At 49.7% G+C, this 56,476-nt stretch carries 66 protein-coding genes (1 of these 66 only partly in view); 62 read left to right on the forward strand and 4 right to left on the reverse strand.

Annotation, left to right across the window (positions count from 1 at the left end; all coding sequences use genetic code 11):
• The 5 genes from OCV96_RS00130 to OCV96_RS00150 form a co-directional block, all read left to right on the forward strand.
• Window positions 1–631: DUF3849 domain-containing protein (locus OCV96_RS00130; RefSeq protein ID WP_262593207.1), on the forward strand; the 631-nt coding region annotated here is incomplete at its 5' end.
• 2 nt (window positions 632–633) lie between these two features.
• Window positions 634–972: a plasmid mobilization protein gene (locus OCV96_RS00135; protein ID WP_154042064.1), complete on the forward strand. Its 339-nt coding sequence runs from the start codon at window positions 634–636 to the stop codon at window positions 970–972.
• 152 nt (window positions 973–1,124) lie between these two features.
• A complete protein-coding gene (locus OCV96_RS00140; protein WP_154042062.1) occupies window positions 1,125–1,427 on the forward strand; it encodes a hypothetical protein in 303 nt (100 codons plus the stop codon).
• Window positions 1,424–1,723, forward strand: a complete 300-nt coding sequence (locus OCV96_RS00145) for a CD1845 family protein (protein ID WP_154042061.1) — start codon at window positions 1,424–1,426, stop codon at window positions 1,721–1,723. Before OCV96_RS00140 ends, OCV96_RS00145 begins: the two co-directional genes overlap by 4 nt.
• Window positions 1,724–1,861: 138 nt before the next feature.
• The gene (locus OCV96_RS00150) at window positions 1,862–3,274 is read left to right on the forward strand and encodes a relaxase/mobilization nuclease domain-containing protein (protein WP_262593209.1); all 1,413 of its coding nucleotides are present in this window, start codon (window positions 1,862–1,864) and stop codon (window positions 3,272–3,274) included.
• 189 nt (window positions 3,275–3,463) lie between these two features.
• Here OCV96_RS00150 and OCV96_RS00155 read toward each other — a convergent pair whose 3' ends face one another.
• Window positions 3,464–3,778, reverse strand: coding sequence for a helix-turn-helix domain-containing protein (locus tag OCV96_RS00155; RefSeq protein WP_002576937.1), 315 nt, complete (start codon window positions 3,776–3,778; stop codon window positions 3,464–3,466).
• Between the two features lie 157 nt (window positions 3,779–3,935).
• On the opposite strand from OCV96_RS00155, the gene OCV96_RS00160 reads away from it, so the two are divergent.
• From OCV96_RS00160 to OCV96_RS00410, 51 genes are all read left to right on the forward strand, one after another.
• Window positions 3,936–4,478 (forward strand): SLOG family protein, encoded by a 543-nt coding sequence (locus tag OCV96_RS00160; protein ID WP_057571444.1) that lies wholly within the window; start codon window positions 3,936–3,938, stop codon window positions 4,476–4,478.
• Window positions 4,479–4,585: 107 nt separating this feature from the next.
• The gene (locus OCV96_RS00165) at window positions 4,586–4,756 is read left to right on the forward strand and encodes a hypothetical protein (protein ID WP_007037462.1); all 171 of its coding nucleotides are present in this window, start codon (window positions 4,586–4,588) and stop codon (window positions 4,754–4,756) included.
• 15 nt (window positions 4,757–4,771) lie between these two features.
• Complete coding sequence (locus OCV96_RS00170; protein ID WP_154042058.1) at window positions 4,772–6,154, forward strand: DUF6138 family protein; 1,383 nt, start codon at window positions 4,772–4,774, stop codon at window positions 6,152–6,154.
• A gap of 12 nt (window positions 6,155–6,166) precedes the next feature.
• Window positions 6,167–6,400, forward strand: a complete 234-nt coding sequence (locus tag OCV96_RS00175) for a cytochrome D ubiquinol oxidase subunit II (protein WP_154042057.1) — start codon at window positions 6,167–6,169, stop codon at window positions 6,398–6,400.
• 13 nt (window positions 6,401–6,413) lie between these two features.
• Window positions 6,414–6,626: a hypothetical protein gene (locus tag OCV96_RS00180; protein ID WP_069432244.1), complete on the forward strand. Its 213-nt coding sequence runs from the start codon at window positions 6,414–6,416 to the stop codon at window positions 6,624–6,626.
• Window positions 6,623–7,018 carry a hypothetical protein gene (locus tag OCV96_RS00185; protein ID WP_154042056.1) on the forward strand — a complete coding sequence of 132 codons (396 nt, stop codon included), beginning with the start codon at window positions 6,623–6,625 and terminating at the stop codon, window positions 7,016–7,018. The genes OCV96_RS00180 and OCV96_RS00185 overlap by 4 nt, the downstream gene beginning before the upstream one ends.
• Complete coding sequence (locus OCV96_RS00190) at window positions 7,009–7,596, forward strand: hypothetical protein (RefSeq protein WP_154042055.1); 588 nt, start codon at window positions 7,009–7,011, stop codon at window positions 7,594–7,596. The genes OCV96_RS00185 and OCV96_RS00190 overlap by 10 nt, the downstream gene beginning before the upstream one ends.
• A gap of 14 nt (window positions 7,597–7,610) precedes the next feature.
• Window positions 7,611–7,952 carry a hypothetical protein gene (locus tag OCV96_RS00195; protein ID WP_154042054.1) on the forward strand — a complete coding sequence of 114 codons (342 nt, stop codon included), beginning with the start codon at window positions 7,611–7,613 and terminating at the stop codon, window positions 7,950–7,952.
• Between the two features lie 7 nt (window positions 7,953–7,959).
• The gene (locus tag OCV96_RS00200; protein ID WP_154042053.1) at window positions 7,960–9,039 is read left to right on the forward strand and encodes an ankyrin repeat domain-containing protein; all 1,080 of its coding nucleotides are present in this window, start codon (window positions 7,960–7,962) and stop codon (window positions 9,037–9,039) included.
• 11 nt (window positions 9,040–9,050) lie between these two features.
• The gene (locus OCV96_RS00205) at window positions 9,051–9,641 is read left to right on the forward strand and encodes a hypothetical protein (RefSeq protein ID WP_154042052.1); all 591 of its coding nucleotides are present in this window, start codon (window positions 9,051–9,053) and stop codon (window positions 9,639–9,641) included.
• Between the two features lie 14 nt (window positions 9,642–9,655).
• Window positions 9,656–10,495 carry a DUF2262 domain-containing protein gene (locus tag OCV96_RS00210; protein WP_158358435.1) on the forward strand — a complete coding sequence of 280 codons (840 nt, stop codon included), beginning with the start codon at window positions 9,656–9,658 and terminating at the stop codon, window positions 10,493–10,495.
• A gap of 13 nt (window positions 10,496–10,508) precedes the next feature.
• Window positions 10,509–11,012 carry a DUF2004 domain-containing protein gene (locus tag OCV96_RS00215; protein WP_158358436.1) on the forward strand — a complete coding sequence of 168 codons (504 nt, stop codon included), beginning with the start codon at window positions 10,509–10,511 and terminating at the stop codon, window positions 11,010–11,012.
• An 11-nt stretch (window positions 11,013–11,023) separates the two neighbouring features.
• A complete protein-coding gene (locus OCV96_RS00220; protein WP_154042051.1) occupies window positions 11,024–11,578 on the forward strand; it encodes an SUKH-3 domain-containing protein in 555 nt (184 codons plus the stop codon).
• 24 nt (window positions 11,579–11,602) lie between these two features.
• Window positions 11,603–12,442, forward strand: a complete 840-nt coding sequence (locus OCV96_RS00225) for a YwqG family protein (protein WP_154042050.1) — start codon at window positions 11,603–11,605, stop codon at window positions 12,440–12,442.
• Window positions 12,443–12,446: 4 nt separating this feature from the next.
• Entirely contained in the window at window positions 12,447–13,451 is a 1,005-nt protein-coding gene (locus OCV96_RS00230; protein WP_154042049.1) for a DKNYY domain-containing protein, read from the forward strand.
• Window positions 13,452–13,467: 16 nt separating this feature from the next.
• The gene (locus tag OCV96_RS00235; RefSeq protein ID WP_006877301.1) at window positions 13,468–14,013 is read left to right on the forward strand and encodes a hypothetical protein; all 546 of its coding nucleotides are present in this window, start codon (window positions 13,468–13,470) and stop codon (window positions 14,011–14,013) included.
• 16 nt (window positions 14,014–14,029) lie between these two features.
• Window positions 14,030–14,356, forward strand: coding sequence for a DUF5713 family protein (locus OCV96_RS00240; RefSeq protein ID WP_006877302.1), 327 nt, complete (start codon window positions 14,030–14,032; stop codon window positions 14,354–14,356).
• Between the two features lie 5 nt (window positions 14,357–14,361).
• Window positions 14,362–15,309 carry a DUF4241 domain-containing protein gene (locus tag OCV96_RS00245; RefSeq protein WP_006877303.1) on the forward strand — a complete coding sequence of 316 codons (948 nt, stop codon included), beginning with the start codon at window positions 14,362–14,364 and terminating at the stop codon, window positions 15,307–15,309.
• Window positions 15,310–15,320: 11 nt separating this feature from the next.
• Complete coding sequence (locus tag OCV96_RS00250) at window positions 15,321–16,280, forward strand: NTF2 fold immunity protein (protein WP_006877304.1); 960 nt, start codon at window positions 15,321–15,323, stop codon at window positions 16,278–16,280.
• Between the two features lie 8 nt (window positions 16,281–16,288).
• A complete protein-coding gene (locus OCV96_RS00255; protein ID WP_154042048.1) occupies window positions 16,289–16,546 on the forward strand; it encodes a hypothetical protein in 258 nt (85 codons plus the stop codon).
• Window positions 16,543–17,142 carry a zinc ribbon domain-containing protein gene (locus OCV96_RS00260; protein ID WP_154042047.1) on the forward strand — a complete coding sequence of 200 codons (600 nt, stop codon included), beginning with the start codon at window positions 16,543–16,545 and terminating at the stop codon, window positions 17,140–17,142. Before OCV96_RS00255 ends, OCV96_RS00260 begins: the two co-directional genes overlap by 4 nt.
• 2 nt (window positions 17,143–17,144) lie before the next feature.
• Complete coding sequence (locus OCV96_RS00265; RefSeq protein ID WP_003524798.1) at window positions 17,145–17,390, forward strand: hypothetical protein; 246 nt, start codon at window positions 17,145–17,147, stop codon at window positions 17,388–17,390.
• A 61-nt stretch (window positions 17,391–17,451) separates the two neighbouring features.
• Window positions 17,452–17,841 carry an immunity 51 family protein gene (locus OCV96_RS00270; RefSeq protein WP_262593210.1) on the forward strand — a complete coding sequence of 130 codons (390 nt, stop codon included), beginning with the start codon at window positions 17,452–17,454 and terminating at the stop codon, window positions 17,839–17,841.
• Window positions 17,838–18,101: a hypothetical protein gene (locus OCV96_RS00275; RefSeq protein ID WP_003524806.1), complete on the forward strand. Its 264-nt coding sequence runs from the start codon at window positions 17,838–17,840 to the stop codon at window positions 18,099–18,101. Before OCV96_RS00270 ends, OCV96_RS00275 begins: the two co-directional genes overlap by 4 nt.
• A 10-nt stretch (window positions 18,102–18,111) precedes the next feature.
• Window positions 18,112–18,426, forward strand: a complete 315-nt coding sequence (locus OCV96_RS00280) for a DUF6881 domain-containing protein (protein WP_138311824.1) — start codon at window positions 18,112–18,114, stop codon at window positions 18,424–18,426.
• A complete protein-coding gene (locus OCV96_RS00285) occupies window positions 18,426–18,836 on the forward strand; it encodes a DUF6966 domain-containing protein (RefSeq protein WP_003524810.1) in 411 nt (136 codons plus the stop codon). Before OCV96_RS00280 ends, OCV96_RS00285 begins: the two co-directional genes overlap by 1 nt.
• Before the next feature lie 109 nt (window positions 18,837–18,945).
• On the forward strand, window positions 18,946–19,308 hold the full coding sequence (locus OCV96_RS00290) for an SMI1/KNR4 family protein (protein ID WP_257332803.1): 363 nt from the start codon (window positions 18,946–18,948) through the stop codon (window positions 19,306–19,308).
• A 9-nt stretch (window positions 19,309–19,317) separates the two neighbouring features.
• On the forward strand, window positions 19,318–20,955 hold the full coding sequence (locus OCV96_RS00295; RefSeq protein ID WP_003524814.1) for a hypothetical protein: 1,638 nt from the start codon (window positions 19,318–19,320) through the stop codon (window positions 20,953–20,955).
• 42 nt (window positions 20,956–20,997) lie between these two features.
• Window positions 20,998–21,468: a DUF4259 domain-containing protein gene (locus OCV96_RS00300; protein ID WP_119979909.1), complete on the forward strand. Its 471-nt coding sequence runs from the start codon at window positions 20,998–21,000 to the stop codon at window positions 21,466–21,468.
• A 3-nt stretch (window positions 21,469–21,471) separates the two neighbouring features.
• A complete protein-coding gene (locus OCV96_RS00305) occupies window positions 21,472–27,669 on the forward strand; it encodes an immunity protein Imm33 domain-containing protein (protein WP_158358437.1) in 6,198 nt (2,065 codons plus the stop codon).
• A gap of 15 nt (window positions 27,670–27,684) precedes the next feature.
• Entirely contained in the window at window positions 27,685–28,548 is an 864-nt protein-coding gene (locus tag OCV96_RS00310; protein ID WP_154042046.1) for a CbrC family protein, read from the forward strand.
• A gap of 28 nt (window positions 28,549–28,576) precedes the next feature.
• A complete protein-coding gene (locus tag OCV96_RS00315; RefSeq protein ID WP_158358438.1) occupies window positions 28,577–28,855 on the forward strand; it encodes an Imm32 family immunity protein in 279 nt (92 codons plus the stop codon).
• Window positions 28,856–28,913: 58 nt separating this feature from the next.
• Complete coding sequence (locus OCV96_RS00320) at window positions 28,914–29,351, forward strand: hypothetical protein (protein ID WP_242965715.1); 438 nt, start codon at window positions 28,914–28,916, stop codon at window positions 29,349–29,351.
• 88 nt (window positions 29,352–29,439) lie between these two features.
• The gene (locus OCV96_RS00325) at window positions 29,440–29,955 is read left to right on the forward strand and encodes an SF0329 family protein (protein WP_148337435.1); all 516 of its coding nucleotides are present in this window, start codon (window positions 29,440–29,442) and stop codon (window positions 29,953–29,955) included.
• 24 nt (window positions 29,956–29,979) lie between these two features.
• Window positions 29,980–30,267 (forward strand): hypothetical protein, encoded by a 288-nt coding sequence (locus OCV96_RS00330; protein WP_003524826.1) that lies wholly within the window; start codon window positions 29,980–29,982, stop codon window positions 30,265–30,267.
• Window positions 30,268–30,288: 21 nt separating this feature from the next.
• Window positions 30,289–30,648 (forward strand): hypothetical protein, encoded by a 360-nt coding sequence (locus OCV96_RS00335; RefSeq protein WP_158358439.1) that lies wholly within the window; start codon window positions 30,289–30,291, stop codon window positions 30,646–30,648.
• A 20-nt stretch (window positions 30,649–30,668) separates the two neighbouring features.
• On the forward strand, window positions 30,669–31,448 hold the full coding sequence (locus OCV96_RS00340; RefSeq protein ID WP_154042481.1) for a hypothetical protein: 780 nt from the start codon (window positions 30,669–30,671) through the stop codon (window positions 31,446–31,448).
• A 12-nt stretch (window positions 31,449–31,460) separates the two neighbouring features.
• Window positions 31,461–32,339 (forward strand): DUF4261 domain-containing protein, encoded by an 879-nt coding sequence (locus OCV96_RS00345; protein ID WP_154042480.1) that lies wholly within the window; start codon window positions 31,461–31,463, stop codon window positions 32,337–32,339.
• A complete protein-coding gene (locus OCV96_RS00350; RefSeq protein WP_165860625.1) occupies window positions 32,340–32,480 on the forward strand; it encodes a hypothetical protein in 141 nt (46 codons plus the stop codon). It begins immediately after the preceding gene.
• 28 nt (window positions 32,481–32,508) lie between these two features.
• Window positions 32,509–33,471 carry a helix-turn-helix transcriptional regulator gene (locus OCV96_RS00355; RefSeq protein ID WP_158358440.1) on the forward strand — a complete coding sequence of 321 codons (963 nt, stop codon included), beginning with the start codon at window positions 32,509–32,511 and terminating at the stop codon, window positions 33,469–33,471.
• Between the two features lie 131 nt (window positions 33,472–33,602).
• Window positions 33,603–33,971 (forward strand): helix-turn-helix domain-containing protein, encoded by a 369-nt coding sequence (locus tag OCV96_RS00360; RefSeq protein ID WP_117504955.1) that lies wholly within the window; start codon window positions 33,603–33,605, stop codon window positions 33,969–33,971.
• 11 nt (window positions 33,972–33,982) lie between these two features.
• Entirely contained in the window at window positions 33,983–34,597 is a 615-nt protein-coding gene (locus tag OCV96_RS00365) for an ImmA/IrrE family metallo-endopeptidase (RefSeq protein ID WP_118562868.1), read from the forward strand.
• A gap of 105 nt (window positions 34,598–34,702) precedes the next feature.
• Window positions 34,703–35,239: a hypothetical protein gene (locus OCV96_RS00370; protein WP_057571415.1), complete on the forward strand. Its 537-nt coding sequence runs from the start codon at window positions 34,703–34,705 to the stop codon at window positions 35,237–35,239.
• Window positions 35,240–35,539: 300 nt separating this feature from the next.
• Window positions 35,540–36,193 carry a sigma-70 family RNA polymerase sigma factor gene (locus OCV96_RS00375; RefSeq protein WP_057571414.1) on the forward strand — a complete coding sequence of 218 codons (654 nt, stop codon included), beginning with the start codon at window positions 35,540–35,542 and terminating at the stop codon, window positions 36,191–36,193.
• 407 nt (window positions 36,194–36,600) lie between these two features.
• Window positions 36,601–36,972 (forward strand): hypothetical protein, encoded by a 372-nt coding sequence (locus OCV96_RS00380; protein ID WP_154042339.1) that lies wholly within the window; start codon window positions 36,601–36,603, stop codon window positions 36,970–36,972.
• Window positions 36,965–37,087 carry a hypothetical protein gene (locus OCV96_RS00385; protein ID WP_256318028.1) on the forward strand — a complete coding sequence of 41 codons (123 nt, stop codon included), beginning with the start codon at window positions 36,965–36,967 and terminating at the stop codon, window positions 37,085–37,087. The genes OCV96_RS00380 and OCV96_RS00385 overlap by 8 nt, the downstream gene beginning before the upstream one ends.
• Window positions 37,088–37,207: 120 nt before the next feature.
• A complete protein-coding gene (locus OCV96_RS00390; protein ID WP_154042338.1) occupies window positions 37,208–38,950 on the forward strand; it encodes a recombinase family protein in 1,743 nt (580 codons plus the stop codon).
• Between the two features lie 364 nt (window positions 38,951–39,314).
• The gene (locus OCV96_RS00395; RefSeq protein WP_262593215.1) at window positions 39,315–40,889 is read left to right on the forward strand and encodes an InlB B-repeat-containing protein; all 1,575 of its coding nucleotides are present in this window, start codon (window positions 39,315–39,317) and stop codon (window positions 40,887–40,889) included.
• A 263-nt stretch (window positions 40,890–41,152) separates the two neighbouring features.
• Window positions 41,153–42,448, forward strand: coding sequence for an ATP-binding protein (locus OCV96_RS00400; RefSeq protein ID WP_118668241.1), 1,296 nt, complete (start codon window positions 41,153–41,155; stop codon window positions 42,446–42,448).
• A gap of 360 nt (window positions 42,449–42,808) precedes the next feature.
• The gene (dctP, locus tag OCV96_RS00405) at window positions 42,809–43,186 is read left to right on the forward strand and encodes a TRAP transporter substrate-binding protein DctP (protein WP_227734025.1); all 378 of its coding nucleotides are present in this window, start codon (window positions 42,809–42,811) and stop codon (window positions 43,184–43,186) included.
• A 7-nt stretch (window positions 43,187–43,193) separates the two neighbouring features.
• Window positions 43,194–43,634, forward strand: a complete 441-nt coding sequence (locus OCV96_RS00410; RefSeq protein WP_242993367.1) for a hypothetical protein — start codon at window positions 43,194–43,196, stop codon at window positions 43,632–43,634.
• Between the two features lie 53 nt (window positions 43,635–43,687).
• On the opposite strand, the gene OCV96_RS00415 is transcribed toward OCV96_RS00410, so the two are convergent.
• Window positions 43,688–44,590 (reverse strand): helix-turn-helix domain-containing protein, encoded by a 903-nt coding sequence (locus OCV96_RS00415; protein ID WP_262593216.1) that lies wholly within the window; start codon window positions 44,588–44,590, stop codon window positions 43,688–43,690.
• Window positions 44,591–44,715: 125 nt separating this feature from the next.
• Between OCV96_RS00415 and OCV96_RS00420 the strand changes: the two genes are divergently transcribed.
• Together OCV96_RS00420 and OCV96_RS00425 are read left to right on the forward strand one after the other, a co-directional pair.
• Entirely contained in the window at window positions 44,716–45,870 is a 1,155-nt protein-coding gene (locus OCV96_RS00420; RefSeq protein ID WP_262593217.1) for a Gfo/Idh/MocA family protein, read from the forward strand.
• A 13-nt stretch (window positions 45,871–45,883) separates the two neighbouring features.
• Window positions 45,884–46,744 (forward strand): sugar phosphate isomerase/epimerase family protein, encoded by an 861-nt coding sequence (locus OCV96_RS00425; RefSeq protein ID WP_117568627.1) that lies wholly within the window; start codon window positions 45,884–45,886, stop codon window positions 46,742–46,744.
• A gap of 25 nt (window positions 46,745–46,769) precedes the next feature.
• On the opposite strand, the gene OCV96_RS00430 is transcribed toward OCV96_RS00425, so the two are convergent.
• A complete protein-coding gene (locus OCV96_RS00430) occupies window positions 46,770–48,293 on the reverse strand; it encodes a response regulator transcription factor (RefSeq protein WP_262593218.1) in 1,524 nt (507 codons plus the stop codon).
• Window positions 48,268–50,058 carry a sensor histidine kinase gene (locus OCV96_RS00435; protein ID WP_262593219.1) on the reverse strand — a complete coding sequence of 597 codons (1,791 nt, stop codon included), beginning with the start codon at window positions 50,056–50,058 and terminating at the stop codon, window positions 48,268–48,270. Before OCV96_RS00435 ends, OCV96_RS00430 begins: the two co-directional genes overlap by 26 nt.
• Before the next feature lie 338 nt (window positions 50,059–50,396).
• Between OCV96_RS00435 and OCV96_RS00440 the strand changes: the two genes are divergently transcribed.
• From OCV96_RS00440 to OCV96_RS00455, 4 genes are all read left to right on the forward strand, one after another.
• Window positions 50,397–51,731, forward strand: a complete 1,335-nt coding sequence (locus OCV96_RS00440) for an ABC transporter substrate-binding protein (RefSeq protein ID WP_227734006.1) — start codon at window positions 50,397–50,399, stop codon at window positions 51,729–51,731.
• A gap of 125 nt (window positions 51,732–51,856) precedes the next feature.
• Window positions 51,857–52,771 carry a carbohydrate ABC transporter permease gene (locus tag OCV96_RS00445; RefSeq protein WP_117465050.1) on the forward strand — a complete coding sequence of 305 codons (915 nt, stop codon included), beginning with the start codon at window positions 51,857–51,859 and terminating at the stop codon, window positions 52,769–52,771.
• Window positions 52,755–53,636 (forward strand): carbohydrate ABC transporter permease, encoded by an 882-nt coding sequence (locus OCV96_RS00450; RefSeq protein WP_227734005.1) that lies wholly within the window; start codon window positions 52,755–52,757, stop codon window positions 53,634–53,636. Before OCV96_RS00445 ends, OCV96_RS00450 begins: the two co-directional genes overlap by 17 nt.
• 76 nt (window positions 53,637–53,712) lie before the next feature.
• A protein-coding gene (locus OCV96_RS00455; RefSeq protein WP_262593220.1) for an alpha-mannosidase crosses the window boundary here: on the forward strand, window positions 53,713–56,476 show its 5' portion. 359 nt of this gene lie beyond the right edge of the window; only the first 2,764 of its 3,123 coding nucleotides appear in the window; the start codon lies at window positions 53,713–53,715; its stop codon lies off the right edge, out of view.

Consider the following 56,476-nt stretch of genomic DNA (forward strand, 5'->3'; position numbering starts at 1 on the left):
GGCCAAGGCGCTTTTGGAATCTCCCTCGCCGCTGGCGGATGTGTACCGCTATTTTGAAAAGCTGGAGACCGGCTATATGGATGTGATCCGGGACAGCATTGAAAGCCGAGCCAATGAGGTATGCAGAGAACCAGAAGAACTTAATCCTATGGTAGTTTATCTTCATTCTGCTTCATACGCGACTAAGCATGGAGAAACAGACGCATATTGGATGTCTGACCAGGCGAATTTTTCCTGTAAAGTTGCCATTGAGCAGGCAATCAGCACCCACTACGGAGACAACCGACTGGATACCTCTTCTGCGGTGCAGGAGGTCATGGAGAAATTCGGACCGGAGCGAATGAACTTTATTCTCGCCAATACCATTCAGCATAAGGATGCAGATGGGCGGATCTCCCGTGACAACAAAGCATGGGCAAAGACCATTCCTATGCCGGAGGATAGTGCTTCTTCCCAACAATGTGCAGATCTGGTAGTGGATCGAGTCAATCCGGGACTTGTAGACCTGTTTACAAGACAGGCTCGAAAGATCGTTCAGGAGAAAGAAAAAGGCTCTGTCCTGCAAAAGCTCAAGCAGGAGCTGCCTCCCCATAAGCCTGCCGCCCCAAAGAAACAGGAACCGGAGAGATAACTATGGCAAAGCGTAAGAGGGATATGCAATTAAACTTTAGAGTTTCATCGGAGGAGCTTGCTGTAATTGAGCAAAAAATGTCTCAGTTTGGAACCTCAAACCGTGAAGCCTATCTAAGAAAAATGGCACTGGATGGGTATGTGGTCAAGCTGGAACTGCCGGAGCTGAAGGAGCTGGTCTCCCTAATGCGCCGAAGCAGTAACAACTTGAATCAGCTGACCCGCAAAGTGCATGAGACGGGGCGGGTTTATGATACTGACTTGGAGGATATATCCCAGCAGCAGGAACAGTTATGGGAGGGTGTGAGGGAAATCCTTACCCAGCTTTCTAAACTTTCATAACAGGGATAAATACTCCGTTTGCGGAGGGAGGAACGGCGTTTCTTCGCCGCACCTCCCTCCGCTTTTTCTTTTTGCCGGTATCCTTGTCTTTTGCCTGTCCGTACCGGATAATATGAGTAGAATAAAAAGTGTAGCAAAGGAGTGGAAAACAGATGCTGACCTTTGAAAAAGTGCTGGGGATTTTTGCGGACTACCTGGACGCAGACGAGACCACCGAAGTTTATATCAGCCGTCACGGATGTGTAAGGGTTGAGTTTGGCCAAGACTTTCACTATTGCACCGGCGAGGTGTGCCATACTCCCAAGGAACTGTTCGACCTCTTAGCCGATGATTACCGGACTTATCTGGAGATTGAACTGACCAAAGGCAAACGGGAAGTGACGGAAGATGATGAGAGAGAAGCGGATGCCCTGTGCAAACGGCATCTGGATCGCTGGAAGGAGGAACTGGAATGAAGATTTTGAAATGCCTGCTGATGATCGTAACTGCACCGGTCATTTTGGTACTGACGCTTTTTGTCTGGCTCTGCACGGGGCTGATCTACATATCCGGTCTGGTGCTTGGCCTGCTCAGCACTGTAATTGCTCTGCTTGGCGTGGCTGTGCTGATTGCCTACTCCCCACAGAATGGTGTAATCCTTTTGGTTACGGCATTTTTGATTAGCCCTATGGGACTGCCGCTGGCTGCAATCTGGCTGCTGGGCAAGGTGCAGAGTTTGAAATTTGCGATCCAGGATAAGGTGTATGGATAAAGAAACAGGATGTCAGATTTAACATCCTGTCTTTACAAAATCGGAAGTGAAACTGCAATATTTTCGGAAGTCAAAAAGGTTAAAAGAACGCGGTCTGCTACGACAGGCCGTTTTCTTTTCGGAAAGGAGGTCTGACCTATGGCAACCACAAGAATCATGCCGCTTCATGTCGGCAAGGGCCGCACAGAAAGTCGGGCGATCAGTGACATCATCGACTATGTGGCCAATCCAAAGAAAACAGATAACGGCAGGCTCATTACCGGCTATGCGTGTGACAGTCGGACTGCGGATGCAGAGTTCCTTCTGGCAAAGCGACAGTACCTTGCCGCGACCGGACGAGTGCGAGGTGCGGACGATGTGATTGCCTATCATGTGCGCCAGTCTTTCCGCCCCGGAGAGATCACTCCGGAAGAAGCCAACCTGCTGGGCGTAGAATTTGCCAAGCGTTTTACCAAGGGCAATCATGCTTTTGTGGTCTGTACTCACATAGACAAGTCTCACATTCATAATCACATTATCTGGTCATCGGTCAGCTTAGAATATGACCGGAAGTTCCGAAACTTTTGGGGCAGCACCAAGGCGGTTCGTCGGATAAGTGACACCATCTGCATTGAGAATGGACTGTCCATTGTAGAGAATCCGAACCCTCATGGAAAGAGCTATAACAAATGGCTGGGCGATCAGGCAAAGCCATCTCACCGAGAGCTGCTTCGTGTGGCGATTGACAACGCATTATCACAAAGCCCTGCTAATTTTGAGGAACTGCTGAAGCTACTGAAAGAGTCCGACTGTGAAGTATCAAAGCGCGGAAAATCGTATCGCCTGAAGCTCCCCGGTTGGGAGAAAGCCGCCCGCATGGACAGCCTGGGCGAAGGATATGGATTGGAAGATTTGCAGGCAGTTCTCTCCGGGAAGAAAGCGCATATCCCACGAAAGAAAACAGTCACACAGGCAGAGCCGCCGAAGGTCAATCTGCTGGTGGACATTCAGGCAAAATTGCAGGCAGGAAAAGGTGCTGGTTATGCTCGATGGGCCAAGGTTTTCAATCTGAAACAAATGGCACAGACCATGAATTACTTGTCAGAGCATAACCTGCTGGAGTATGCGGTTTTGGAAGAAAAGGCTGCGGCTGCCACGGCACATCACAATGAGCTTTCGGCGCAGATCAAAGCGGCTGAAAAGCGCATGGCAGAGATTGCTGTTCTGCGTACTCACATCGTAAATTATGCCAAGACCCGTGAGGTCTATGTGGCATACCGCAAGGCGGGCTACTCTAAGAAATTCTGGGAGGAACATGAGGAAGAAATTCTGCTCCACCAGGCTGCTAAGAATGCCTTTGATGAGATGGGAGTCAAGAAGCTGCCCAAGGTCAAAGAGTTGCAGACGGAGTACGCGAAATTGCTGGAAGAAAAGAAAAAGACCTATGCCGAGTACCGACGTTCCCGTGAGGAAATGCGGGAGCTTTTAACGGCAAAGGCCAATGTGGATCGAGTGTTGAAAATGGAGGTAGAACAGGATGTTGAAAAAGAAAAAGACCACGGCCAGCGGTAAGCTGGTCCTGGTCAAAAGCGTTCGCAGAACGCGCAGCCACAGAATGAAATTCTGTGTTCAAAGGGGCTTGGGGGCACTGCCCTCAACAAGCAGTTTGTGGCGAAATGGATAGCCACAAGCATTGCTTGCCACAATATGCTGCGCATAAAATGAAAAAACTAACGACGGGACGCTTACTGCCTCCTATCGTTAGTTTTCTGTGTTTAAGCGACTTATAAAACCAATCAGCATAATCAGATCGTCATCTGACATCTTTCTCATTCCGTCCAAAGCCTTCTTGATAAGCTGAGGGTTATTCTCCTGTGCATCAAAAAATTGAAGCGGCGTGATTTCAAAATACTCACAGATGTTGAGAAACTGCTTCATAGACGGCATAGAACGCCCGGAAGAAATCGCCTGAATATAGCTTCTGTTCTGCCCTAACTCCATGCTCATCTGATATTCTGAAACGCCTTTTTTCAATCGTAATTCTGTGATTCGATTGCGGATAAATTCTTCGTCCATACGCTCACCTCTCTGCTCTTTTAGCATAGCAGAAAGCAATTCTTGATACTTCGTATGTGTTGTGTTATAATTTTGTAATATAACCTTTATACGCATTATTATTTACGTTATTTTTGCTTTATATGCGTAATCAAGGCAGTTATCAAGGGTGATTTGTATGAATCAGTATGCCTGTGCCATTACCGGCCACAGACCAACAAGATTTTGCTTTGGATATAATGAGGAAGATCCTCTATGCCAAAAGCTGAAAGAATGTCTCCTGGAGCAGTTTCGCATACTCCATGACGAGAAATTTGTCCGTACTTTTTTTGTCGGCGGTGCTCTTGGTGTGGATATGTGGGCTGGAGAACAGCTGCTAACATTGAGAGCACAAACAGGATACGAGGATATTAAAATTATCGTTGTAATTCCCTTCATCGGCTATGACTCTAAATGGCCGGATCAGAGTAGACATAGATTGAAAAAGCTGATCCAAAACGCAAACGATTCGATTGTTATTTCACATTCTGCGGATGTTTCCAGTTATAAAAAAAGAAATTATTATATGGTCGATCATGCAGAGTACATCATCGGTGTGTTTGATAATCAGAAAAAGCTGCGCTCAGGCACAGCACAGACAGTCAATTATGCCTTGCATCAGGGAAAAGTAATCACTCTGATCCATCCAGATACTATGGAAATAACAACCCCTACGACTTAACAAATTCACAAAAATTTTTCATTGGCATTTCCAACAAAATATTTTCATTGAAGGAGTGCTGTGATATAATAAAATATAAAACTATGCTCAGAACAAATGGTGCCGCTATGAACAAATATATTGAACAGCAATTTGCTGCTTTAAGATACGAAAAAAATATTTTGGTTGTTGAAGAAACTACATCTGCTGGTGGATGCGGCTCCTTCAACGCGGCTTCTTCATGTCCTGCGTCAGCCTGTCTTTATGACAGTGCGGCGTGGGGCTTTTTTATTGCCTGAAAGGAGTATGAGAACATGAGTTTGCCAAAGCGTGATGGCGTACATGACCGCTACTATCTGATCCACAAGCCGGACACTTCCCCGGAGGTGCTGGTGGAGGCGGATCTCTGCATTCAGGATGTGCTGAACGGAACCGCTCGTGAAAATCACTCCGCCTACCCGACCGTGGTGCGAAATCACAACGGGACACCCTTTCTTCCCAGCCAGCTGTTGGATCGGTATCTGTCCAAACTGCCTTTGAAGGGATTTCCCTATGAGGAAGCTGTTATATTCTGCGATGCCCTGCGGCGGTTGGTGGGCTGGCAGGAGATCCGCTATACATTGGAGAAATACATAGAAAAGCAGGTGCAGGAGCGGTTCTTCCTTGTGGGAGAGCGGGATGATGGCTTTACCGTCTTTCCACCCTGCACCGTGTGGCCGGAATTGCGTCCGGAGGATGTGGATGAAGGCCTGCTGCGCTTTGCCTGCTATGTGGCGGTCTGCCATACGGTGTACGGGCAGAGTTTTGAATCCCTCACCACCGAGCACATCCTCGGCCTGGTCTCCCAGCTTCGCCCAGATATGGTGAAGCAACTGAAAACAGCCGGCAGCGGCAAATTGCCAAAGGACATCCAGCGCCGTAAGACGGAGCATTTCACCGCATCAGCCAACGATGCGTTTGCCACCATCCGCATCACGGCTAAGGCCGCCACCGAAGAGTGCTATGCGGAAATCTTGGACTACCTGTGTGCGGTGCTTTCTCAGGAGGAATTTCCCCGCAGTTACTCGGTGGAGTTCTGTGGAAAGGAAAAACTCTATCTGCCCATTCCTGGACTTCCTAAAAGGGGAGTCAATCAGCTCTTTGCCTGCGCTGTGCAGCACCCCGATCTGCATCCGGCTATAGAGCGATACGCTCGTCTGGCCATGCGGGAGTATGAGTACTATGAAAACTTTGCTGATGAGTTCTGCGCGATGCCCGGCACCTTTGCTGTGTTCGCCCTGGGACTGGAGGGAGAACGATGGGCACCGCTGGTAACGGAGTATCTGGATTTCTGCGACGACGAGCACTCCTCACTGCAAGGAAAATTTCTTCATGCCTTGATCCGGAAGTTTGGTTTTCAACCATGGACGCTGGGGGTATTGGTGCGGGGCGCATTGTCTATGCAGTGGTTGGAGCCTGCCAAGGAATTTCGCAGCCTGATTGCCAATGCGGAAAGCCTGGATGCGCTGCTGACAGTCAAGCGCCGCTTTTCCGCCTATCTCCTGCCGGAAGAGGACAAGGACCCGAAATTCCGGGCCATCGCTTGGCAGAGCCTGCTCTGGGCCATCTGGGGAAAGAATTCCGAAAATGGTGGTAGCAAGGTCATCAAGACAGCACCGAAGGAACTGAAAGAGAAATACCAGCAGGTATTTGCGTGAGGAGGAAGTAGAATGAACAGCGAACAGATCACAGCATTTTTGCAAGAGCATTGGTACATTACCTCGGTGCTCATCGGGGCCGTGATTTTAATTGGGGCGATCCGCAACTGGAACTGGCTCTGCGACCCCACTGGTACGCGGGATGCTCATCGACACAGCAGAGGATACCGGCGTGTGGTTTTCTTTCTGCTGGGTGTCCTCCTGATTGTGGTGAGTATCTGGGGATTTGTGCTGAAGTTGAAATAGGAGGAGCAATCCCATGACCCAAGAAGAACAAATCCGACTCTATCGGCTGATGGAAAAACTCAACTGGTTTTTCCACCAAGAGATGCACTACCTGAATAGAGATATTGCGGAAAAGACCGCACGGGAGTGTTACCCGGAGATTCGGGATTTTACATACGATATTTTGTGGAATGACCTGCCCAAAGAGGTGCAGGAGCAGCTCATGGACGAGGAGGAATCCCTATGAGTACGCTGATTGGCTCTTTTGATGGTCTGCACGACAACAGAGTCCTGTGCTACTGCGCTGACTTTGAAGCCCATACTCTGCACATGGATACCCAGACCGAGGCCGGAGAGAAAGTATCTGTTCGCTTTACCGGCCTGCTGGCCCACTGGTTTGAGAATGTAATCCAGGACAACATCCTCTTTGGCATGGACGAGATCACCGTGGACGGTTTTTTTGAACAGTATAAAGACCTGCTGGACGGTACCATCCCTTACGGCTTTCCCGCCTGTTGCGGCATCGAGGAACTGCGGGAGCGCATGGATCGGGAGCACATCCGGGTATTTGTCATTGATTCTTCCCTTGGGCTGTGCGGATTTGTATTGGCTCAGGAGGTGAAACTGCAATGTCCATAACTGCCTATAAAGTGGAAGCCGTCGGTCATGACCGAACCGGAGAAGATTATGGCTATGTAAATATCATGTATCGTTATGGCAACAAGCAGTCCTGTCCTCGGCCAGATCAATGTGAAAAGGTAGAGGTCATGTGGGCGGATGAGAGCGTCTACGGGCCGCCTGCTCCTGGCAGCAAGGTGGGCGATTTTATAAAGACATGGCTGATGGGCTCCTGGGACTGCGGAGTATTTACCCACCGGGAGATTGCCCAGCGGCTGATGGATACCTTCACTGGCCTGAAACTCAAGGAGCTGGAATGGTTCGAGAACCCCAGAGAAAAGACGCTGAAAAACGGAAAGCCCCGTGCACGCCGGGCCAAGTGGCTGCCGGAGCGGGAGGTAGATCTGGTGTACCTCTACTCCGACCACTATCTTGACGCAAGAAATCCAACTCCCACCGAAACCGACTTCTTCACGGTTACAAGGATGGATGCCTGGGGCATGAGCACCTGGTTTATGTGTACCCCACAGGCCGCCGGGAAGCTAATCGCCATGAATTACGACAATCTGACCGTCAAGGAAACCACCATTGTGGGATAAGAGGAGAATGCGGCATGATCGGAACAGATGAAAACTGGGCGGTGCTCCATGTGGAGGTCATCTTCTGGAGCGGCAAGCGAAAAACGCCCCCCAGCCTGGTCAGTGGAAAGTATTGTCCCCATTTTATGGTTATTGGAACTACGGAATATCTGGGTGTATGCTTTCTGGACGGAACCGAGTGTATATTTGATACACCGGCTTTTGGAAATGCCCAGCCTCTCTATCCAGATACCATTGACTACGCCCCGCTGGAAAACAATGCGGAATTTTTGATCTATGAGAGAGCCAATGCCGTTGGCAAGGGCCGGGTGCTGGGCCGAACCGTTCCCTATCAAGTGAAACAACAACGAAAGTAGGTGCCTTATGTACCAAATTGCATATATTGGCCGCTGGGAGACCCTCCCGGAACCGGCTGCTGCCATCTGTGACCATGACACTCCCAAGCTGGAGGCGCTGCTTCAAGGCGGTCTGGATTTAGATGTTCCCATCCAGCTCAGCGAATACATCAAGCTGATGCCATTGGAGATCGCGGTTTTTCGGAATGATGTGCCCATGATCCATTTCCTGTTGGAGCATGGAGCTGATCCCGGTCTGGCAGAGGAACAGCCCCTGCTGCTCACCGCCGCCCGCTGTTGTGGGCCGGAGGTGGTGGCCCTCTTTGCGGGACAGGCCGCAATACTCTCCCCGAAGCAGAAAGAGCGGGCCTTCCAGGAAGTGCGCTGGGGACAGCGAGCGGAGAATATCCAGGTGCTGGAACAGGCCGGGATCACAGTGGACAAGTTTGGCGGCGAGGCATTTCGGGCCGCTGTGTCTGAGGGCAATACCAAACTTGCCCGGTTGCTTCTGGAAAAAGGGGCAGACATCAATTACCACAAGCCGGACATGGTGTTTCCGAACGCCTCCACCGCTGTCACCGAAGCTGTCCGACACAAAAATCTCCCCATGGTGCGCTGGCTTATTGAGCAAGGAGCCGACATCACCATTGCTGACAAATACGGCGACCGTCCCTACAGTGTGGCGGTGCAGAACAAGAATCAGGAGATGGCCGACTACTTAAAAGCCCTGGAACCGGAGGACTGGCACAACGAACAGGAAAAGGCCCGGCAGCTCATGCCCTATAAGCTGCCTGCCAAGCTGGTGGAATACTTGAAGACCGGCCCCCTACGGCTGGAGTTCCCGGATCAGGAATGGGTGAAGTGGGCGGAACTCTACTCCTTCATGGATGTGCAGGAGATGACCTGGAAACGGAAGAAGCTGCTCTCCCTGATGGTGCAGATGGACAACTACAGCGACTATCTGCTGCTGTGGAGCCCCAGGGACAAGAAGCTGTGGTATCTGGACATCGAGCATGAGGAATTCCACCCTCTGGCCAAATGGGATGACTTCATCGCAGATCCCGGTCGGTATCTGAACGGGATGATCGAGGGCGAGTTTGAGGAATAAGGAGCAAACCGATGACAGAAGAAAACAGAACCTACATCACCCATCTCAAGGTCACGGATGTCCCGTGGCACCGGCTCACCACCGCCTATGGCCGGGGGACGGATTTTCCCGCACACCTGACCGTGCTGGAGCAGATGCGTGATTTGGCGTCCGTCAAAGAGTCCCTCTACGAGCTCACCACCAACATGGAGCACCAGAGTACCCTTTGGCACGCCACCCCCTTTGGCATGGTGTTCCTGAGCCGAATTCTGGAGAAGGCCCTCGCAGACAGCGGGCAGAACCCCGCAGCCCATTTCCTGGCCGGGGAGCTGCTGGACTTCTTCTCCTGCATCCTCCAGTGCTTCCGTGATGGAGATGAGATGGAACACGCCGAGCCGCTGCCGCTGTTCTCCGATCTGCTGAAGGAAGAATACCTGTGGTCGGAGGAATACGACGAGGAAGAAGATGAGATGCGCTACGAGGAGGACGAGGTCTTCCCCGATGACCTGTTCTATAGCTTCTATTACTACTCCTGGCAGGCGGTGAAAGCCTACCAGGATGTATTGAAGCAAGTCCCGGCAGAGTTTGCCCAGCCTGCTGCCGCAGTGCTGGAACTGCTGTAAAGGAGGCTGCACAGATGTTTGAAGAATTCTATGAGATATACGAGCCCGAGGAACAGGAAGTGGTCGCTCTGATCAACCGCTGCATTGGGGGCGGATTTAACTGGAAAGGCAACTTTTGGGAAATGACCGTTGTGACGCTGGGTATCGTGTTCTGTGACACCGGCAAGGTCAGTACCAAAGAGGAGCGGCTGGAGTGGCCGGTCACCGATGAGGAGCGTAACAGCGAAAAGGGCTGGGAACGCTTTCAAAACGAGCAGATCTGCCGCCTGAAGATCCGCCGGATGAAAGAGGAATGGGCAAAAGATCTGGTGGCATGGCCCTGGTGTATCTCCCAGGTGGTCAAGGCCCACGAGGACTGTCCGGAACTTCAAGCCGTTCTGGACGAGTACCACAAGCCGGTGGTGATCCAGGACCAGGTGCTGGGTGAGCTGAAGCTGGACAAGGACTATGATACCTTCGAGGGAGAGATCCAGTGGTGCGGAAAGGATGTGCTCCTTTCTCTGGAGGTCAATGCTGAAAGCAAGCCCTCCTGGACCCGCGCCCGCAGTGCCGCCAAGAAGCTGCTGGCCGACTGTGAAACCTGGGACAAAGCCATGCGGGAGCTTGCGGCAAAGAACCTGACCGAGCTGGCTAACAACTGGCTTTCCCAGGATGAGGAAAACCCCCGCGATCCGGAAACAGACCCCATCACAGAGGAAGAACTGGCCCGGCGGATCAGCATGACGAGCCTGTCCGTCACCTCCGGCGGCAGCTTCACCGCCTGGTTTGACTGCGACGAGATGTTCACTGACCATGCGGTGACGGTCTACGGCTCCTTGAAAAAGGGCCTCAAAACTGCCAATATTGAGGGGTAAGGAGGATAACATTATGAAACTGAACTGTAAACGCATTGATTTTACATATACCCCCGGCGAGGAAATCTTCAACTTTCCCGAGGAATCGGGACTGCCCTTTCTTTTCGATGTAGAGGAAGAACTGACGGCTAATCCTGCCGCTATGGATGCGGTGGGAGAAATGCTGGATGAAGCGGAGAAATTGGCGGAGAAGGCCAAAGCCGCCATCAAAGCGGCACTGGCGGACGAGGACAGCCGCTACCATAGCGTTGTGACATTTTTCATGGAGTTCTACCGGGACGATGTAGACCCGGATATTGCGGCGGAACTTTTTCCGGGAACCGACCCGGCCAAGCTGTCCTTTGCCGAGATGGTAGACTTTTTGCGGCTTGATCGCTTTGGCAGCCTGGTGGATTACAAGATGGATCAACAAGTTTTCATTATGGATCTGTCCTTCAACCCGGAGATCACCGACGAGCTGATGGTGATCTACTTTGACTTGAACAAGGAGATTTTTTGTATTACTGATGAAAGCTGAGGTGGTACTCTATGACGAAAGAACGCATCCCCATTTCCGGCGATCTGGGCAGCAAGGTCAAGCAGCTGATGGAGTACGCTGGGTGGTACGAAGGCCGCAGTGTGGATATTTCCATTGCGGAGAAGTATTACGCCAATCATGGCGTCCCGATGATGAAGACCACCCAGCGGTTTTACCGCAAGTATTTCGGCCTGTGCTGTGAGTGGTACCTGGCGCAGAAAAAGCTGAACTGGGCGGCTGACTTTGAGTTTGCTTTGTTCCCTTACCTGGTCAATGGGATCAAAAACCATTTGGAGGACGCCTATTTCCGGGATATGTCCGGCTGTGAGCTGGCGGAGATCGAACAGGCTGCCGGTCAGAAGTGCCAGCCCATCGGTCATATCGGCTACTACTACCCGGCGGAGGTTTGGATCTCCGAGTACGGGAAACTATATGCGAAATATGAGTATCAGGATGAGATTGAGTGCTTTCCAGATGTGTTTGCCCTGATTGAACGGGAGTTGCGGCAGTGCAAATTTGATTCCGCTGCCATGAAAACGGTTGAGGCACTGGACGGAAAGATATGACGAAGCAACAAGGAGGAACTGATTATGAACATGAAAGAAAAACTGGAGTCGTTGGGCAGAAACAGCATTCAGCTGAAAATTGCCAGAAAAGAAACATACAAGCTGGGCGCTACCCGCTTCGGCGGAAAGCCGGATGTGCCCCCGGACTTCGTTTGGCCTACTTATGAGGGCGAGAGCTATGACCATGTGGTAAAAGATCGTCCTCTCACTTTCCTGGCCCAGTTCAACTGTGAGGAGCTGGCCCAGTTTGACAAAGAGCATCTTCTGCCCGATCACGGTCTGCTGTCCTTCTTCTATGAAACGGATACCCAGTGCTGGGGCTATGACCCCAAGGATAAGGGTTGCGCCCGCGTCTATTGGTTTGAGGATCTTTCGGCGCTGTCCGCAGCAAACTTTCCTGCGGATATGGAGGAAGATTTCAAGTTTCCTATGGTCAAAATCAAGATGGACTCAAAATACTCCTATCCTTCCTGGCAGGATTTCAGCGAGATGTTCCCCGATGAGAAAGACTACGATGCCTTTGATCTTGTATGGAACGAGCTGACCGACGAAACCCCGGAGAACCGCTCCCAGCTGCTGGGCTGGCCCGATGTGATCCAGAACAGTATGTTTGCCGAATGTGATTTGGTGACCCAGGGCTACTATCTGGGCAATGGTTGGGTTAAGATTCCAAAGGAGGTCCGTCAGCAGGCGGAAGAAACGGCCAGAGACCGATGGATGCTGCTGTTCCAGCTGGATACCGTGGAGCTTGGCGACTTTGAGCTGATGTTCGGAGACTGCGGGCACATCTATTTCTACATTACCAAAGAGGATCTGGCAGCCCGCCGCTTCGACCGGATCTGGCTGATCCTCCAGTGCTATTAAAACTATGAAACAGGACTTTCCGATTTGGCGCAGTCAAATATTGCAGAATCCGCGGGACATTTCACCGCTGAAATTCGGAATGTCACAGGATGAGGTCATAGAAATCTTTGGCAAGCCCGATGCCGTTTCCACCATGAGGAGCGGCGGGAAACCTTTGATCCTCAAATACCATGACATTGAACTGCATTTCGATAGAAAGGCTCCTCATGGACTCTACTTAATTTACAGCGACAATGAGATCGAGTTGAGCGTCACAGCCGAGCACGAAGAAACGCTGCAACCAATCGCCAACACAGAGCCGGTGGACAACGAATTTTTCCTTCGGGATGGAGCGGTCTATTTCTCCGGCCTATATGAAAACGGTCTGCTCAAAGGTGTTGCGCCCAAAGACTTCTGCTGCTGGCATTACTGGGGTAAGTCCTCTGCGGCCTGCTTTCTCGGCGGGATTCGCCTTCGTGGAGCAGACCCGGCATCGTTTCGGGTGTTAAACTATGCCTACGCCATGGACAAAACAGCCGTCTACACCACCAGCGGAAGAATCCCAGATGTAGAGCTGGCAGCCTTCCAGGTATTAGACAACGGCCAGAACGATTCGGGTGCGCCCCAGGGATATGCAAAGGACGGCCGGCAGGTCTACTTCCACAACGGGGACGGCAAGGTGAAGATCATCAAGGGTGCGGAAGTTTCCTCTTTCCGCTCGTTGGGCGATACCTATTTTGCCAGAGATGAGAAGCGGATCTATGCCTACGGCAAGCAGCTTTCCAAAGCAGAGCTGACTTCCTGGGAACTGCTTGGGCACTGGTATTCCCGCGATGCCAAGCGGGTGTACTACCTCAACCGAGAGATCAAGGGCGCGGATCGGGACAGTTTTACAGTTTGCACTCCTGTGGACGCGGCTCCACTTGTCGATCATCTGGCCCGCGACAAAGACCATTTTTACCAAAATGATGAGATAATGGAAGAAACGCTGTGGCTGGAACAGCTGCGCAAAATGACCCAAGAACCGTAAACGGAGGAAAACGGCTATGGACTATTTGAAGATATTGCATGAAAACCCTGATTTGGCGGATGAATTTGATTCGCTGTTTGACTTCTTCCTGCTGGATGAGTTATCCCCGCGGGATGAGGCGGACGGCCGAGCAACCTTCACACTGCCCGGCATGGCTTTTGCCAGAGATGGCTCCGGCGGAGAATACCATCTGCTGGAAGATGGCTCCATTGGATATTACAGCAGCGAAGGGGAGGCAGGCCGTCTGGCCGAGAGCATGGACGATCTCTTTTCCCTGCTTGTGAATTGTATCTGCTGGCACGACTGCTGTGACGCAAAGCAGTATGTGGATTCCAAGACATTGGAGGAGTATGGGCAGAGACATCGCAACTGTAACTTGGAAGATATGGATATGGACAGCTTGCGGCGGGTGTCTGATGCGCTCGGCATCCCTACCGGTGAGCCGCTGGCTCCGGTTCTGGAGCGGTTCCGCAAAGCAACCCAGCGTGAGCCTGTGTATCAGTGTATATTCCACGAGGACGACGGAAGCCTGACCGAATCATACGGTTTGATGTTTGAATGAGAAAGGAGCAATCACGATGAAAGCATTTGACCCCAATTATAAACTGCTGGACGAGATGTATCAGGACGATTACTATCCTGCTTCTCTGGTGGACAAGGTCAAGGACGAGCTTCAGAAGGTCATCGACCTGCTGGAGAACGGCGAAACCGACCCCGAAGTGGTACAGGAAACGCTGGACGAGGCGGTCTGCGGCATCAATGATCTCCAGGAGGAGTTTGACGAGAACGACAGCGAGATCGAAACGGTGGCACGGGAATGCATTGCGGCAACTGTGGCCTACATTCTGGAGTGGTTCAACATCCCCATCGACACCGAGGAGGCTATCCGGGAACGGGACTGGTGAGCCCTATGACAGAAAAAGAACTGGCCGTTTGTGATGAGTGCGGCAGCCTGTTTTTCAAAGGCTCCTCACAGATGATGGGGCTGTGCCCGGAATGTGCCCATATTCTTTATGGCTACCCGAATTGTGACCATCATTTTCAGGATGGCCGGTGTGTGAACTGCTATTGGGATGGCTCAAAGAGTGTGTACATCAAGAAACAAAATCAACAGGAGGAAACTGATATGCCTACAACTGAATGGCTGAACAAATACGAAGCAATCAAGAACAAACTGACCTGTAAAGATGACTTGGAGGCCCATTTCACAGAGAAAGTGATTGGGAACATGGCGGTGGATGTACTGGACATCGGTGCCGTCCATTTCCCCACCGGGCAGATCTTCGCCTGCGATCCGCTGGTGGAGCTGGAGGACACTCTGCCGTTTATGCAGACCATCCCCGCCGGGACTTACCCCGTAAAGATCTGTGTGGTGCCCAGCGAACAATACGGCGACCGCTATGCCTGCGTCAAGGTGGAGGTTTCTCAGGAAAAGCCTGTCCGCTATGAGCTGGGCATGGTGGGCAACGAGGATCTGGACGAGGAATTGGGCGAGGACGAGTATTTTGGCTTTGGCGTAGACGCTGGAATGGGCTGTGTTGCGGACATCCAGACCCAGGCGGCCTTCAAGACCTACTGGGCCAAGCGGCTGGAGGAGGACCCGGACATCGACCCCTACAACGACCTGTTCTGCGATCTCCTGGAGGAAAACGCCAAAGCCCACCCCAAATATCAGGGAGACTGCGGCGACTGGCTCAACTGGACGGTGCCGGACACGGACTGCAATCTGCCCATCTTTGCCTCTGGCTGGGGTGACGGTTACTATCCCGTCTACTTCGGCTATGACGCAAAGGGCGAAGTCTGCGCCGTGTATGTGCGCTTCATCGACATTGAAGCCAGTTACAAAGAGCAGGAATAAGGAGGCGCGCTATGGAATTACCAAAACGGGCGCGGACAGTGAACTGGGAGAGCGGTGTCCTGACCTTAGACGGAGAAAAGCAGTTTGAAGTCCCGGAACTGACCGTAGAGATCATGGAGCAGCTGGCCGGTTACACCCTGGTGGGCTTCCATGTGAAAAGCTATCCGGTGACGGATGAACTGCTTGCCCCTTTTGCCGGACATAAAAGCATGGCCAACTTCGGCGTGGAGGACGGTGCGCTCACTGACGCCTGTTTCCCCGTTTTTTCCGCTATGCCCAAGCTGCGTTATCTGCTGCTGGACGGTAACGCCGCCATCCACGGCAGCAGTCTGTCCGCTCTGCAAGGCTGCAAGCTGGACCTTCTGACGCTCAACCGTACCGGGCTGGATGATGCCGGTCTGCTCCAGGCGGCCTCCATCTCCAAGCTCTCCCACATCCAGATCGACCATACCGCCGTTACCTATGAGGGCCTGCTGGCCATCGCTGGCAACAACCGTATCGAGCCAGTGGCCCATGTGCAATTCACCCAGGAGCAGATGGAACACTTCTTCCAGCTCCAGCGGGAAAAGGCCAAAAAGCCCGTCCAGCTGGATGAGCAGGCGGCGGCGGAATGCCGCAGGGTGCTGTCCGCTTTCTTTGCCGAGATGACGCAGTGGGAGCAGTACATGGAGCAGGCCGGGTTTGAAGGTGCTGAGGCAGTGCCCCGTCTGCTGACGATCTGGGAGAAATATGTGAGCGAAAAGCCCCGTCCGGGCTATCGACCTCTGGGCCTCTCATACAGCGCCCAGGGCACCTACAACGGGGAAGAATTCCTTGACGCAGAGCAGATCACCAAAAACAAGCTCTACATCTACACCAGGGAGAAAAACACCGGCTTTGACCGCCGCTTTCTTATGAAGCGTGTGGGCGAAGGCTGGAAGATTGATGCGGTGCAGGAGCGGCTGAACGGCTGGCAGCGCACGGAAGTGTGAGGCATCACATGGCTTGGGAATATGAAACCTTTGGCCCGGACGGTCAATGCAAATTGTTCGGTGTGAACATCTTTGACTACAACTGGCAAACCACCGGCAAGCGAGTAAAAGTCAAAGACCCGATCTATCACCAAGACCATACCTTCGAGGTCTGGCAGGTAGAGATTGACGGACAGATCCACCGCTTTGCCGCCGGAGAGTTCTCCAACTGCGTGTGGGGATTTTATTTAGAGAAAGACGGAAGAGAGGAGCGTGTGGGCGCATGAGCCGAATTGTCGATAAACCCTACTTTACATACAGTGCATACAACGCCCTGACCTCCGGCATTCAGGTGAAATGCCCCAAGTGCCACGGCGCGGGTGTGGTGACAGCGGATGAGGATAACGTCTATTTCCGCTGTTTGAGTTGCGGCCATCAGGAGACCCGCGACCGGACGATCTACCGCTATGATGTCCATAACCAGTGCAAAAACTGCGGCAGATACTATCGGGTGGATATTGAAGATGAGGCAAAGCAGCAGTTTTCCGTTCTCCATGTGGCCTGTCCCTATTGTGGAACAACCATGTCAGGAGAAGTTCATAAAACAGCGGAGGCGTTTTCATATATTGGCGAAATCAGGGATGGACGAGAACCTTATTTCAGGTTGGAACTATGGTTTTTGACCTCCTTCCAGGGTAAGTCGGTCTGGGCACTCAACCGGGAACATCTTGCCTATTTGATCGGCTATCTCAGCGCCGACCTGCGGGAAAAGCCGCTGGGAAGAGCGAAAATGACCCAGGCTGACCATCTCCCCACCTTCATGAAAACCGCAAAGAACCGGGAGCGGATCGTGAAGCTGCTGAGGCAAATGCAGGAGGAATGAGGATGGAACAGGAAGTTATTTTCAACGGCCAAATTCTTACCCTGACTCGGTTTTGGGCAACAGGAGAACCTTGCCTGTGGATTACCGACCCGGAGCAGATCGGGATGCCTAAAATGGAATTTGTGGGAGGCCACCCGGACGAATATTGCATTTTCCTGAAAAATCTGACGGAAACAGAGCTGGCACAGATCACATCTCTGGACGGTGCTCCACTGGATGTAAAAGAAGAACGAAACGACATCGAATGAGGAGAACACTATGAAAGACCTTTGCCAATACGGAAACCGACCGGAGGACGAATGGGAAATCTTGCCCTGGATACCAGACCCGCGCCCGCCCTTCAAAATTTGGGCGAAGCCGGAGCAGATCGCGCCATTCTTTCTCATTCCCCACCACCCCTATGCGATCTCCCTTCTGCTGAAAATCAGTGACGGATTCCGGACAGAGGAATTCCGACGGCTGGGACTGATCGGCAGCAGCGAGGATTGGGAGCGGCTTGTCCGGGGCGTGATCCAGGAGTTCGAGGAAAACAACAGCGGCGTGGATCTGTTTCACTTCGACTCCGACGAAGATGTGTTCTGCGTGTACTCCCAATACATCGATGACCTGATGCTGCTGTCCAAAATGATCCGGGCGGCCTGTGACAATGAAAAAACGATGGGGATGTATCTGAACATGAGCGAGGTTGCGAAAGCATGAAAGAGTTGACCACTCAAACAGGGATTATAGTAAAATGCAGTAAAACGGCCATTGAATTTTTCCAAAATGCTCAATCAGTGGATTTCTTCTCTGCACTGGAGATTCCGAAGGAATTCCAAGACATAGCGGTTGAGTTTTATGATTTGATTCTGGAAAACGACCATCCTACAGCTTTGCTGGGCTGTCGCGGCAATTATGATATTGCGGTACAGATAGATGAAGTAACCGGCACCATGACGGGGTGGCATTGGTTCAAATGAGGGAAATGGAATGATCGAGTACATCAAACTCTTTTGGGAGGGCGCACCGGAGGGAGAACCGTCGGTGATCCTCTATGAAGTGGATACAGGAAATGAGCGGCTGGCTCTCCGCTCCATTGACATCTTTATGGACGGTCACACCCACAACATACCTGACCTTTACGAAGACGCTATCGAGATCACGCCGATCCCCACCGTAGATGAACTGAACGCTCATGTCTGGGGCGAGGAATTCCACGCCTGCGTCATAGAGAAAGCGGAATTTGAGGCCATCTGGGAAAGCCACACCTATGATGGAGCGTTAAAAGAATCAGGAGGGTTCTGATGAAACAGACAGATATTTATACCGAAGCTCTGACCTGTCTGCGCTCCATCCTTCTGGCAGACCATCCAGAATTTCAAAACTGGATCGACTGGCTGGAGAGGGATATTCAGGACTGGACCCAGCGCCGTGAGGTTGCCCACCATCTTCGGGCATACGGCGGCATGGGCTCGTTCAATGACCTGCCCAGTATGCGTGGAAATCATGACTATATTTTCGGCTTTCTCAAGTCCGTGTGCTATGCCTTCGGCCATCTTTATGGCAAACGGGAAGGCATTTCTCCGGAGGCACTGATGGAGGAGTGCCTGCACGATGTAGAGCAGGCAGCCTATCACCCCCATAAGCCACTGAACCAAGCCATTGCCCAGCACTTGATGCAGGGCGATTTACAGGAAAACCTGGATGCTCTGTGAGGGAAATACAATGCATGACATGAATTTGGAAAAAAACCGCAGTAAAATTCAAACTGCTTATAAAGTAAGCCCCTTCACAAAGGGTACCTGCCCAGAACCGGAGGATGCTGTGAAACGATTTGAAAGCAGGTATACTCCCATCCCCGCAGAGTACCGCTGGCTACTTTTGAACTTCGGCGGCTGCTATTTGGCGGAGCCGTGGATCTTCACACTGAAAGAGTTGGAAGAAGCCTACCCGATTTTTCAAGAGGCTTATGAGGATTACATGAGCGAATATGACCACGGTTCCGCCTTTCCAATCGGAGGATTGGGTGACGGGAGTATCGTATTTATCGACTTGGAGAGCGGCAGAGTCCGGGGCTATAACTGTGACTATGCCGATCTGGAGGAGATTGCCGAGAATTTTTCCAGCCTGCTCCTGGATCTTGTGGAACAGGCATTGGAACTGGGAAAACTATGCAGAGAATTGTGAGGTAAGCGTATGGCAAAGGACATCAGGGAGTGCCTGCTGGAGCAGGTAGGAAAATTTCATCAGTGGCAGGAAATCACTTATCCCGGAAAAACCACCGAGGAGATCGGCGGTGCATGGGAGGTCGATTACCCTGCGTGGAATGATATATTTGATGCCTTTTGCCATGTGTTGACCCAAATGGATGCAGAAACAGCAGACAGCGTCCTACTGGATGAGATGGTCTATCTGATCGCCAGGGACAACGAAGCGGAGGGGTTTATACAGGAGACCACTTCCCATCCCCAATGGTTCGAGCGCCTCTGCCGCAGGGCCGCAGCCTCCAATGAGAGTGAGGCCAAGTGGCAGTTTGCCGCATATCTGTCAGAATGTCCGTGCAGCCAGGAAGTCAAAGACATGATCCTGGACTTCGCAAAGGACCCCAATGAATATGTAAGCCGGCGGGCACTTTTGGCGATGCCCGCTCTGCGTCCTGACTGTGTGGAGCAGTTCGCTCCGCTGTTCTGGGAGCGCAACTGTTACTCTCCTGAACTTCCGGAATACCAGCGGATCGCCGTTCTGGTCTCACTGGACGCCATCCATTCCGACCTGCTTCCACAATACTTGGAACGGGCCAAGCAGGATGGTCGGAGCTATCTGCTGGAACACGCAAAACGAATCGAAGGAGGACTTGCCATGAACGAAAAACTGTCCCGTCCCCAATTCAATCAAATGGATACAACCGAGAAGCAAACGCTGATGGAAAGCTTGGCTGATCGTTATGATATGACCTTTCTCGGTCTACATACTTTTGACCGCTGGGGCCAGAGTTGCACCACCGGCATCTTCGAGAAAGATGGTCGGGAGTTCGTCTTTGTCCCCGGCGATACCGTCACCCTGGGCTGGGAGCAGTTTGCCGTGGGACTGAATCAGGAGAGCCGGGAGGAATTGGAGTATCTGTTCCGAGAATGGGAAATGGAGCGGGACCCGGAGGAGATGATTCGGGAAAGCATGGCTCCTGTTCGGCAGGCGGCCATTGGACCCATGTTGGTGGGCCGGGAGCTGGAGGAACTCTGCTGGGAGCCGGTCAAGATGGACGATCCCAGGCTGACTGCCCACCCTGACTGGCTGAAGGAATTCCGTGATTTTGCCTGGAGTGACAGCAGCAGTCTTACCTTGCATCAGTCGGCCCGCATTGAGCGGACGGAAAAGGGCTTTCAGATCTGTATCTATAACCGCACAGACTACGATGCGCTTCTTGCCATGCTGCAAAAACAGGGCTTCTCCCTGCCCACGGCGGACGAGTGGGCCTACCTGTGTGGCGGTGGGTGTCGGACCCTGTTTCCATGGGGAGATGGGTTAGACTACTCCATGCGTCTGCACTGGTTTGAGGACATGGATGAGGATGAGAACCGGCCCTATGACATGGAGGAACCCAACTTCTTCGGCCTGTCCATCGCCTATGATCCCTATATGCGGGAAGTGGTGCAGGCTGATAGACTTACCACCTGCGGCGGTGACGGCGGATGCAATATCTGCGGTGGGCTGGGCCCATTTCTCGGTTTCCTACCCTGTTCGCCCCACTGTAAGCCGGAAGTGCAGGAGGACAATGAACTAAACGGAGATTATGACTTTTATCGGCCTATCATTCGGCTGGAGAACTATGATTGACAATAGAAGCTTGATACAAAATAAAGAAAGAGAGGTGCCGACATGGGAGCATGGGGCATAAAAGCATTAGAGCGTGACGAAGGGCTGGATGTACTGGACATCCTCAAAAATGAATATGTACCGGAGCATCCGGTAATGGATCTGGGCGAGATGATCGAACTGATGAAAGAGGAAGTCATGCTGGGATCTGACTTCTCACAAATCGACTTCCTCTTTGACAATACTGCGATGGCTCTGGCAGAGCTGTATTTCCAATGGAAGGATAACAGCAAACTGGACTACGATCATGAAGAAGCTATATGGGATAAAGTCACCGGTTTCACAGCATCCAAAGAAGCCCTTGCTTTCCTGCTGCGGCAGCTCACCGACATCAAAAATGAGGTGCCGGACGAGGACGGCATCCGTGAGATTGTGGATCTTTGGAAGAACGAGGACAGCGGTGAGATCGCTCCTGCGTGGTTGGAACACTTGAATCAGCTCATTGATCGACTGGATTCAGAACAGGAGGCGTGACAGATGTATATCAAAAAATATTGGGGCAACTTTATTGGCGGTTCCGATGACAGTCTGAACCTTGTGGCATTTTTAGAGGATCAGAAAAAGGAGGAGATCCCCCTCAGCGAGATTTTCGCCAAGATCGGTCTGGACAAGCAGAACTGGGACTTTCGCCAAACCGTGGAGTACCTGGAGTTTACACATTCCGATGGCGTGGAAATGGACTTCCACTTCGCCATTGATGTGGTCACCGACCTGGCCGCCATCCTGCTGGAGTGCAGCGTCAGTGGCAGTGTAAACCTTCAGGATCTGGACGAGTACAACACCCCCATCCGCCGTATCCGCATCACTGCTACGCCAGAGGAGCATGACGCAATGAACAAGTCCCTGGCGGATTTTGCCCAGAACCCGCTGGAATACGACATCAGCGAGATGATGGGCGAGGATGAGATCACAGATATGGCTTATCAGGTGGAGATGCTGCGGAAAGAGCTGTACGAAGCCTCCGGCCGTAATCGGAACTACCATGTAAAGGCGGAAGATGTAAAACATCTGCTCCCTGACTGGGAGGGTGCCGATGGCTGTATCGCCACCAACCGTATCACGGTGGAGGGCTACAAGGTCGGCTACTGTTACCGGGAGAAGCCGGACGGCGGCTGGGACAGTGGCTGGCGCTTCACCGCTGGTGACGAGAGTGAGGCGTACATGGACGATCCCAACAACGCCGGGATCTACAAACTGAATACGATCTGCAACGACGATCCCGACATCATTCCTCTGCTGAACACCCCCGCCCCCTGCGCCTTTGAGCGGGATGAGAACGGCGTGTTCCAGCAGATCAAAAACTGGAAACCGGACGAGGACGAGGAGGACCCGGATATGGATATTTTGAAGCAGTGCCAGAAGTGGCATGAGGAGAGCAAACAACATAAAATTATTGATGCGCTGGAGGCCATCCCCGCCGAGGAGCGTACCCCTGAGATGGACAGCGAGTTAGCCCGTGCCTATAACAATCTGGCAGACCCACATAAGCCAACTTGCAAAGAAATGCTCAAAAAGGCCCTCGCTCTGCTAAAGCCCCATGAGGAATACTTCGAGGACGACTATTACTGGAACTTCCGCATGGGTTACTCCTACTTTTATCTGGATCAGGAGGGCCGGGCTCTGCGATATTTTGAAAAGGCATTGGAAGCCCGCCCTGGTGACGATGACACCAAAGAGTTTATCGAACGGTGCAAGAAGGGTATTTCTCTGCCGCAGTTCTGGGAGTGCTTCCGGGAGCGGACGGAATCTGCATGGAAGGACTTTGCCCAGCAGGAGGCCCAACTGCGCCAGATGATGGACGAGGACAAGGATCACACCCGCGGCGCCGAACTCGTAGCCCAAATGCAGGAAACCCTGAATCTGGTCTTTGACGAGATTTCCTTCGAGATGGGCTTCAATGGCGAGAAGTATGAGCTGATCCTCACCCCGGAGGGCGACAAGGTCAAGCTGTTTGAGCTGGTCTACTTCCAGAAACACGCCCCCAAGGAGGTGCTGGAGCAGTGGAACATCCTTGTGGGCCGTCAGCCCCTCCAAAACATCGGACTGCGCACCGACGATGGCTGGGACATCTCCGGGGAGGATGTGCAGATCTGGCTGGAGGAGCAGGGTGAAAACAGCTTCGCCATCTCCGCCTACTGTGAAAAGCTGCTGCCTATGCTCCGGGAGGAGGAAGGCCGGGCCTGGTGGATGCTCACTACCCTCACCGACCAAGTGCTGGGCGAGATCCCCCACATGAGATACATAGACAGCTTTGATGTGCTGGAAAAGCCCAAGGCAGAGCCGTCCTTCCTCCTGTCCCAGCTGCCCGACAAACTGCGGGAGCAGGGCCTGGAGCTCTCCACCGACCCGGAAGCCTATTTGGAGAGCTACCTTGGTTACAAAATGGAACCCAAACAGGACCCGGACGCCGATTGGCGGTTGGATACCATGTTGGGCTCCACTTGCTGTGTGCCGCTCATCAACGGCTATCTGAATGCCGACAATGATTTTATGGACGATCTTCACGCCGATGGCGCAGTAGCGGGCTTCTTCTGCTATCCTCTGGACACCTTGCGGGAGGAGGAAGGAACGGAGAAAATCTTCGATTTCCGGGACAAGTTGGAGGAATTGTTCACCACCGGCAACGGCCCGGAAGTGCTCACTCTCACCGGCGGGGCCACCGGCCTCTACTGCGGCTATGTGGACTTCATCGCCTGGGACATCCGGACGGCGCTGAACATGGCGAAAGAGTTCTTTGAAGGCACGGACATCCCATGGGCCATCTTCCACACCTTCCGCCGTGAAGCAGGTTCTGTACCCCTAAAGCAACAAGATGATGGGACAGAAACTGAGAATCAGGATGACGAGTTGGATGAAACGCTTACTGGCATGGACTATATTCCTTATACCCAACAGAACGCCGAAGCATTCTTCGCTCAGCTGGAGCAGTGGAACGACGAGGACGAGTACACCCGCTGCATCCAGGCACTGAATGCCATCCCGGAGGACTGGCGGAACTACCGCATTGCCTACGCCATGGCACGAGCACTGGAGAACTACGCCATCATTGGGGACCATGACGAAGGCACTTTGAAATCCAAGGGAGACAAAGCCCTCCTGAGGGCCATTGAGGTGCTGGAGTCCGTCCGGGAGGAAGGCCAGGACAAGGCGGAGTGGAATATGCGGATGGCCTACGGCTATCAGTATCTCTACGGCCAGGAGGAAAAAGCCATTCCCTACGCCCAGCGTTGGGCGGAGCTGGACCCCGAGGACGAAAATGCCCCGGCAGTAATTCGGGAGTGTAAGGCGGAGATCCGGAAACGCCAGCGCAGCTGGAAGAAGAAGGCCAAATTCGTGCCCGGTGATACCCCATTTGAGGGCTTCGACCTCACCAACTTCTGGGATGATAATTGGTATGCACTGAAAGAATATGTCAGTGAGCCGCCTTCCGATGAGCTGATCGCCAGCGTGGAGGAGGAACTGGGCTACAAGCTGCCCGCCGCCTACATCTGGCTGATGAAGCAGCACAACGGCGGCATTCCGGTGAACACCTGCTATCCCTGCGATGAACCTACCTGCTGGGCAGATGACCATGTGGCCATCACCGGCATTTTCGGCATCGGACGAGAAAAGAGCTGCTCCCTCTGCGGAGAGCTGGGCAGCCAGTTTATGATCGATGAGTGGGAGTATCCTGCCATCGGTGTGGCCATCTGTGACTGTCCAAGCGCCGGACACGATATGATTTTCCTGGACTACCGAGCTTGCGGTCCCCAGGGAGATCCTGCGGTAGTCCATGTGGATCAGGAAAATGACTATAAAATTACCCATCTGGCAGATAGCTTTGAGGAATTTATCCGCGGACTGGAGCATGAATCCCTCTATGATCCGGATGAAGATGCAGAGGATCTTGAGGATGACGCCGACGAGGAGGAAACCGACCATAAGGGTTCCTTTGCCGGATCTGTGCTCCTCTCCAAAGCAGAGTGGGACAAGGAGCAGTTGATCCGAGATCTGCGGGAAGAATGGGGCATCGTGGACGATGAGCCGGCTGAGGGCGACGAAGATGTTGAGAACAGCGATGACGCTGTGGTAATGCGGGTCGGCAATATGATGCTGATCGTGACACTATTCCACGGTCACATCCCTGACAATGAAGCAGAGATCAACGCCGAAAACAACTATATGTGGCCAGAGGCCGTAGAAGTGGCCACAGCGCACAAGGCCCATATCATGGTGGCTGTGTTGGGCGAGGAGGAAAAACTGCTGGAACGAGGTAAGCTGTTCACCAAGGCGATGGCAGTGTGCTGCAAGCAGAAATACGCCACCGGTGTCTACACCAGCGGCGTGGTATTTGAGCCTCGTTTCTATGAGGGCCTTGCCGATATGCTCAAAAAGGACGAACTGCCCATCTTCAACTGGGTTTGGTTCGGCCTGTACCGGAGCGAGGGGGGCCTAAACGGCTACACCTACGGCATGGATGTGTTTGGCAAGGAGGAAATGGAGGTGTTGAACACCGACGCTGAGCCGGAGGAACTACGGGACTTTTTGGCAAGTCTTGCCTCCTATGTGCTGGCGTGTGATGTGACGCTGCAAGACGGCGAGACCATCGGTTTTTCTGCGGACGATAAGCACACCATCACCCGCAGCCCCGGTGTCTCTCTGCCAGAGGAACAGATGACCCTGAAGATCGGTTACGAGCCTATAAAGGGAGATCCGGAGGATGACAGCTGCGACCACTCAGACAATGATGACACACAGGATGAGGAAGAATTCAGTAATCCCGAAGTCTACACAGAGGAGGAGATGGAGGCCGTCGAGGGTCACATTGAGCAGTATTTCGGTAAGGTCGAGAATGTGTTCCACGAGTTGGTCTCCCCGGACATCCATGTGGACATCTGCATCGTGCCGCCCACTGAGGAGCGGGACTATTATACCCTGGTCACCATGGGTATGGGTGCTCACCGGATGAATGTGCCGGAGGAACTGGCGGAATACAAGCTGGAGCGGGCGGAGCTGGCCATTGCCCTGCCTGCGGACTGGAAGCTGGATCAGGAGTCCATGAAAGACGAAAAGTGGTACTGGCCCATCCGCCTGCTGAAATCCTTGGCTCGTCTGCCCATCAACTGTGACAGCTGGTTGGGGCATGGTCATACAGTGGAAAACCGGGAACCATTTGCAGACAACACCAAACTGTGTACTGCTACCCTGATCGGTCCCCAGGGTACGGAGGATGGCAGCGAGGTCTGCACTCTGCCGGGCGGCGAGGAGGTCAACTTCTATCAGGTCATTCCGCTTTATGAGGACGAGTTGGACTATAAACTGGAACATGATGTAGACGCTCTGCTGGACAAGATGGCGGGGATCAGCTTTGTGGTGAACCCCACCCGCCAGGATGCAATCACCCGTGGCACCCTTTCCAATGATGATTTTGACGGTGAGATGGACGATGCTTCCTATCATATCGAGAGCATTGAGGAGAAGGAACTGCCTATTGACCCCATCAATGCTTATAACCATATGGCCATCTACCTGCGCTGGTGTATGGAGCACGACCTGATGGGCGAGGACTTCCTGAAAGAATACAGCGAAGTGGCCAAACAGGTCAAAGATGATTCTGCCAGTGTGGATCTGAGGGAGTTTATCCGGGATGAGCTGGACGGCTGTCTGTTCTCTGTGCTGTTCAATCAGCAAGGCCGTGCATTTGCAGGCTATTACTACGGAGAGGGCGACAGCCCCTACTATCCTGCCGATGTTGACGACAACGCCCTCCGCTTCTTCGGCCCGGGGCGGTATCACTCTGATGAGTTCCAGGATGAAGCCTACCTGTTCATCCCCTTTGACGAGGACTACTATCAGGCTATGGCAGAGGTGATCGAAGAACGCTTTGAAAACTGGCAGGGACAGGACTTCGACGAGGACACGCTGGAGCCTTCCGAGGTGGCTCATGCCATCATGGAGTATCTGGACTGCGAGTGTACCTATTTCCCGACCATGGCAGATGATGACCCCATCATGTCAGCATACAGCTACGCCCAGCGGCTGGGGGTACGGGAAGGCTTTGTTCCCGTGCTTATCCAGGCGGATGATGAAACGCTGTTGGAGTGTTTGGTAATGAACGCCGATCCGGAGCATGATGCGGACTTCTATGAATTTGACCTCAAAACGGTAACGGAGTACCGGAAGAAGATGCTCTCCGCTCCCGTCAAGGACGGAAAGGCGGTTTTGGAGGAATTGACCGGCCAGCGCAAGGAAGAAGCCGAGGACGATGATCTGGACTGGGAGGAGGAAGTCCTGGGCGAGATGGAGGGCGGAGAACCCAATGACCGCTTCGCAAACTATTGGAACGATGATACCGGAATGACATATCCGCTCATTCTGGCTAAAATTCCGGTAAAGAACCCCTGGGAGATCTTCGCCTACCTGCCCTTTGGAAATTGGAATGAGTGTCCGGACACACCGGACCTGATGGCAGTGGCGAAATACTGGTTCGAGCAACATGGTGCCATTCCTGCCGCCATGAGCCACGATGAATTGGAGTTTGAACTTCCAACTCCAATCTCCAAGGAAAGAGCTATGGAGGTGGCTGTGGAGCAATATGGTTTCTGCCCAGATCTGGATCAGAATGAGGATGGAAGCATTGGCTCCTTGGCAGATGTCCTGTGGCAGTCCACCGTCTGGTATTTCTGGTGGGATTGATGGGAGGTGCGACTAATGACAGAATATCAGAAAACCTATATCGAACTAAAAAAACAGTTTGTTGCGACCAATGAAGGTCCGGACAGTGTCCGCGCTCTATATACCTTCAAGGAAGAACTTGAGCAGAGTGAGGATCAGCAGGCCAAGGAAGTGCTGGTGGATGTGTATGATCTACTGGACTTCAAGAAAGATGCCTATGAACTGCTCTGCCAAATCGGAAATCGTTCCGATAAAAAGACCCTCAAGCGGCTGGGCACGCTGAAGGACTATGCGGAAAACTGGGGCAATCATTATGCTCTCCCCAAGCCCAAAACGCCGGAGGAAAAGCAGAAAGAAAAGGAACGGCAGGCCCAGCTGGGCATGCCCGCCTTCCGGTATCACCCAAACCCTCTGGAAACTGGGGCTTTTGAGGAATCCGCAGACGGCGTTGTCTGCGACTGCTGTGGCAAGACGACCCATATTTTCTATACCAATCCGTTCTTTTCAGTGGAGGATATTGCATATCTGTGCCCGGCGTGTATCGCCAGCGGCGAGGCGGCCCGGAAATATGACGGCAGCTTTCAAGATGATTTCTCTGTGGACGATGGCGTAGACGATCCGGAGAAGCTGGACGAGCTGATCCACCGTACTCCCAGCTACTCCGGCTGGCAGCAGGAATACTGGAGGGCCCACTGTGGCGATTACTGCGCCTTTTTGGGCTATGTGGGCGCCAGAGAACTGCGGGCACTGGGTGTGCTGGAGGAGGTGCTGGACGACCCCATGTGGGACGAGGAGCAGAAGGGAATGATCCGGGAATCCGTCAATGGCGGGCATCTGCAATGTTATCTGTTCCAGTGCCTCCACTGCGGAAAGCACCTGGTCTGGATGGATTTTGATTGAGGAGTTTTCAAAAGGTAGGATACAAGCAATGAAAACTAAAACGCTGACCATTCAACTGAATGATGAACAACTGCCCATCCTCCCAGTGGAACCAGAAGTTCACCTCTCCTTTACCACTCATGCCGACGGAAATGAATTGGAGTTAACAGGAAACCGGGCGGGGCTGCTTCTATTGGCGAAAGCCGCTCTTGGTATGGCGGAAACCATTCGTGAGGATGGATTTCATATCCATTTGGATGACCTGTATGGCATCAACGCCGTGGGAAAAAGCATCCTGATCCGAAAGGAGGAACAATCAAAACCATGATTGAAAAAAACTTTTTCAACCCCGCCACAGATAAAAGGAATCAGATAGTAAAGGTGAAATGATGATGGATCTGTCCATAAAGGAAATAAGCATAGAAAATGAAAAAATCAACAGAGAGAAATTTTTTTCGGTAGGGTTTTGCCCAGAAATACAGCGGTATTTACTTTGCGTTCATATTTCGTGGGTTGTGGGATATGACCGGTATTATGCTATAGATGAGGAAGATATAGCGCTCTATGAAGAAAGTCCAGATGAATTTTGTCAAAAATATGCAAAGGAAATTAACGCTTACAGAACAGAAAGACTGCTTGGTGCAGGAGCATTAAGAGATTATGATTTTAGATGTTTACCAGATGAGATATTAAAGAGTTTGGATGGATACCCATCATTCAAGAGATATTGTTATACAAACGGAATGCTTTATGCCCAAATAAAGATAGATGATAGTTTCTTTACTATTCCGCCAATTCGTGATGAAAAACAGATGGATTGCTAAAATAAAGAAATTGAGGGCTATGGGATTGGAAATCTTTCGCCCGCCGATATGAAATTCCGAAGCAAGTTCAGAAAGGAGGCAAGTACCTATGTCAACCTGGAGCGGAATCCGAAACAAACTGGAAAGTGACTACCTGTGCCCGGCACTCCGGGGTCACATCCAGTATTTTGCCACCAGTTACAGCAAAAGTGCTGACCATGAGGGCCGGGCAGCCATTCGTGTGGACGGCGTGGAAGTGCTGCGGAGCAACTACTACACCTATTTTGAGAATGTGTGGACGAAATTCACGCAGCTCAGGTCAACAACCATGAAAGACTGTGACTCCACAAAGGAGGCAATCAACCTTTCTCATGCTCATGCACTGGAGCAGGGCACCTTTGACCAAAAGGTGTTCTATGAGGCGTTTGGTATCTTTGACAACCAGAGCATCGAGAAAAGCCTTGTCAGCGAGAATCCTCTTGTCCGCATCTTTGCTCTCCTGGATCGAAGGCTGGGAAAGCGCCGCCTGCTGGCTTTGGAGGAATCCATGGAGCAGGAGCTGGACTGGGTGCGGGCCTTCTATGTGACCCGGATGCAGGCAGAAGGGCTGATGGACAGAGAATAACGAGGGTTAGGAGAATTGTGCAGCATGAATTTTTCGGATATTGTCCAAGGTGAAGACGGTTTTTTGGTAGAACTGCGTTGTAATAACACATTTCAGGTGCAGTTGTTTGGAAAAATAAAAGCCTATCTTCTTGAAAATCAACCAGCATGGAAGGCAGCAGGAGCGATCCCTATTCCCGATGCAGTTGCTATGTTCAATCTGATTGACCAGCTGGCTGGTGGAAATCGGTATTGGAGCGAGGAAACAGGACGCCAGGCAGAAGATGCTCTTTTTGAATTACAGGAAATAATCGATTCGTTAGAGGAAACATAATTTCGGTGAGGAGGAATCACCATGTCACAGATCGCATCCTTTTATCTGCTCAAAAACGGCCGACGGCAGGAGCTGTCCAACGGCGACTGCTCCGGCGCGGTCTATATGTTCATCTGGGACTGGTGTGAGTACGAGCTGGATCTGGATGTCCGTTTTCCTGCGCCCCAGACGGAGGACACCCTGGACTGCGCTCTGCTGGAGGGAGAGCTGGCGTCTAAACTGCTGGCAGCTCTGCAGGAGCAGGACCTCCCGGAACTGGCCGCTGAAATTGCCCCGGACTGGGACCTGCCCACCGAGGCGGTGCAAAGCGGACTGGAAACGCTGCGCTCCCACCTGGAGCTGGTGCAGGGCAATACAGCCCTGCTGTATGAAATGATATAGACAGAAAAGGAGAAAAACTTATGGGACTTGACATTTATGCCGGGACGCTGACCCGGTACTATTCTCACAACTGGAAAACTGTTGTTCAGCAGTGGGCAGAGGAAAACGGATATACCTTCAACCGGATTACGCCGGATGGAGAACCTGCTGACAACGAGGAGGAGCTGTCCCCGGCCGAGGTTCAGGCGGCAGTGGAGGACTGGCGAGATCAGATCTTAACCGCCATTTCCCAGCCGAACCAGCCGCCCTACACTCCATGGCCGGAGGACAACGAGCGGCCCTATTACACCGATAAGCCGGATTGGGATGCCTTCGGCGCTATGCTGCTGGTAGCCGCCTGTCATACATACGAGGAACCGGTGCCTCCCACCGTGGAGAAGGACTGGGACTTCGGGGAGCATCCCCTGATTGCCCGCCTTGCATCGGACGAGGAGCGGGTGTGGTCCCTGTTTCGTGGGGCTACCTGGTGGCTCCCTCTTTCCGACAGCTTTCTGTTCCAAGGCCCTCTGCCCACCGATGATCAGACGATGATTGCCACTTTGGGCGGACTACGGAAGGAGCTGGAAAAGCTGAACCAGCTGGCGTGGCAGACCGATGAGGACACCATCCTTGGCTGGGCAGACACGGAGGGATACCCGGTAGACGGAACCGTAGACGCAGATGGACAGTACAGCAAGGCAGACATCCCAGAACACACCCAGTATGACACTCAGTCCCTGGCCAAGTTTGCCTTCTCCATGTTCTGGCGGGCCATGCGGTTTGCCGAGGAACAGCAGGTGCCCATCCTGCTGGATTATTAAGGGGGAAACCAAATGAGCAATAGAGCTTTCCAGCAAAACCTGAACGACAAAAAAGGCCCCCAGCCCGGTGACCCCTATCTCATTCAGATGCTGTTCAAAGAGCCGGTAGAAATGCCGGATAAAGAAAAAATGACTGCCGTAATGGAGAAGCACATCGGGTCAGCAGAGTGCTTCTGTTATGATAAGAAAATGGCCGGCTTTGCCGCGCAGGACCATATTGCAGAGTTCAAGGACGGAAAATGCCCGGTGCAGCTGATGGTGATGAAATGCGACAAGTTCAAGGGCAAAGGCTTTGATGCCTTTCTCATGAGCCAGATGTGGGACTGTCAGGAGGACCGGGAGAGAATCTTCCGGGAGTGCAAATATCAGGTGGTAGCCACCGATATGCTGGCTGCGGCGCTTCCGGCACTGGAGCGGGCCAACCTGGATGCCGACTTTTTGGAGGCCCTGGCGGAGCTGTACCCCACCTGTGAGGCATTCTATTTCCAGAACTGCGGCAAACTGTTTCTGGCGGAGGATGTGCGTTCTCACCAGATTGAAGGCCCGGACCGGTTCATCCGCTTTGGCGTCAATGTCCGCTTCTTCAACATTGAGGGCACCGAGGATATGCTCATCGACACGGTGGGCATGGGAACCCTGTTCCTGCCCGACCTCCAGTACCACTTCCACGGCATGGACCCCAACTGGGTGGTGAACCACGCCTACAACGCGGCGTCCTATATCCTGGAGCACGACAACCCCGTTGCGGATGGGGACCCCATAGACGGTATTCTGGAGGGCAGAATGAGCCGTGAAGTCCAGTGGAAGTGCCAGTATGAGGATTCCCTGATCCAGCCGCCCAGAGGAGTGCTGGATATCCACATGGGGAGCTATGCCTCGGGAGGACGCTGAATGAACGGCGTTGTGCTCCTGGTGGGCGGACTGCTGCTTGTGGCGGTAATCAAGCTGATTATGGATCGAAATTGGATTGGCCTACTTCTCTGTGCTGTCGCCCTGCTTCTGGTCTTTGGGGCTGGACACCATACAAAATAGGCCATTTTAAGAATCGAGGAGGTGAAGTATGCAGAATTCAACAAATATGCGGATACTGGAATTACTCCGGTTTCTCTATGAGCGGACCGATGAAAACCATCCCGCCACAGTATCTGACATCATTGCCCATCTGAATGGAAAAGGAATTCAGGCAGTGCGGCAGACTGTTTACGCAGATACCAATACGCTGATCGATGCAGGGATTGATATTGTGGTGGTCAAGAGTACCCAAAACCAATATTTTATTGGAAGCCGCCTGTTTGAGTATCCAGAACTGAAAATGCTGACAGACGCAGTAGCATCCTCGAAGATCATTTCTGCCAAGAAATCCGAGGAACTGGTACAGAAATTATGCTGTCTGACCAGCACACATCAGGCAGAACAGCTTCAAAAATTTGCTGCTTTATCCAGCCGTGTAAAACCGCATAATGAAAAGGTTTACTATATCATTGATAATATCCAAACAGCGATTGGAAACCATCAGCAAATTCGGTTCCAATACTATGAATATACTCAGGAAAAAAAGAAAATCTTGAAGCATGATGGATATTATTATGTCGTAAATCCTTATGCGCTTGAATGGAAAAATGACCATTACTATTTGATTGGATTTTCTCTGAAGCATCAGAAAATTGCTCACTTCCGTGTAGATCGTCTAACAAGCATAGAAAATCTTGAAACTTGCTTTATGCCGATAGAGGGATTTGATGTAGCCTCCTATACAAATAAAATGGTTGATATGTTTACATCAGAGTCATCGAAGGAAGTAACCCTTCTATGTGAAAACGAATTGATGAGAGTAATTATAGATCATTATGGAGAAGATGCTGCTGTTGATAGGTATGATGATACACACTTCACAGCCAAAATTGAAGTGAACCCCAGTGGAACTTTTTATGGCTGGATATTCAAATTCAAAGGGAAAATAAAAATTCTCTCTCCCAAAGAGTGCATTACGGAAATGCAGCAAATCGCTCAGGAATTTATATAGTGCAAAAGAGGTGTTATTGATTTTTAACACCTCTTTTCAAATGGAATTTTTGTCCTTGAAGTGAACGGATGTTCGATATACAATATAAGCAAGATGTTCGCAGTTCGTCGAACAAATGAGAGGTGAATGCTGTGGGCAATATAACTTTTGGATCATTTATAGCTGAGAAACGCAAGGCACATAAATTCAATTTACGCGATACAGCCAAGCATTTGAATATTGCTTATGGCTATCTGTGTGACATTGAACAAAGCCGCCGTCCTGCTCCCACTGGAGATTTTGTGGAACGCATCTCTGCCTTTCTGAATTTGGATAAATCAGAACATGAGTTGCTTTTGGATCTGGCCGCAAAATCACGCAATACAGTATCTGCTGATTTGCCAGACTATATCATGGAAAAAGATATTGTTCGGGCGGCCTTGCGTGTGGCAAAAGAAGTAGACGCTACCGATGAAGAATGGCAGACATTTATGAAAATGCTAAAGGAGCGTAAACGATAGGGGGGATAGCTTTGTCAATTCCACAAATCCGTACAGAAGCAATCGAGGCGGTAGGGCGAAAAATCCTGATGGAATATGATCCCTCTCTGCTATCCGGGCAACCATATCCTGTGCCAATCGAAACCATTATCGAGACAAAGTTTGATCTAATCCTGGAGTTTCATACACTAAGAAAAAACCCCAAGATATTAGGGGAAACAATTTTCGATGACGGTGCCGTTGTTTTATATGACCAGATACAGAGACAGTATCGAATGATTGCAGTAAGAGCCGGTACAATCTTAATTGATGAACGGCTTTGTGATCCGTCAAAATTAGGGCGGCTCCGTTTTACCTGTGCCCATGAGCTGGCTCATTGGGTACTACATAAGAAGTTGTACTCCGGTACAGGAGATGTTGCTGCATATAACGGAAATGTTTCTTCCGATGAAAGTCATGGCATAATTGAGCGCCAGGCAGATACTCTGGCTTCTGCTCTGCTGATGCCTTTACCGCAGATCAAAAAATGTTTTTACCGACTTAGAATGGGTCGGACAGATGAACAGCTCATTGCTGAAATGGCAAACATTTTTGAGGTTTCCAAGCAAGCAATGCAGATTCGTCTAAAATCCAGGAACCTGATATAACCAAAGAGTGGGAATAGAGAGAGGTTCTCCCCTCTCTCTATCTCCTCCGCTATGCTATTTTGTACCTAATATGTTCGCAATATTGCGAACAAGGAGGAATATTCTATGAGGAAAGAAAGCACAACAATTCAAAAATGTAACAGCAGACTAACAGCTTTAGGGCTTAACAGCGACGCTGCGTTTCATAGAAGCAGGCTGATTCTAAAGATTTACCGGGATGTAGTCTGGGTTCTGAGTGAACGGGCAGAAGAATTGCAAGAAACTGCTTGGATTATGGGAGAACAAGATATAGAGTCTGGCCTCTGCTATCTTGAAAATTTTGCACCAGATATTGAACTACAAGCCTTTGAAGAAAAAGTGTGCTGCCTTGTTCAAAATCAAATGCTGGTCAATATTATTGACCGTGCGCTCCTTCGTCTGAAACGGTATCCAGATCGAGGAGAACTTTACTATGAAATTTTGACTAAGCAATTCATCTATCGGTTCAACAGTACAGAGAAAGAATTGCTGGAAGAACTAAATATAGAGCGCAGTGTCTTTTATGACCGAAAACGAGAAGCTATCTATTTATTTTCTGTTTGCTTGTTTGGATATTCTATTCCAGAAGTCCTAGAGGAACTGCCCCGACTAAATCCCGACTAAATTCCGACAAATCCCCGACCTAATCCCTACTCCCTTCCGACTTCCGACCTGCTATACTTGGTATAGTGGCAGGAATGTGTTAAATTGAATACTTTTCTACATAAGGCCCGGCATTAACCGGGCTTTTTTCATTCCTGCTGTAATATGGCGGCAGGAATATGGCTGGAGGCGAAAACACTTCCGGCCTTTTTCTTTGCCCGGTATTAGGAGGCCGGTATGCGCTGGGAGGCGTACATAGCAAAATATCCATGACACCGTTCAAATTCACTGACTACCAAGAATTTGAACGGAGGAAAGGATATGACAAGAGTATTCATTTGGAAAAATAACAGCCCACAGGAATGGGAGGAAATCAGTTTTTCAGCGTTCAGTAAGGCACGCCGCAATGGTTGCTTTACTGGGCGCTTTTTTATTGAGACAACCGAAAATGTTGATGGTCACAACGAAAGAGTTATTACCGAGTGCTCACAAGCTCGTTATAAAACACATCGCCAAGAATTAGGAACTATCAATCAAGATGTGGTTCATACGAACTCTCCCCAAAGACACGATACCTATGTCTACTACTTTGCAGATGGATCGCGTTCTACGCTGGTTTTAGGAGCAGACGATACTTCCTGTGTCAATGGAGCTTGGATTGCCGAATTGCGAGAACTGGATCGCTTGGAATACAATAATCAACACACACAAACACGCCGTCACTGTTCTTTGGATGCTCAGGACCCCGAAGGAATGGGAGGGTACTATACAGGTGATGATATGGAACGCGTGCAGCTTGAATTGGAAGTAGAAGATTTTCTCACTTCACTTCCCAAAGACCTGGAACAAATTGCTCGCCTTTTGTGTGAGGGTTTTTCTGCCGCAGAAATTGCTCGTAAGCAAGGGGTCAATCGGTCCTCAATATGCAGAAAAATTAAGAAGATACAGGATGCCATGATGCACTATAATCCTTAAGCAACAAACCATCGAAAGCACAGCCCTGCCATTTTGGCAGGGCTATGCTACTTTTTGAATTAAATTTCGTAATCTGTGCAACAAACGGCCTCTGCCGTGGCCTACAAGTGAGAGGCACAAATGCCAGGGAAGGGCATTGGGTCCCTCAGTCTCTAAATTAACAGTAATAGGAGCGAACAGGCCATGAAACAAGAAACTGAAAATCGGCAACAGAGGCCGCAGATGATTTGCCTGTGTGCAACCTGTGCCAATGCTTTTTATAATGTTCCAACCATAAGGATTCAGCGCGTGGATCGCTATCAACTTGTAAAAGATACCTGTACTTATTGCGGGGTCCGCAATGGATATGACTATATCATTACTCCTCGTAAATCGACACGCCGTCATTCAGGAAATGAGGCGAGGTTATGAACAAGAAAGATGTCTGTGCAACCAAAATAGCCTATGTACGATTCACGGAAGATGATTTGGCAGACCTGGATAATCAAGTTCGTCGTGTAGGTGCGTCATCCAGAGGCGCATATATCCGCAGTTTAATTAAAGGAGTTCGTCCTGTTGAACTCCCTCCAGCAGACTATGTAGCTCTGATTGATGAATTAGCTAAACTTCGCCGCAGCATTGATACAATGGCAGCTCGCGCGGCGGACAACAAGGCGTCTGCACTCAGCCCTGTCGAATACTATACATTATCCAGTCTTACGGCGTTGACACTTCAAAAGATCCGGCTTGCAGCATTACCACAACAGTATCACTTACCGGAGGATATGAGCCATGAATGAAACAATTATTGACCGCACTTATGTGTGCTTAAAGTTGATTGATATGCTCTACAAAAAGGGACTTATCAACGAAGCAACCTATTTTAATGTGAAACGAACCTATCAGAACAAGTAGGTTTTTTGCGCTGGGTTGTCAAGGATGTCAGCCCAGCGTCCATATCATTGCAGATTAAAGATTTTTTGAGTATTCTCGTTTTGTCAGAAGAAATCAGGAACACTAAAGGAGGAAGATGCTATGTACAATATGTCTCCGTACTCATTATCTCGATCTTTTCGGGACAAACCCTGTCGGGCAGTCATATATGGCCGTGCCTCAACAGAACACGAGGCCCAGGTCAAAGCCTTGCAAAATCAGATGCAGTGGTATGATGATGTTGCTCGATTTCATCCTCAATGGAATGTTATCAACCGCTACATCGACCAAGGCATTACCGGAACTCAGGTCTATAAGCGGGATGCCTTTATGCGGATGATGGAGGATGCCAAACAGCAAAAATTCGATTTGATTGTCACTCGCGAGGTCTGCCGCTTTGCCAGAAATACGGTAGATGCATTGGTCTGTGTTCGCCAACTCGCCGCCATAGGGATTGAAGTCTATTTTGTGAATGATAACATTTGGACTCTTGACGGTGATGGCGAGTTGCGGCTGACCATTATGGCTACTATGGCACAGGAAGAGAGCCGCAAAATCAGTGAACGCTCTCTTGCAGGACAACGGGTCAGCCGCGAAAAAGGAGTCCTCTATGGAAACGGGAACATTTTCGGATATACCAGGAACAAACTCACCAAGCAGTTTGAAATTGATCCCGATCAGGCGGAAACTGTAAAAATGATTTTTGACCTCTATGATTCCGGCATGGGAGAAACCTTAGTAGCAAAAGAGCTAACCCGCCTTGGACGCAAAAACGGAGTAGGTAAGGTCAAGTGGGATGCTGGAAAAGTATCAAAGATCATCAAGCGAAAAAACTATCTGGGGTACACAGTTTACTGTCAGTCCTATTCCAATAACTATTTGGAGCAAAAGAGAATCAAGCGTGACGAGAGCGAGTTTGTCTATGTAAAAGGTGGCTTCCCTCAGATTATCTCGGAGGAACAGTACGAGCGGTGTAACGCCATTCGTCGCAGTAGGACCAAACGGCTGACTGATGAGAAAGGCCGTACACGGAGTTTTGGTATTCAGCAGGCTCAGAATGTGTGGGGCAGAAAAATGAGGTGTCGTTGTGGTTCTCCCATGCTTCGACATTGTTGGAGAACCAATAATGCAGGAAAGCCTATCTATGGATATGAATGCAAGCGACACCATGATACCCCCCGCATCCGCCTTCAGAATGAACAAGGCAATCCAACACCTATCTGTGAGATCAAGCCGGTTGGACAAAGCAAACTGGAACTGATGGCCTCCAAAATATTTGAGAGGGTATGGGGAGACCAAAAAGAAATCGTCCTCCAGACCTGCAAAATGCTGGATGCTTGCTACAAGCCAGACGCAGATCGTCGAGCAGATTTGATGAAAGCGAAAGATGATTCTGTTCAGTTGCTCCAACAACAGCTGGATGACTTGGTTGTAGTCCGTGCCCGTGGAGAGATTGAGCAGGATAAGTTCCTCCAGCGGACCATAGAAATTCAGCAGCAGATGGAGGCCCTTCGTCAGAGCAAAGCTCAAATTGCTTCAGAGGACTACAATCCCGGACGCCTGGATATGGAAGCCATTGAAGCAGCGTTGTGCGAGGCAGTTGAAATGCATGACGGTCTGGTAAGCGAGGATTTCATTGATCTCTTTGTTTCACAGGTTACACCACTGTCTGATTCCCGCTTTGCCTGGTGCTTGGACTTTTCTCCGCAGCCCACAGTTGCCTTTCTGAATTTAGCCGGTCAGAGGAAGTACACGACCTGCTCTATGGATAGTAAATTACACTTTGGTCCTTTTGCTGATGAGGAGGGGCACACCATCCCTTTTCCGGGCAGCCTGCGTCGGTGAGCTGCCCGGACAGCTCTAATTCAAAATGTACATCGTTATATACACAAGGTATGTACGGCGCAGGCTGCTATCGCCGATAAGTAATTTGGCGGTAAACACGCAGATCTGAGAGGGTATTGCGCAAGCAATAAATTGGGGTATATGAGAATAAGATGAGAACCTCATTACTGATAGAAATATCAGTAATGAGGTTCTTTTTTGTTACTATTTCGTCTGAATTAAAGCACGATATTTCCGTCCCGGTCGATTGATGTCGTTTTTGGGTCGATTGGTGCAATCTGCCGCTTATTTTCTGGAAATGCTGTTATAATAAACACAACTCAGATTTATAGAAATCGGAAGTACAGAAGAAAGGGGAAAGAGAATGAGAAAAACAAATTTTTTAGGAAAGGTGCTTAGCCTGGCGCTTGCTGTTACGTTGATAGCAGGTATGGTGCCGGAGATGCGCGCGAAAGCAGCAGAGGGTGAAAACTCGGGCTGGATACAGGTGACGGAGGACAATAAAAACGACTTGGACACAAAGGTAGCCGTTTTGGACAATTTGAGCCAGACTACATATGATAATTTTATTTTTAATGCTGAATGGGCTCATAGTTATATTAAGTCAAGTAAAAACGAGTATTACATATTAGGAAAAAAGGGTGGAAAATATATATGCCTTTATGGTGCGGACATTGAAGTTCGTTCTAAGACTCTTGATACTATAGATATTTCTGTAGCTAATCATTACTTTTTCCCTTCACAGGAAGTTAAATTAAATCTTGACGGCGGTGAGTGGAAGACAGATACTATAACAACGGTAGCAGGAGTATTTACAGATCTTCCGATACCTACGAAAGAGGGCTATATATTTACTGGGTGGTATGAAGATCCTCAGAGTGAAGACCCCCAAAGTAATAAGGAGGACATATCATTAAGAAGCGTATATAATGGAAGAACGGAAATTAATGCGCACTGGTACAAAAAATGGCCTGAAGGAAGTAAAGACTGGGTGAAAGCAACGACCATAAAAGAACTGGAAAGTGCTGACCTGCCTTTCTTTACCTTGTCAGAAGCAAAAAAGTTTGCGAATGAATATCTTGTGCAACATCCGTACCCAAATGATGCATATGCTGTTATTATAGGAAGAATTTATAATTTTGATACCGTATGTTATATTACTTATAACACCGCAAAAGGAGGTGTAGGCTATAACCCGGTTCCGGAAAGTCTGGAACAAAACTGGATGAGTAAGTATACCTATTATGTTTTGAGAACTCCGGGCACAACATCGGATGATTCTGAAAATCCATCGGTAACCCCGACTCCGGCACCTGCTCCTGTACCCCCGACTCCGGCACCTGCCCCTGTGACCCCGACAACTGCACCGTCCGCCGGAGACACCAGCAGTGATTCCTCTGACTCCGGCTCATCAGCTCCTGAACCGGTACTGACCACCACAAATATCGCAGGAGAGCAGATCACCGGATGGGATGCCATTACAAAAGTGATCTCTACCCAGACAAAAGACAAGCAGCAGAATGTATCCGGTGCCAACCAGGATCTGCTTCATGTAGATGCCAGCGGCTTTGACAAGACAATTCCTGCAGCAACAGTGAAAGCAGTGTCCACCTCAGCTCTGCGTGGCCTGCATGTATTCATCAGCAACTCAGATGCAGTAACCTTCCTTGCAAAGAGCAAGTTGTCCGGTTACAAGGAAACCAACTTTGAACATAAGGATACTGTTACAGAGCATTCCAGAACCATCGACTTTACCAACAAACAGGCATTGGGTACAAACGTTGTATTCCATACCACAGTACCTGTGAAAAACGGAGAAGTGACGGTTTACAAGGTAGATGCCAACGGCAGAACCCGCATTGTCAAGACAGTTTCGAATGCAGGCGGACAGGTATGCTTCCCGATTACTGAGACAGCAACCTATGTATTGGAATACTGATCTGCGATAGTTGAATCCCATATTTTACAGCACCCCCCGCTACAGGAATAAAAACCTGTGGCGGGGGGTGCTTTTACTGCAAACGCGATTCCTTGTAAAGAAGTGTAAAAACGTAAAAACGTAAAAACCATAGCAAATATGTCGAAAAATGAAGATTTCATAAAAATATTCATGTATTTTAATGCAAAAACAGCACAAAAACATATTGAATTTTACATGAATAATAATTATACTATATTCAGGACCTTTAAGGAGGATGGATCATGTATAGAAAAATCATGGGTTTTCTGGAAGCATGGAAAGAAAATGAACACCGCAAACCTCTTATTTTGCAGGGGGCAAGACAGGTGGGGAAGACTTATTCTATTTTAGAGTTCGGGCGAATTCATTATGAAAATGTAGCCTATTTCAATTTTGAAACGAATCCAAAACTGAATGAAACCTTTGAGGAAAAGATCAGTCCTGATTATTTGATACCGATTTTATCTCATATTGCAGGTCAGACGATTGTAAAAGAAAAAACATTGATTGTATTTGACGAGGTACAGCTTTGCGAAAGGGCTTTAACGTCATTGAAATATTTTTGTGAGGATGCCCCGGATTATCATATTATTGTGGCAGGCAGCCTGTTGGGCGTTGCCGTCAACAGAGCAAAATTTTCATTTCCCGTTGGTAAGGTTGATATGAAAACGCTGTATCCGATGGATATGGAAGAATTTATGATTGCTGTGGGAGAGGATGAACTTGTAGAGCAGATTAAAAAATGTTTTGAAACGAATCGGCCGATGCCATCCGCACTCCATGATGCAGCCATGCAGCTTTACCGTCAGTATCTTGTGGTAGGCGGTATGCCGGAGTGTGTGATGCAGTTTGTCCAGACAGGGGATTATATCCTGATCCGCCATACGCAGGATACCATTCTGACAAGTTATCTGAATGATATGAGCAAATACAATAATCTGAATGAAATTAAGAAAACCAGACTTGCCTATGATAATATTACGGTTCAGCTTTCCAAGAAAAATACCCGCTTTCAATATAAGCTGATCAAAAAGGGTGGACGTGCTTCTGAATTTGAAAATGCGATTGAATGGCTCTGTCTGTCGGGAATTGTGTCACAGGTCTATAGGGTAGAGCAGATCAAGAAGCCTTTGGAAAATTATCGGGATATTGATGCGTTTAAGATTTACGTTTCGGATCTGGGGCTGCTTTGCGCCAAGAAGGATTTGGCTGCAAACGATATTCTCTATATGGTGGAGGAACTGAATGATTTTAAAGGTGGCATGACAGAAAATTATGTCAATGTACAGCTTGCCATCAATGGTTATAACACTTACTACTGGGAATCCGAGCGTGGGGCTGAAATAGATTTCGTTATCCAGCGGGATGGTCAGCTGATCCCGATTGAGGTGAAATCCGCCGATAATACCAGAGCCAAAAGCTTAAAGGTCTATATGGATACCTATAAGCCGGCTTACGCGATCAAACTTTCCGCGAAAAACTTTGCGTTTGAGGACAACAAAAAGGTGGTTCCGCTTTATGCGGCATTTTGTATTTGAACCGTGGGCATACTGATAAGAATTCAAGAACCGCATTACTGATAGAAATATCGGTAATGTGGTTCTTTTTTGCATAGAACATGAAGGAGAATCCGTTGCATTGAATTTGAGGTGAAGTCTATAATGAAACTAACTATATTTCGTGATGACTGAAAAATATAAAAAATTATATAAGAACAGAGGGATTGCGATGGGGATTTCACTGGTGGGAACGTGGAAGGTAATATTGACGGATGGGACGGCAGCGCAGATGCATCTGCCGGGAACTTTGGACGAGAGCGGCATCGGTCACAGAGACGTCGGAGCGAATCAATGGCACCCGGATGCGGCGCTGGGTAACGCTGAGGTTTTGCAGAACTGGTGCAGGAGCGTACCGGAGGACGGATCCACATCATCGTGGAGAGTGAAGCAAAACTGGGTTCGGAAAGCGAAGTACTGGAACAGATCAAATACGGCGGGATCGCTTTTGCAAGAGTTTCCTTGTCGCAGATCGCAGAACAGGCACCGGAGATGAATGTACTGCAATTGCCGTATCTGTACAGAGATTCGGAGCATATGTGGAGGGTATTGGACGGAGAAATCCTGCGGGAATGTGCCAGAGAGTCTGCGGAATATGAAAGAGTACTCTGGAAAGACAGAGAGGAACAGTCCAGACAGACCGCCATTGCCAACGGAACTTGTGTGAGCACCCTTTCTGCGGAAGAAAAAGAACGAGGGAATCAAGTTCCAGCGTATTGATGCGGATGTGACCGATGCCCTGAAGTCCAAGACTTCCAAGAAGGCCGAGAAAGAGATGGAAGAGCAGGCGGAGAGCATCAGCAAGCTGATGAAGAAAGCTCTGAAGAACGACAAGATCACTGTCAAGGTAGAGAAGCTGAAGAACAAGAAGATCTCTTCCATGATCACTCTGTCCGAAGAGAGCAGACGTATGCAGGATATGATGAAGATGTATTCCATGCCCGGTATGGACATGAGTGCCTTCGGCGGTGAGGGAGAGACCCTGATCCTGAATGCCAGCCATCCTCTGGTACAGTACATTACTGAGCACCAGGATGGTGAGAATGCAGAAATGATCTGCGAGCAGCTGTACGATCTGGCAAAGCTTCAGCACGCACCTCTGTCTGCCGATGCCATGACCAAGTTCGTGGCAAGAAGCAATGACATTATGATGCTGCTGACTAAATAATAAGATAGCTTGTGAAGTAGACAGGTAAAAGCAAAAGGAACTGCAATGTGTGTTTATACACAGGCTACAGTTCCTTTTTTGGAATGTGGAGACGGAGAATGCGACAGAGGCATAGTGTTATCTTTACGATATTGACTGGGAGAGATCCCGGTCATTTTTTTGAAAAATTTAAAGAAATAGGCATAGCTGGAGAAGCCGAGAAGTTCCTGTACCTCGGTGACGGTCCGGCCCTCTGCCAGCATCGTCTGGGCGAGGTTAGCCCGCTGCACGGAGATATAATGCCCGATGGTGGCATGGGTATGTTCCTTGAACAGGCGCCCGAGATAGTCCTTGTTCAGGTAGAATTCTGCAGCAATGCTTTCCAAGGTCAGTGGCTCTGTCAGATGCCGGTTGATAAAGGCCATGACCTCATTGATGTTTTTCTGGGGCTGGGAAATAGAACGCTGTCCGGTAGAAGATGCCTGTAGGCCGTGCTGGATCCGGCTATCCAGTATACTTAGCAGAGAGAAAAAATCCGCATAGGCAGAAAGGGAGGGCTGAGGATGCAGCTGCAAATAGTGATCCAGCTGACTGCAGAGCCCGGTAAGCCCGGTGGGAGAAAGCCGGAGGATCGCAGGAGAGAAAGCCGGATCTGCATAAGGCATGAGTCCGGAACCGGCCCCAAGGACAGTATACAGCCAGTCTCTGTTAATATTCAGGACGTAGCGCTCATAGATGGTCAGCTTCTGATTGAACAGCTGATGCACATGGTGAGGCGGAATGATGATCAGAGATCCTTTCGAAACACTGGAGACAGTGTCGTCTAAGAGGACATCCGGGAGGTCGGACATTGTAAGATATATTTCCAGAGCGTTGTGCGTATGCGGTCTGGCAGGAGAAGAGGTTCCGTTGTTGCGGTAAGCCAGTTCATAGGGTGCATCAATTGTAAAATAGGGAATAGTCATTTGGGTTTTCATAGGCACTCCAAAGGTCGTTATTTTTCATAAAATTAGTATTTTATACACATATTATTACAACCGTAGAGAAGTTACAATAAGAACATCAAAGAAATACATCAGAGAATGAAAGGAAAGGTGTCTAAATGGAAAAGGTAAGACTGGGCATTATTGGTATTGGGAGTATGGGAACCGGTCATGCAGGCAATGTGTTGAAAGGGATGGTGCCGGATATGGAACTGACCGCCGTAGCGGATATCCGGCAGAGCCGCCTGGACTGGGCAAGGAACAATCTTCCGGAGACGGTCAAGGTATTTGATGATGGCAGGAAAATGATTGATTCGGGAAGCTGTGATGCCGTTCTGGTGGCAACACCACATTATCTGCATCCGGAATTCGTCATCTATGCATTGGAGCATGGACTGCATGCGATCAGCGAAAAACCGGCAGGAGTCTACACGAAACAGGTACGGGAGATGAATGAGGCAGCGGAAAGGTCTGACAGATCCTTTGCCATCATGTTAAATCAGAGAACCAACTGTGTATACAGAAAACTTCACGAAATGATCCAGAGCGGCGAACTTGGGCAGCTACGACGTGTCAACTGGATCATCACCGACTGGTATCGTAATCAGAGCTATTATGATGCGGCGGGCTGGAAGGCAACCTGGGACGGAGAAGGTGGCGGCGTGCTGTTGAACCAGTGTCCGCACCAGTTGGATCTGCTGCAATGGCTGTGCGGCATGCCTGTGAAGGTGAGAGCCTTCTGCCACGAAGGAAAATGGCATGATATCGAGGTCGAGGATGATGTGACGGCTTATATGGAATTTGAAAACGGAGCCACCGGTGTCTTCGTGACTACCACGGCAGATGCTCCAGGAACCAACCGGCTGGAGCTGACCTTCGAGATGGGAAAAATCGTGTGCGAGGAAGGCAGACTATTTTTTGATAAACTGTCCACCAATGTGAGTGATTTCTGCAAAACGGAGAAGGAAGGATTTAAAAAGCCGGAATATTCCAGAATTGAGATTGAGACGGATGGACAAAACGAGCAGCATATTGGTGTATTGAAAGCGTTCGCAGGTCATATTTTAAGAGGAACTCCATTGGTGGCAGAGGGAACGGAGGGAATCCGGGGGCTGACCCTGTCCAATGCCATGCACCTGTCCAGCTGGCTGAACCGCACCGTGGAACTGCCGTTGGATGAAGAATTGTTTTTACGAGAATTGAACAAAAAACGTGCCACTTCCAGAAAAAAGGAAGACACTGATATTGTATTTGATACGACAGGCACTTATTAAGGAGGACAAAAGAATGACAGTAAAAATCACAGGTTTTGCAGATGAAATCGCACCGGAACTGACAGCTCAGATCGCAGGACTGAAAGGACTGGGAATGTCTTATGTGGAGATGCGTGGAGTGGATGGAGAAAATCTGATCTATCACACGGATGAAAAAGTGGAGCAGATCAAGAAGACACTGGATGATAATGGAATCCGGCTTTCTGCCCTGGGATCTCCCTTGGGTAAGATTCTGATCACGGATGATTTCACTCCCCATTTTGAAGAGTTCAAGAGGGCAGTGGAGATCAGCCATAAGATGGAATGCCCGACGATCCGGATGTTCAGCTTCTATCTTCCGCAGGAGAGTGATCCGGCAGCCTATGAGGGCGAAGTCTTCGACAGGATCGGTAAATTCGTGGACTATGCCTCTGCGAATGATACACTGCTCCTGCATGAAAATGAAAAAGATATCTATGGAGCAATGGCTCCGGAATGCAAAAAACTCATGGATACCTTTTACGGGGATCATTTTAAAGCTATTTTTGACTTTGCCAACTTTGTACAGTGCGGACAGGATACGCTGGAAGCCTATGAGATGTTAAAGTCCTATATTGCCTATATCCATGTAAAGGATGCACTGAAGTCAGACCAGAGTGTAGTTCCGGCAGGCTATGGTGACGGAAATGTGGCGGTGATCCTGAAGCGTCTGTCAGCCTCCGGATTTGATGGATTCCTGTCACTGGAACCGCACCTGTTTGAGTTTGAGGGTTTCCATGCACTGGAAAAGGACGGCAGGAGCATTGCTGTCAAAGAAAAGAAGGTACTCAGCGGTCTTGAGACATTTACCATAGCGCATGATGCTTTGATGAAGCTTCTGGACAACTGCATGTAATTCCCTTACGATGAGGGAGACTGCATCAGGAGGGCGCAGAGGCACCCACCTTCTCAATATACTCTGTGGGAGTATAGCCGGTATATTTTTTAAATACCTGGCTGAAATACTGTGGATTATTGCCGAATCCCACAGACCTGGCAATAGTTTTGATATTGTCATTATGATAGTACACCATAAGGCGGATGGCTTGTTCCATCCGCTTTTTGTTCAGGTAATCGGAAAACCGGATGCCTTCCTCCTTTACAAATTGTTTGCTCAGGTAGCCGACACTGACAAAGAGATAGTTCTCTGCCAGCCATTTTAAAGACAGGGTCTCACAGTCCAGGTGGGCTTCCACGTAAGATTTTAAGAGGCTGATGTTGGCACCGCCCTTAGAGGAGGCAGCCTCGTCCTTCTCCTGCAGCAGTACGATCTCCGCCAGCTTCCGGATTTCGGAGGTCTGGGTACAGGAATACAGGCGGCGGAAAAAGTCACAGGCAATATCGAGCGGCGGCTCTTGTCCGGAGTTATCGGGATTCAGGAAAAGTCCCAGGGCGATATTCTTCGCAACATCCGGTGTCATGGAAGGAGTGAAGACGGAATCCAGCAGAGATGGAATATCCGTTTCGGCCGGGGAAGCGGTAAATGCCTCACGCAGCTTGGAAATTCGCCAGGGAGCGGCCATGTTGTTATGGAAGTCCCTGGTTTCTCCGGTTTCTGGGCGGATCAGCAGGATCCGTTCATAGCGGGATATCTTGGATATGATCTGCGCAAACAAATCTTCCGAAGTATCACCGTGGAGAAAAGAGGTTTCAAAGGTTACACACTGTTGCGGATAATGCAGCTCCTCCAAAGACTGGCGGATCTTTTCCTGATGGGCCAGGGTGGGAGAGGACAGGACGAAAAGAGCACTGTTTTTTACATAAATTACAGGAAAGACACTTTCTGCTCCGCAGGAAAGCAGAATCCGCACGATATCCTTTAGAAAACTTTTCAGATAGGTTTCTTCTACAAAGGAACAGATACAGGCATATAGTCCCTTTTCGGGAAAGGACAGAAGTCCCTGATACTTTTTGAATACCTGGGGAAAATTATCAGGCTGATCCAATGCTTCCATAAGCAGCCCCTGTTCTAATGGCGACTGCATATCCTTCAGCAGAAGGGCCTGCTCCGCCTTCTGCTGTACCTCTTTTTGCTTTTTTTCTTCACGGATCGTATCCAGACAGTTGATCAGCTCCTGCTTGTCCGTGGGTTTTAAGAGATAGTAGCGGACCCCGTATTTCATGGCCTGCTTGGCATATTCGAATTCACCGTAACCGGATAACAGGATAAAAGTGATCCGGGAGTCGATGCGGGAGGCACGTTCGATCAGTTCCAGACCGTTCAAAATAGGCATCTTGATATCCGTGATCACAACATCGGGATAGTCATCACGGATCCGGTCATAGGCTTCCATTCCGTTTTTGGCGGTAGCAATCACCTTGTAGCCGAGGGAGGTATAATCGATCATGGAAGAAAGTGCTTCACGTATGATCTGTTCATCATCTACAATCATCAATCTGAGCATAAGAATCCTCTCTTTCTTTGGGAATGGACAGCAGTACAATGGCCATTCCGTCTTCATTGTATATAGATAAGCCGTACCGGTCGCCGAAGAGCAGCTTCAGGCGGGAGTTGATATTCACCAGTCCCACACCGGAACCCTGGGGAGTGACCTGCCTGTGTTCCAGCTTCCAGATGAGATCATCCTCGAAATGGGAACCGGTATTTGCTACGGTAATCTGGTAGACGGTGTCTTTTTCGGAAATGGTGACGGTGATATGACAGACATCGTCACTGAATTCCAGAGCATATTTTAATGCGTTCTCTACCAGAGGCTGGATACAAAGTGTCGGGACATAAATATTGGAAATGTCATCCGGCACATGCAGCTGGAAGTCCAGCCGGTCTCCGAAACGGATCTGCTGGATCCGGATATAATCCTTTAAAAGGTCCAGTTCCATTTTTAAAGGGATCAGGTCTTCTTTGCTGTTGACAGCAGCGCGGAACAGATTCCCCAGGGAACGGACCATGGTGGAGATGTCATCGGCACCGTATTTTTGCGCCATCCAGTTGATGGTATCCAGGGTATTGTAGAGAAAATGCGGGTTGATCTGCTGCTGCAGCATCTTGATATTGGTATCCCGGAGCAACAGCTGCTTTTCATAGTTTTTATCCCGCAAAGTCTTTACATTGGATTTCATTTCGTCAAAGCTGACATGCAGCTGCCCGATCTCATCGGTACGGAGACTGTAATCGTAGTGAGCGGTGTCCTCCGGATCCTGGAGTCCCTGTCCGAAGCGGCGGATCTTCTCTACCAGAAGATCCAGATGGTGCAGTATCCTGCGCAGAAGCAACAGTGCCAGAAACAGAGCGATCATCACGACCACGGCGGAGAACAGGATCATCCGGATCAGAACGGTATGGATCGCAGAAAAGAGCGGATCGTAATCCTGAAAATACAGATAATTCCATCCGGTACGTGGAAAATCTCCCTGGATGACAAAGGTCTTTCGTTTATCTATGGAAAGAATAGAATAATGGCTGCTGCCATGATTCAGCGACTGCAGCAGGCTGGAATACTGTTCCGGATGGTAAGTCTCCTGTGGGTAAAACTGCGCATTTCCTGCAAACAGGATAAAACGGGAATGCGTGGAGAGAGAATATCCGGCATTCTCCAGGGCATCACTGATCAGCTGGTCCAGGTCGATCACTATGTACAGGTAAGCCAGATGATCCAGGGTCAGATGGCGAAGCTGCCGGATATCCCGGTAAAGTACGATGGTATTCCCGGGGGAAGCCGGTGCACTCCAGCTGGCACGCCCCTGGCAGGCTGCTGCATTTTCTGCCAGTTCCTCCAGAGGAAAAGCATCCAGATCGGAAGTATTTCCCATACAGATCAGTGTGTCGTCAGGAAGTACCAGACTGATGGATTTGATATAGTCGTCATCAAAAATATAAGGATAGAGAGCCTGATATATCGTCTGCTTTCTCTGGGCATTACGGATACTGGTGGGAGCATCCATGATATCGGTGAGATTCGTCTGAATGATGGTATCGGACAGGATCCGGGCAGAACCGGATTCCACGGTCTCCATTCTTGCAGAGACGAAGGAAGATACATAATTCAGAGACTGTGCATTGGAAGTATACAGCTCACGGGCATAATACTGGGAAAGAAGCTGAATGCCCACAACAAAAGCAAAGAACACAAAAAGCAATGTCGTTGACAGGATCAGTAGTATTTTCTTATATAAAGACAGATTATTAAAACGCTGTGATAAATTGCTCATGGAAAAACCTCCGTATCATGGTTATTATATAGTAAAAATATGGGAAGTTCAATTTTCATCCGTGGGAAGAAAACAAAAAGCCGTTTTTTGAACATTCAGAAACCTTTTTTTGAACACGAAATTATGCAAAATGCCATATGGAATATGGAAAAACTGAAAAAAGTATGAAAATGTGACGAAAAAAATGTAAGATTATGGTTAAAAAGCCATTTTTTGCATCGACAGAACCGTTATTTAACTTTACCATTATGCAAAATGGACATAAAATAAATTCATCAAAACAACAACGAGGGATGTGCAGGACACATACCCGACAGATTGTATGGGAGGTATAACAAATGAAGAAAAGAATGATTGCAGGTCTTATGGCTGTATTGATGACCATGTCTCTGGCTGCATGTGGAAGCAGCGCAGGCAGTTCTGATGCATCTGGCACAGGCTCCGCTGCCACAGGTGATAACAGCGCAGCACAGGCTGCCAGTGGTGACAAAGTAACCCTGAGCCTTTGCTGGTGGGGCAACCAGACAAGAAATGATGTAACCAAGAAGGCAGTTGACCTTTACATGGAACAGAACCCCAATGTAGAGATCAAGGTAGAGTTTACCGACTGGTCCGGCTACTGGGATAAGCTTTCTGCAATGGCAGCAGGCGGCAACCTTCCCGATATTATCCAGATGGATTACTCCTATCTGCAACAGTATCAGCAGAGCGGCCAGCTTGCTGATCTGAGCCAGTTCATTGACAGCGGTGTCATTGACACCAGCAAGATTGCAGACAGCGTTATCGATAGTGGATCTATTGATGGAACCTGTTATGCATTAAGCCTTGGCAGTAATGCTCCTATGATGGTATATGACAAAGAAATCGTAGAACAGGCCGGTGTAGAGCTTCCCGAGCAGCTGACCATCGAAGAACTGTATGATATCGGACAGACCATTTACGAGAAGACCGGTGTGAAGACCTACTACGATGGCGGCATCAATATGATGCAGATCATCGCAAGAACCCAGGGATCTCATTTGTTCGATGAACTGGCAGCAGGAACCAAGACTGCAAGCGAAACCCACTTCGCTAATGTAGATAAGTTCAACAAGGCGGAATCCGCTATTTCTCCTGATCTTCTGGCAGAGAAGAACCCGGATGTAGTAGAGACCAAGCCCATCATTGATGGAACCACATGGAATGACTTTTCTTATTCCAACCAGTACATCAGTATTGCCAACACAGCCGGTAGAGATCTGGGAATCACCATGTATCCTACTACCAGCGATGCAACCACCCAACCGATGTTCTTAAAGCCCAGCCAGTTCTTTTCTATTGCTGAGACTTCCCAGAATAAAGAGGAAGCTGCAAAATTCCTGGACTGGTTCACCAACAGTATTGAGTGCAACAATATCCTGATGGCAGAGAGAGGTATCCCTGTGAACAGTGATGTAGCAGAAGCGATCAAACCTAATGTGGATGAGAATTCCCAGAAGGTATTTGACTATATCGCAGAAGTATCCAAGATCGCAACTCCTATTGATGATCCCGATCCCTCTGGTAAGGGCGAAATAGAAGCACAGGCAAAGACCATTGTTGAGAACCTGCGTTATGGAGATACAGATGCAGCGGGAGCAGCAGAAGAATTCGTAACCACATCTCAGAAGATTCTGAGCGAGACGGCAAAGTAAGACGAGAAGTAAGACTTCTGAAGTAAGACCGTTATAACAAATTGTAATCAAAGGGCGCCTGGATCCCATCCGGCATCGGGCGGGAACCGGGCGCTTGTTATAGAAACGGCAGAAGGAGAGGAAAAATGAGCAAAGAAAAGACTTCCCCAAAGAGAAAAAGAACATTGGGCCAGTGGCTGGATAGTCCTAACGTATCCGGATATGTGTTTGTCGGACCGTTCATTATCGGATTTCTGGCATTCATGATGGTTCCCATGCTTTTATCTTTTGCATTTTCATTTACAAGATACAATATTTTACAGTCCCCGACATTCATTGGGCTGGAAAACTACATTACCATGTTCACGGATGATCCGAAATTCTGGAAGGTATTCGGTGTCACCATGTATTACGTGGTATTTTCCGTACCTCTTCGTCTGATCATGGCATTGATCGTAGCAATGCTTCTAGTGAAGAGCACCAAGCTGTCCGGCTTTTACAGAGCAGTGTATTACCTTCCTTCCATTATCGGTTCCAGTGTGGCGGTTGCCATTCTGTGGAAAAGAATGTTCGCCAGTGACGGTGTGATCAACGGTCTGTTCGGACTGGATATCGCATGGCTGGGACGTTCCGATACTGCGATCTGGACCCTGATCATTTTGGCAGTATGGCAGTTCGGATCCTCCATGCTGATCTTCCTGTCAGGATTAAAGCAGATTCCCGTAAGCTTATATGAGGCAGCCACCATGGATGGAGCTGGCGGTGTCCATAAGTTCTTCAAGATCACACTCCCCATGCTGACCCCCACGATTTTCTTCAATCTGATCAACCAGTTGATCAACGGCTTTATGGCATTTACACAGAGCTACATTATTACACAGGGAAAACCAAGGGATACCACCCTTTTCTATACTGTATATATGTACCAGAACGCATTTACCTATAACAAACTTGGCTATGGATGTGCACTTGCATGGTTTATGATTCTGGTAGTAGGAATTTTGACACTGATCTTGTTCAAGACCCAGAACAAGTGGGTATATTATGAATCAGAAGGTTGATGGTGAGCGTATGAAAAAAGGATATAAAGAAAAAAGATTTGCTATCGGAGTGATTTATCATATCTTCACCTTCTGTTTTGCCTGCGTGATGATATATCCGTTAGTATGGATGGTACTTAGTTCTTTTAAGGATACCAATGAGATTATAAGAACGGCATCGGAATTGATCCCGAGACACTTCTCTCTGGAGAACTACAAGGTAGGCTGGCAGGGATTTGCCGGATACAATTTCGGAAGCTTCTTCAAAAACTCTTTTGTGATCGCAGGTTTATCCACCATCGGAGCAGTGGCTTCCTCTGCTGTGATCGGATACGGCTTCGCAAGAATTAACTTCAAATTCAAGGGATTCTGGTTCGCCTGCATGCTGTTGTCCATGATGCTTCCGTTCCAGGTAGTAATGATCCCGCAGTACATAATTTTTAATAAATTAGGCTGGGTCGGTTCTTACCTTCCTATCATTGTTCCCCAGTGGTTCGGTCAGGGATTCTTCATTTTCCTGAATATCCAGTTCATCAAGGGGATTCCCATGGATCTGGATGAGGCGGCCAGAATGGACGGATGTTCTACCTATACGATCTTCTTCCGTATCATCCTTCCTCTGATCAAACCGTCACTGGTAACCAGTGCGATCTTCTCCTTTATGTGGAGATGGGATGATTTCCTGGCAGCACTGTTATACTTAAGCGATCCTCTGAAATATCCGGTGAGTTACGCTCTGAAGATGTTCTCGGATCCTACCGCAGGTTCTGACTGGGGTGCTATGTTTGCAATGGCAACCTTGTCCCTGATTCCTATATTTGTTATTTTCCTGACTATGCAGAAATATCTGGTAGAAGGAATTGCATCCACCGGTATCAAGGGCTAAAGCTGTTCGGCGGGGAGACTGTTCCGGTTCTCCCCGCTTTTCTTGTTTTCAGATAAAAATCAGAGGAGAGTGTGATATGGACACTGTTAGAAATCGAATCAAAGCTGTTCTCGAAGCCGTAGAGCAGATGATATATAGTGACAGACAACCGGTAATTTCCGTGAAGATCGCCAAAGCGGATTACCATTTTGAGGAGGAATTCCACAGAGAAGGAAAAGATTTCCGGGATTTCGGCCGCAATGAGACCTGGGGAGAGCTGGATCAGCATTATTTCTTCCTGGCAGATGTGGCGATCCCGGAGCAGATGGAGGGGCATACAGTCCGTGCCGTGCTGAATACCGGAGCCACAGATATCTGGAATACGGACAATCCCCAGATCATGGCTTATGTGAACGGCAGATTTGCAGCCACGTTGGATATGAACCATCAGTTTATCATTCTGTCGGAGCATGCCAAAGCAGGAGAGACTTACGAACTGGCTTTTTATGCGTATTCCAGTGCGTATGCAGGCACGTTTACCGGTACGAATTTCTTCCGCCTGGAGCTGGCAGTCTACCGGGAAGAGGCGGCGGGACTCTATTATGACATGCAGGCTGTCTATGAAGCTGCGGATCTTCTGCCGGAGGACAATCTATCCAGGATCGAGGGCTTTAAAGCACTGGAAAGATGCATAAATCTGTTGGATTTGCGCAGACCCGGATCCGCAGAATGCTTTGAGAGCATGAAAATGGCGGCGCAGGATCTGGAAGGTACTTATTATGCCGACAGAAGACCGAATCCGGTGACGGTGCACAGTATCGGCCATACCCATATTGATGTGGCATGGAAATGGCCCCTGCGTCAGACCAGACAAAAGGCAGTGCGCAGCTTTGAGACGGTACTGAACCTGATGGACAGATATCCGGAATACCGTTTTATGTCCAGTCAGCCACAGCTCTATGAGTTCGTGAAGGAAGATGCTCCCGGGGTATTGGCCAGAATCAGGGAACGGATCAAAGAGGGCAGATGGGAAGCAGAAGGGGCCATGTGGCTGGAGCCGGACTGCAACATTTCCTCCGGAGAATCCCTGATCCGGCATATCATCTATGGCCGCAGATTTTTTGAACAAGAGCTCGGTGCGGAGAAAAATGAAGTATTGTGGCTGCCGGATGTCTTTGGTTACAGTGCGGCGCTGCCGCAGATCCTGCAGAAATCCGGGATTCCTTATTTTATGACCACGAAAATCGGATGGAATGAGTTCAACCGGTTTCCTCACGACACCTTTCTCTGGAAGGGCATTGACGGAACGGAAGTGTTGACACATCTGATTTCTACCAGAAACTATCAGAAGCCGGGTGACCTGAAGATGGTGGGAAACCATTCCACCACTTATAATGGTCTGCAGAATGCCTCCCAGCTCATGGGTACCTGGCAGCGGTATCAGGATAAGGATGTGAGCACTGAGGTGCTGACCTGTTACGGCTATGGTGATGGCGGTGGAGGCCCCACAGAAGAGATGCTGGAGCAGAGCAGAAGGCTGGAGCACAGCATCGTGGAATGTCCTGCAGCAAGACAGACAGGGGTGAAGGAATTCTTTCATATTCTGGAAGACAAAATGGACAAAAAGCGTCTGGCGGTATGGGATGGTGAACTATATCTGGAATTCCACCGTGGTACTTATACTTCCATGGCACAGAATAAAAAATATAATCGTAAGGCTGAGTTCAAAAACGGCGAAACCGAGCTGTATGCAGCAATGGCATCACTTCTGGATCAAAAGTATCTCTATCCACAGGAACAACTGGAACACAGCTGGAAACTGCTTTTGCTGAACCAGTTCCACGATATTCTGCCCGGTTCCTCTATTAAGGAAGTGTATGAGGATTCCGCCGCACAGTATGAAGAGATTTTTGCTGCGGATGAAGAAATGATGAAAACAGCGAAGAAGAGCATCCGGGAAAAGCTGTTCCGGTATCGTGCGGAGAAGAATGAGGAGGTCTGCGCAGTATGGAATCCTTTGAGCTTTGCACGTACGGCACTGATCCGTAATGCAGAGGGCAGTTGGCAGAAAATAACAGCAGGACCCAGCGGTGTTACTGTGTGCAGAGCGGTGAACTCCGGAGAGGACAACTGTTTCACTGAGCTTGTAATGGAGGAAAACGGACGACCGGTAAGCTTCAAAACGCCCTATTTTACCGTAAGATTTGATGCCAATGCTGAGATCACAAGCCTGGTGGATATCAGGGAGGACCGGGAACTGATCCAAAAGGGCAGGATGGGTAACCGTCTCACCGTATATGAGGATCGGCCGGCAGAATTCGATGCCTGGAATATTGACGAGGGATATCTGGAGAAATCCTGGGATGTCATTGATGTGGAAGAATTCAAAGTATTGGAGAACGGACCGGAGACGGCGGCATTACATGTGCGCAGACGGTTCCAGGATTCCATGATCGAACAGACCATTCGTTTCTACCGGCACACCGCAAGGATCGATTTTCAGACCAGAGTGGACTGGCAGGAACATCAACAGCTGCTCAGAGTATCCTTCCCTGTGGATATTCTGGCACATGAAGCGGATTATGAGATCCAGTTCGGCAATGTAAAGCGGCCGACACACAAGAACACATCCTGGGATCGTGCAAGATTCGAGGTATGCGCACACAAATGGGCAGATCTTTCCGAGCCCGGTTATGGTGTGGCACTGATGAATGACTGCAAATACGGTTATGATGTCCATGAGGGTGTGATGGGACTGACATTGATCAAGTCAGGTATTTTCCCCAATCCCGATGCAGATCAGGGACAGCATGAATTTACCTACGCATTGTTCCCTCATCAGGGAGATTTCCGCAAGGGCA

This window comes from Waltera acetigignens (assembly GCF_025567015.1).
Classification (GTDB): domain Bacteria; phylum Bacillota; class Clostridia; order Lachnospirales; family Lachnospiraceae; genus Acetatifactor; species Acetatifactor acetigignens.

Excerpts from the sequence above, each read along its gene's own strand:
- OCV96_RS00135 (WP_154042064.1), top strand. The coding sequence starts at position 634 with ATGGCAAAGCGTAAGAGGGATATGCAATTAAACTTTAGAGTTTCATCG.
- OCV96_RS00140 (WP_154042062.1), top strand. The coding sequence starts at position 1,125 with ATGCTGACCTTTGAAAAAGTGCTGGGGATTTTTGCGGACTACCTGGAC.
- OCV96_RS00145 (WP_154042061.1), top strand. The coding sequence starts at position 1,424 with ATGAAGATTTTGAAATGCCTGCTGATGATCGTAACTGCACCGGTCATT.
- OCV96_RS00150 (WP_262593209.1), top strand. The coding sequence starts at position 1,862 with ATGGCAACCACAAGAATCATGCCGCTTCATGTCGGCAAGGGCCGCACA.
- OCV96_RS00155 (WP_002576937.1), bottom strand. The coding sequence starts at position 3,778 with ATGGACGAAGAATTTATCCGCAATCGAATCACAGAATTACGATTGAAA.
- OCV96_RS00160 (WP_057571444.1), top strand. The coding sequence starts at position 3,936 with ATGAATCAGTATGCCTGTGCCATTACCGGCCACAGACCAACAAGATTT.
- OCV96_RS00165 (WP_007037462.1), top strand. The coding sequence starts at position 4,586 with ATGAACAAATATATTGAACAGCAATTTGCTGCTTTAAGATACGAAAAA.
- OCV96_RS00170 (WP_154042058.1), top strand. The coding sequence starts at position 4,772 with ATGAGTTTGCCAAAGCGTGATGGCGTACATGACCGCTACTATCTGATC.
- OCV96_RS00175 (WP_154042057.1), top strand. The coding sequence starts at position 6,167 with ATGAACAGCGAACAGATCACAGCATTTTTGCAAGAGCATTGGTACATT.
- OCV96_RS00180 (WP_069432244.1), top strand. The coding sequence starts at position 6,414 with ATGACCCAAGAAGAACAAATCCGACTCTATCGGCTGATGGAAAAACTC.
- OCV96_RS00185 (WP_154042056.1), top strand. The coding sequence starts at position 6,623 with ATGAGTACGCTGATTGGCTCTTTTGATGGTCTGCACGACAACAGAGTC.
- OCV96_RS00190 (WP_154042055.1), top strand. The coding sequence starts at position 7,009 with ATGTCCATAACTGCCTATAAAGTGGAAGCCGTCGGTCATGACCGAACC.
- OCV96_RS00195 (WP_154042054.1), top strand. The coding sequence starts at position 7,611 with ATGATCGGAACAGATGAAAACTGGGCGGTGCTCCATGTGGAGGTCATC.
- OCV96_RS00200 (WP_154042053.1), top strand. The coding sequence starts at position 7,960 with ATGTACCAAATTGCATATATTGGCCGCTGGGAGACCCTCCCGGAACCG.
- OCV96_RS00205 (WP_154042052.1), top strand. The coding sequence starts at position 9,051 with ATGACAGAAGAAAACAGAACCTACATCACCCATCTCAAGGTCACGGAT.
- OCV96_RS00210 (WP_158358435.1), top strand. The coding sequence starts at position 9,656 with ATGTTTGAAGAATTCTATGAGATATACGAGCCCGAGGAACAGGAAGTG.
- OCV96_RS00215 (WP_158358436.1), top strand. The coding sequence starts at position 10,509 with ATGAAACTGAACTGTAAACGCATTGATTTTACATATACCCCCGGCGAG.
- OCV96_RS00220 (WP_154042051.1), top strand. The coding sequence starts at position 11,024 with ATGACGAAAGAACGCATCCCCATTTCCGGCGATCTGGGCAGCAAGGTC.
- OCV96_RS00225 (WP_154042050.1), top strand. The coding sequence starts at position 11,603 with ATGAACATGAAAGAAAAACTGGAGTCGTTGGGCAGAAACAGCATTCAG.
- OCV96_RS00230 (WP_154042049.1), top strand. The coding sequence starts at position 12,447 with ATGAAACAGGACTTTCCGATTTGGCGCAGTCAAATATTGCAGAATCCG.
- OCV96_RS00235 (WP_006877301.1), top strand. The coding sequence starts at position 13,468 with ATGGACTATTTGAAGATATTGCATGAAAACCCTGATTTGGCGGATGAA.
- OCV96_RS00240 (WP_006877302.1), top strand. The coding sequence starts at position 14,030 with ATGAAAGCATTTGACCCCAATTATAAACTGCTGGACGAGATGTATCAG.
- OCV96_RS00245 (WP_006877303.1), top strand. The coding sequence starts at position 14,362 with ATGACAGAAAAAGAACTGGCCGTTTGTGATGAGTGCGGCAGCCTGTTT.
- OCV96_RS00250 (WP_006877304.1), top strand. The coding sequence starts at position 15,321 with ATGGAATTACCAAAACGGGCGCGGACAGTGAACTGGGAGAGCGGTGTC.
- OCV96_RS00255 (WP_154042048.1), top strand. The coding sequence starts at position 16,289 with ATGGCTTGGGAATATGAAACCTTTGGCCCGGACGGTCAATGCAAATTG.
- OCV96_RS00260 (WP_154042047.1), top strand. The coding sequence starts at position 16,543 with ATGAGCCGAATTGTCGATAAACCCTACTTTACATACAGTGCATACAAC.
- OCV96_RS00265 (WP_003524798.1), top strand. The coding sequence starts at position 17,145 with ATGGAACAGGAAGTTATTTTCAACGGCCAAATTCTTACCCTGACTCGG.
- OCV96_RS00275 (WP_003524806.1), top strand. The coding sequence starts at position 17,838 with ATGAAAGAGTTGACCACTCAAACAGGGATTATAGTAAAATGCAGTAAA.
- OCV96_RS00280 (WP_138311824.1), top strand. The coding sequence starts at position 18,112 with ATGATCGAGTACATCAAACTCTTTTGGGAGGGCGCACCGGAGGGAGAA.
- OCV96_RS00285 (WP_003524810.1), top strand. The coding sequence starts at position 18,426 with ATGAAACAGACAGATATTTATACCGAAGCTCTGACCTGTCTGCGCTCC.
- OCV96_RS00295 (WP_003524814.1), top strand. The coding sequence starts at position 19,318 with ATGGCAAAGGACATCAGGGAGTGCCTGCTGGAGCAGGTAGGAAAATTT.
- OCV96_RS00300 (WP_119979909.1), top strand. The coding sequence starts at position 20,998 with ATGGGAGCATGGGGCATAAAAGCATTAGAGCGTGACGAAGGGCTGGAT.
- OCV96_RS00305 (WP_158358437.1), top strand. The coding sequence starts at position 21,472 with ATGTATATCAAAAAATATTGGGGCAACTTTATTGGCGGTTCCGATGAC.
- OCV96_RS00310 (WP_154042046.1), top strand. The coding sequence starts at position 27,685 with ATGACAGAATATCAGAAAACCTATATCGAACTAAAAAAACAGTTTGTT.
- OCV96_RS00315 (WP_158358438.1), top strand. The coding sequence starts at position 28,577 with ATGAAAACTAAAACGCTGACCATTCAACTGAATGATGAACAACTGCCC.
- OCV96_RS00320 (WP_242965715.1), top strand. The coding sequence starts at position 28,914 with ATGATGATGGATCTGTCCATAAAGGAAATAAGCATAGAAAATGAAAAA.
- OCV96_RS00325 (WP_148337435.1), top strand. The coding sequence starts at position 29,440 with ATGTCAACCTGGAGCGGAATCCGAAACAAACTGGAAAGTGACTACCTG.
- OCV96_RS00330 (WP_003524826.1), top strand. The coding sequence starts at position 29,980 with ATGAATTTTTCGGATATTGTCCAAGGTGAAGACGGTTTTTTGGTAGAA.
- OCV96_RS00335 (WP_158358439.1), top strand. The coding sequence starts at position 30,289 with ATGTCACAGATCGCATCCTTTTATCTGCTCAAAAACGGCCGACGGCAG.
- OCV96_RS00340 (WP_154042481.1), top strand. The coding sequence starts at position 30,669 with ATGGGACTTGACATTTATGCCGGGACGCTGACCCGGTACTATTCTCAC.
- OCV96_RS00345 (WP_154042480.1), top strand. The coding sequence starts at position 31,461 with ATGAGCAATAGAGCTTTCCAGCAAAACCTGAACGACAAAAAAGGCCCC.
- OCV96_RS00350 (WP_165860625.1), top strand. The coding sequence starts at position 32,340 with ATGAACGGCGTTGTGCTCCTGGTGGGCGGACTGCTGCTTGTGGCGGTA.
- OCV96_RS00355 (WP_158358440.1), top strand. The coding sequence starts at position 32,509 with ATGCAGAATTCAACAAATATGCGGATACTGGAATTACTCCGGTTTCTC.
- OCV96_RS00370 (WP_057571415.1), top strand. The coding sequence starts at position 34,703 with ATGAGGAAAGAAAGCACAACAATTCAAAAATGTAACAGCAGACTAACA.
- OCV96_RS00375 (WP_057571414.1), top strand. The coding sequence starts at position 35,540 with ATGACAAGAGTATTCATTTGGAAAAATAACAGCCCACAGGAATGGGAG.
- OCV96_RS00380 (WP_154042339.1), top strand. The coding sequence starts at position 36,601 with ATGAACAAGAAAGATGTCTGTGCAACCAAAATAGCCTATGTACGATTC.
- OCV96_RS00385 (WP_256318028.1), top strand. The coding sequence starts at position 36,965 with ATGAATGAAACAATTATTGACCGCACTTATGTGTGCTTAAAGTTGATT.
- OCV96_RS00390 (WP_154042338.1), top strand. The coding sequence starts at position 37,208 with ATGTACAATATGTCTCCGTACTCATTATCTCGATCTTTTCGGGACAAA.
- OCV96_RS00395 (WP_262593215.1), top strand. The coding sequence starts at position 39,315 with ATGAGAAAAACAAATTTTTTAGGAAAGGTGCTTAGCCTGGCGCTTGCT.
- OCV96_RS00400 (WP_118668241.1), top strand. The coding sequence starts at position 41,153 with ATGTATAGAAAAATCATGGGTTTTCTGGAAGCATGGAAAGAAAATGAA.
- OCV96_RS00415 (WP_262593216.1), bottom strand. The coding sequence starts at position 44,590 with ATGAAAACCCAAATGACTATTCCCTATTTTACAATTGATGCACCCTAT.
- OCV96_RS00420 (WP_262593217.1), top strand. The coding sequence starts at position 44,716 with ATGGAAAAGGTAAGACTGGGCATTATTGGTATTGGGAGTATGGGAACC.
- OCV96_RS00425 (WP_117568627.1), top strand. The coding sequence starts at position 45,884 with ATGACAGTAAAAATCACAGGTTTTGCAGATGAAATCGCACCGGAACTG.
- OCV96_RS00430 (WP_262593218.1), bottom strand. The coding sequence starts at position 48,293 with ATGCTCAGATTGATGATTGTAGATGATGAACAGATCATACGTGAAGCA.
- OCV96_RS00435 (WP_262593219.1), bottom strand. The coding sequence starts at position 50,058 with ATGAGCAATTTATCACAGCGTTTTAATAATCTGTCTTTATATAAGAAA.
- OCV96_RS00440 (WP_227734006.1), top strand. The coding sequence starts at position 50,397 with ATGAAGAAAAGAATGATTGCAGGTCTTATGGCTGTATTGATGACCATG.
- OCV96_RS00445 (WP_117465050.1), top strand. The coding sequence starts at position 51,857 with ATGAGCAAAGAAAAGACTTCCCCAAAGAGAAAAAGAACATTGGGCCAG.
- OCV96_RS00450 (WP_227734005.1), top strand. The coding sequence starts at position 52,755 with ATGAATCAGAAGGTTGATGGTGAGCGTATGAAAAAAGGATATAAAGAA.